This is a genomic window from Microbacterium sp. 2MCAF23 (genome assembly GCF_052115565.1).
GTDB lineage: Bacteria > Actinomycetota > Actinomycetes > Actinomycetales > Microbacteriaceae > Microbacterium.
Genome location: NZ_JBFRGY010000017.1, coordinates 54,677 through 110,290, shown reverse-complemented (window position 1 = coordinate 110,290; position 55,614 = coordinate 54,677). Strand labels below are relative to the sequence as shown.

Annotated in this window: 55 protein-coding genes and 1 pseudogene (2 of these 56 only partly in view); 11 read left to right on the top strand and 45 right to left on the bottom strand. The window is 69.8% G+C overall.

Going from position 1 to position 55,614, the window contains the following annotated elements:
* The 4 genes from AB4078_RS17710 to AB4078_RS17695 form a co-directional block, all read right to left on the bottom strand.
* Positions 1 to 1,111: the 5' portion of a serine hydrolase domain-containing protein gene (locus AB4078_RS17710; RefSeq protein ID WP_441978220.1), read on the bottom strand. Its footprint begins 170 nt before the window's first position; only the first 1,111 of its 1,281 coding nucleotides appear in the window; it begins with the start codon at positions 1,109 to 1,111; its stop codon lies beyond the left edge, outside the window.
* Between the two features lie 118 nt (positions 1,112 to 1,229).
* Positions 1,230 to 1,955, bottom strand: coding sequence for a response regulator (locus AB4078_RS17705; RefSeq protein WP_440732555.1), 726 nt, complete (start codon positions 1,953 to 1,955; stop codon positions 1,230 to 1,232).
* Entirely contained in the window at positions 1,952 to 3,247 is a 1,296-nt protein-coding gene (locus tag AB4078_RS17700; RefSeq protein ID WP_441978219.1) for a sensor histidine kinase, read from the bottom strand. The genes AB4078_RS17705 and AB4078_RS17700 overlap by 4 nt, the downstream gene beginning before the upstream one ends.
* Positions 3,244 to 3,819 carry a hypothetical protein gene (locus AB4078_RS17695; protein WP_441978218.1) on the bottom strand — a complete coding sequence of 192 codons (576 nt, stop codon included), beginning with the start codon at positions 3,817 to 3,819 and terminating at the stop codon, positions 3,244 to 3,246. The genes AB4078_RS17700 and AB4078_RS17695 overlap by 4 nt, the downstream gene beginning before the upstream one ends.
* Before the next feature lie 270 nt (positions 3,820 to 4,089).
* Between AB4078_RS17695 and AB4078_RS17690 the strand changes: the two genes are divergently transcribed.
* Together AB4078_RS17690 and AB4078_RS17685 are read left to right on the top strand one after the other, a co-directional pair.
* On the top strand, positions 4,090 to 5,163 hold the full coding sequence (locus AB4078_RS17690; RefSeq protein WP_441978217.1) for a hypothetical protein: 1,074 nt from the start codon (positions 4,090 to 4,092) through the stop codon (positions 5,161 to 5,163).
* Positions 5,164 to 5,305: 142 nt separating this feature from the next.
* Positions 5,306 to 5,959 carry a response regulator gene (locus AB4078_RS17685; protein ID WP_441978216.1) on the top strand — a complete coding sequence of 218 codons (654 nt, stop codon included), beginning with the start codon at positions 5,306 to 5,308 and terminating at the stop codon, positions 5,957 to 5,959.
* Between the two features lie 64 nt (positions 5,960 to 6,023).
* Here AB4078_RS17685 and AB4078_RS17680 read toward each other — a convergent pair whose 3' ends face one another.
* The 3 genes from AB4078_RS17680 to AB4078_RS17670 all read right to left on the bottom strand — a co-directional run bounded on the left by AB4078_RS17680 (position 6,024) and on the right by AB4078_RS17670 (position 9,962).
* Entirely contained in the window at positions 6,024 to 7,778 is a 1,755-nt protein-coding gene (locus tag AB4078_RS17680) for a sensor histidine kinase (protein ID WP_441978215.1), read from the bottom strand.
* 80 nt (positions 7,779 to 7,858) lie between these two features.
* Positions 7,859 to 8,431, bottom strand: a complete 573-nt coding sequence (locus tag AB4078_RS17675; RefSeq protein WP_441978214.1) for a hypothetical protein — start codon at positions 8,429 to 8,431, stop codon at positions 7,859 to 7,861.
* 145 nt (positions 8,432 to 8,576) lie between these two features.
* Entirely contained in the window at positions 8,577 to 9,962 is a 1,386-nt protein-coding gene (locus AB4078_RS17670; protein ID WP_441978213.1) for an ATP-dependent DNA helicase, read from the bottom strand.
* A 162-nt stretch (positions 9,963 to 10,124) separates the two neighbouring features.
* On the opposite strand from AB4078_RS17670, the gene AB4078_RS17665 reads away from it, so the two are divergent.
* Positions 10,125 to 11,243, top strand: a complete 1,119-nt coding sequence (locus AB4078_RS17665) for a hypothetical protein (protein ID WP_441978212.1) — start codon at positions 10,125 to 10,127, stop codon at positions 11,241 to 11,243.
* A gap of 118 nt (positions 11,244 to 11,361) precedes the next feature.
* Here AB4078_RS17665 and AB4078_RS17660 read toward each other — a convergent pair whose 3' ends face one another.
* The 3 genes from AB4078_RS17660 to AB4078_RS17650 all read right to left on the bottom strand — a co-directional run bounded on the left by AB4078_RS17660 (position 11,362) and on the right by AB4078_RS17650 (position 14,745).
* Positions 11,362 to 13,563 (bottom strand): cytochrome c oxidase assembly protein, encoded by a 2,202-nt coding sequence (locus tag AB4078_RS17660; RefSeq protein WP_441978211.1) that lies wholly within the window; start codon positions 13,561 to 13,563, stop codon positions 11,362 to 11,364.
* Between the two features lie 116 nt (positions 13,564 to 13,679).
* Complete coding sequence (locus tag AB4078_RS17655; RefSeq protein WP_045250850.1) at positions 13,680 to 13,967, bottom strand: HU family DNA-binding protein; 288 nt, start codon at positions 13,965 to 13,967, stop codon at positions 13,680 to 13,682.
* A gap of 196 nt (positions 13,968 to 14,163) precedes the next feature.
* A complete protein-coding gene (locus AB4078_RS17650; protein WP_441978210.1) occupies positions 14,164 to 14,745 on the bottom strand; it encodes a TetR/AcrR family transcriptional regulator in 582 nt (193 codons plus the stop codon).
* Between the two features lie 136 nt (positions 14,746 to 14,881).
* Between AB4078_RS17650 and AB4078_RS17645 the strand changes: the two genes are divergently transcribed.
* Complete coding sequence (locus tag AB4078_RS17645; protein WP_441978209.1) at positions 14,882 to 15,724, top strand: alpha/beta hydrolase; 843 nt, start codon at positions 14,882 to 14,884, stop codon at positions 15,722 to 15,724.
* 86 nt (positions 15,725 to 15,810) lie between these two features.
* Here the strand turns inward: AB4078_RS17645 and rpsN are convergent, their stop codons facing one another.
* The 10 genes from rpsN to AB4078_RS17595 form a co-directional block, all read right to left on the bottom strand.
* Positions 15,811 to 16,116, bottom strand: coding sequence for a 30S ribosomal protein S14 (rpsN, locus tag AB4078_RS17640; protein ID WP_233311002.1), 306 nt, complete (start codon positions 16,114 to 16,116; stop codon positions 15,811 to 15,813).
* 3 nt (positions 16,117 to 16,119) lie between these two features.
* Positions 16,120 to 16,290, bottom strand: a complete 171-nt coding sequence (gene rpmG / locus AB4078_RS17635; RefSeq protein ID WP_045250846.1) for a 50S ribosomal protein L33 — start codon at positions 16,288 to 16,290, stop codon at positions 16,120 to 16,122.
* Entirely contained in the window at positions 16,290 to 16,526 is a 237-nt protein-coding gene (gene rpmB / locus AB4078_RS17630) for a 50S ribosomal protein L28 (protein WP_045250845.1), read from the bottom strand. Before rpmB ends, rpmG begins: the two co-directional genes overlap by 1 nt.
* 150 nt (positions 16,527 to 16,676) lie before the next feature.
* The gene (locus tag AB4078_RS17625; RefSeq protein ID WP_441978230.1) at positions 16,677 to 17,462 is read right to left on the bottom strand and encodes a DNA-3-methyladenine glycosylase; all 786 of its coding nucleotides are present in this window, start codon (positions 17,460 to 17,462) and stop codon (positions 16,677 to 16,679) included.
* A complete protein-coding gene (locus AB4078_RS17620; RefSeq protein ID WP_441978208.1) occupies positions 17,462 to 19,351 on the bottom strand; it encodes a hypothetical protein in 1,890 nt (629 codons plus the stop codon). Before AB4078_RS17620 ends, AB4078_RS17625 begins: the two co-directional genes overlap by 1 nt.
* Entirely contained in the window at positions 19,341 to 20,171 is an 831-nt protein-coding gene (locus AB4078_RS17615; RefSeq protein WP_440732569.1) for a TIGR03943 family putative permease subunit, read from the bottom strand. Before AB4078_RS17615 ends, AB4078_RS17620 begins: the two co-directional genes overlap by 11 nt.
* Entirely contained in the window at positions 20,164 to 21,171 is a 1,008-nt protein-coding gene (locus AB4078_RS17610) for a permease (protein ID WP_441978229.1), read from the bottom strand. Before AB4078_RS17610 ends, AB4078_RS17615 begins: the two co-directional genes overlap by 8 nt.
* A gap of 73 nt (positions 21,172 to 21,244) precedes the next feature.
* Positions 21,245 to 21,643, bottom strand: a complete 399-nt coding sequence (locus tag AB4078_RS17605; RefSeq protein WP_441978207.1) for a Fur family transcriptional regulator — start codon at positions 21,641 to 21,643, stop codon at positions 21,245 to 21,247.
* Between the two features lie 210 nt (positions 21,644 to 21,853).
* Positions 21,854 to 23,170, bottom strand: coding sequence for a cell division initiation protein (locus tag AB4078_RS17600; protein ID WP_441978206.1), 1,317 nt, complete (start codon positions 23,168 to 23,170; stop codon positions 21,854 to 21,856).
* 236 nt (positions 23,171 to 23,406) lie between these two features.
* On the bottom strand, positions 23,407 to 24,003 hold the full coding sequence (locus AB4078_RS17595; protein WP_441978205.1) for a TetR/AcrR family transcriptional regulator: 597 nt from the start codon (positions 24,001 to 24,003) through the stop codon (positions 23,407 to 23,409).
* A gap of 135 nt (positions 24,004 to 24,138) precedes the next feature.
* On the opposite strand from AB4078_RS17595, the gene AB4078_RS17590 reads away from it, so the two are divergent.
* A complete protein-coding gene (locus tag AB4078_RS17590; protein ID WP_440732573.1) occupies positions 24,139 to 24,825 on the top strand; it encodes a DUF899 family protein in 687 nt (228 codons plus the stop codon).
* 74 nt (positions 24,826 to 24,899) lie between these two features.
* On the opposite strand, the gene AB4078_RS17585 is transcribed toward AB4078_RS17590, so the two are convergent.
* From AB4078_RS17585 to AB4078_RS17550, 8 genes are all read right to left on the bottom strand, one after another.
* A complete protein-coding gene (locus AB4078_RS17585) occupies positions 24,900 to 26,336 on the bottom strand; it encodes a YibE/F family protein (RefSeq protein WP_441978204.1) in 1,437 nt (478 codons plus the stop codon).
* 120 nt (positions 26,337 to 26,456) lie between these two features.
* Positions 26,457 to 27,347 (bottom strand): metal ABC transporter permease, encoded by an 891-nt coding sequence (locus tag AB4078_RS17580; RefSeq protein WP_441978203.1) that lies wholly within the window; start codon positions 27,345 to 27,347, stop codon positions 26,457 to 26,459.
* Complete coding sequence (locus AB4078_RS17575; protein WP_441978202.1) at positions 27,344 to 28,183, bottom strand: metal ABC transporter ATP-binding protein; 840 nt, start codon at positions 28,181 to 28,183, stop codon at positions 27,344 to 27,346. Before AB4078_RS17575 ends, AB4078_RS17580 begins: the two co-directional genes overlap by 4 nt.
* The gene (locus AB4078_RS17570) at positions 28,180 to 29,106 is read right to left on the bottom strand and encodes a metal ABC transporter solute-binding protein, Zn/Mn family (protein ID WP_441978201.1); all 927 of its coding nucleotides are present in this window, start codon (positions 29,104 to 29,106) and stop codon (positions 28,180 to 28,182) included. The genes AB4078_RS17575 and AB4078_RS17570 overlap by 4 nt, the downstream gene beginning before the upstream one ends.
* A gap of 69 nt (positions 29,107 to 29,175) precedes the next feature.
* The gene (locus AB4078_RS17565; protein ID WP_441978200.1) at positions 29,176 to 29,781 is read right to left on the bottom strand and encodes a hypothetical protein; all 606 of its coding nucleotides are present in this window, start codon (positions 29,779 to 29,781) and stop codon (positions 29,176 to 29,178) included.
* A gap of 195 nt (positions 29,782 to 29,976) precedes the next feature.
* Complete coding sequence (locus tag AB4078_RS17560; RefSeq protein WP_441978199.1) at positions 29,977 to 30,738, bottom strand: SDR family oxidoreductase; 762 nt, start codon at positions 30,736 to 30,738, stop codon at positions 29,977 to 29,979.
* Between the two features lie 81 nt (positions 30,739 to 30,819).
* On the bottom strand, positions 30,820 to 31,023 hold the full coding sequence (locus tag AB4078_RS17555) for a hypothetical protein (protein ID WP_441978198.1): 204 nt from the start codon (positions 31,021 to 31,023) through the stop codon (positions 30,820 to 30,822).
* A 206-nt stretch (positions 31,024 to 31,229) separates the two neighbouring features.
* Complete coding sequence (locus tag AB4078_RS17550; RefSeq protein WP_441978197.1) at positions 31,230 to 32,117, bottom strand: RNA polymerase sigma-70 factor; 888 nt, start codon at positions 32,115 to 32,117, stop codon at positions 31,230 to 31,232.
* A 304-nt stretch (positions 32,118 to 32,421) separates the two neighbouring features.
* On the opposite strand from AB4078_RS17550, the gene AB4078_RS17545 reads away from it, so the two are divergent.
* Positions 32,422 to 32,994 (top strand): dihydrofolate reductase family protein, encoded by a 573-nt coding sequence (locus AB4078_RS17545; protein ID WP_441978196.1) that lies wholly within the window; start codon positions 32,422 to 32,424, stop codon positions 32,992 to 32,994.
* Between the two features lie 54 nt (positions 32,995 to 33,048).
* Here the strand turns inward: AB4078_RS17545 and AB4078_RS17540 are convergent.
* The 4 genes and pseudogenes from AB4078_RS17540 to AB4078_RS17525 form a co-directional block, all read right to left on the bottom strand.
* Positions 33,049 to 34,641 (bottom strand): annotated as a pseudogene (locus AB4078_RS17540) (glycoside hydrolase family 13 protein); the annotation flags it as partial.
* 43 nt (positions 34,642 to 34,684) lie between these two features.
* Positions 34,685 to 35,572, bottom strand: coding sequence for a carbohydrate ABC transporter permease (locus AB4078_RS17535; RefSeq protein ID WP_441978195.1), 888 nt, complete (start codon positions 35,570 to 35,572; stop codon positions 34,685 to 34,687).
* Positions 35,572 to 36,483: a carbohydrate ABC transporter permease gene (locus AB4078_RS17530; RefSeq protein WP_440732582.1), complete on the bottom strand. Its 912-nt coding sequence runs from the start codon at positions 36,481 to 36,483 to the stop codon at positions 35,572 to 35,574. The genes AB4078_RS17535 and AB4078_RS17530 overlap by 1 nt, the downstream gene beginning before the upstream one ends.
* The gene (locus tag AB4078_RS17525) at positions 36,480 to 37,790 is read right to left on the bottom strand and encodes an ABC transporter substrate-binding protein (RefSeq protein ID WP_441978194.1); all 1,311 of its coding nucleotides are present in this window, start codon (positions 37,788 to 37,790) and stop codon (positions 36,480 to 36,482) included. Before AB4078_RS17525 ends, AB4078_RS17530 begins: the two co-directional genes overlap by 4 nt.
* 143 nt (positions 37,791 to 37,933) lie before the next feature.
* On the opposite strand from AB4078_RS17525, the gene AB4078_RS17520 reads away from it, so the two are divergent.
* On the top strand, positions 37,934 to 39,223 hold the full coding sequence (locus AB4078_RS17520; protein ID WP_441978193.1) for an ROK family protein: 1,290 nt from the start codon (positions 37,934 to 37,936) through the stop codon (positions 39,221 to 39,223).
* A 142-nt stretch (positions 39,224 to 39,365) separates the two neighbouring features.
* Here the strand turns inward: AB4078_RS17520 and AB4078_RS17515 are convergent, their stop codons facing one another.
* The 6 genes from AB4078_RS17515 to AB4078_RS17490 form a co-directional block, all read right to left on the bottom strand.
* The gene (locus AB4078_RS17515) at positions 39,366 to 40,715 is read right to left on the bottom strand and encodes a dihydrolipoamide acetyltransferase family protein (RefSeq protein WP_441978192.1); all 1,350 of its coding nucleotides are present in this window, start codon (positions 40,713 to 40,715) and stop codon (positions 39,366 to 39,368) included.
* A 126-nt stretch (positions 40,716 to 40,841) separates the two neighbouring features.
* On the bottom strand, positions 40,842 to 41,843 hold the full coding sequence (locus AB4078_RS17510) for an alpha-ketoacid dehydrogenase subunit beta (RefSeq protein ID WP_441978191.1): 1,002 nt from the start codon (positions 41,841 to 41,843) through the stop codon (positions 40,842 to 40,844).
* Between the two features lie 106 nt (positions 41,844 to 41,949).
* Positions 41,950 to 43,074, bottom strand: a complete 1,125-nt coding sequence (locus tag AB4078_RS17505; RefSeq protein ID WP_441978190.1) for a thiamine pyrophosphate-dependent dehydrogenase E1 component subunit alpha — start codon at positions 43,072 to 43,074, stop codon at positions 41,950 to 41,952.
* 177 nt (positions 43,075 to 43,251) lie between these two features.
* Positions 43,252 to 44,049, bottom strand: coding sequence for a hypothetical protein (locus AB4078_RS17500; protein WP_441978189.1), 798 nt, complete (start codon positions 44,047 to 44,049; stop codon positions 43,252 to 43,254).
* A gap of 55 nt (positions 44,050 to 44,104) precedes the next feature.
* Entirely contained in the window at positions 44,105 to 44,368 is a 264-nt protein-coding gene (locus tag AB4078_RS17495) for a hypothetical protein (RefSeq protein WP_441978188.1), read from the bottom strand.
* Between the two features lie 139 nt (positions 44,369 to 44,507).
* Positions 44,508 to 45,578 carry a histidinol-phosphate transaminase gene (locus AB4078_RS17490; RefSeq protein ID WP_441978187.1) on the bottom strand — a complete coding sequence of 357 codons (1,071 nt, stop codon included), beginning with the start codon at positions 45,576 to 45,578 and terminating at the stop codon, positions 44,508 to 44,510.
* Positions 45,579 to 45,730: 152 nt separating this feature from the next.
* On the opposite strand from AB4078_RS17490, the gene AB4078_RS17485 reads away from it, so the two are divergent.
* Positions 45,731 to 46,135, top strand: a complete 405-nt coding sequence (locus tag AB4078_RS17485; RefSeq protein ID WP_440732589.1) for a phage holin family protein — start codon at positions 45,731 to 45,733, stop codon at positions 46,133 to 46,135.
* Positions 46,136 to 46,182: 47 nt separating this feature from the next.
* Here AB4078_RS17485 and AB4078_RS17480 read toward each other — a convergent pair whose 3' ends face one another.
* The gene (locus AB4078_RS17480) at positions 46,183 to 47,679 is read right to left on the bottom strand and encodes a hypothetical protein (RefSeq protein ID WP_441978186.1); all 1,497 of its coding nucleotides are present in this window, start codon (positions 47,677 to 47,679) and stop codon (positions 46,183 to 46,185) included.
* 4 nt (positions 47,680 to 47,683) lie between these two features.
* Positions 47,684 to 47,890: a hypothetical protein gene (locus AB4078_RS17475; RefSeq protein ID WP_441978185.1), complete on the bottom strand. Its 207-nt coding sequence runs from the start codon at positions 47,888 to 47,890 to the stop codon at positions 47,684 to 47,686.
* A gap of 247 nt (positions 47,891 to 48,137) precedes the next feature.
* Between AB4078_RS17475 and AB4078_RS17470 the strand changes: the two genes are divergently transcribed.
* Positions 48,138 to 48,641 carry a low molecular weight protein-tyrosine-phosphatase gene (locus AB4078_RS17470; RefSeq protein ID WP_440732592.1) on the top strand — a complete coding sequence of 168 codons (504 nt, stop codon included), beginning with the start codon at positions 48,138 to 48,140 and terminating at the stop codon, positions 48,639 to 48,641.
* A 45-nt stretch (positions 48,642 to 48,686) separates the two neighbouring features.
* Positions 48,687 to 50,093, top strand: a complete 1,407-nt coding sequence (gene purB, locus AB4078_RS17465) for an adenylosuccinate lyase (protein ID WP_440733201.1) — start codon at positions 48,687 to 48,689, stop codon at positions 50,091 to 50,093.
* 6 nt (positions 50,094 to 50,099) lie between these two features.
* Here the strand turns inward: purB and AB4078_RS17460 are convergent, their stop codons facing one another.
* The 5 genes from AB4078_RS17460 to manA form a co-directional block, all read right to left on the bottom strand.
* Complete coding sequence (locus AB4078_RS17460) at positions 50,100 to 51,542, bottom strand: MFS transporter (RefSeq protein ID WP_441978184.1); 1,443 nt, start codon at positions 51,540 to 51,542, stop codon at positions 50,100 to 50,102.
* A gap of 48 nt (positions 51,543 to 51,590) precedes the next feature.
* Entirely contained in the window at positions 51,591 to 51,986 is a 396-nt protein-coding gene (locus tag AB4078_RS17455; RefSeq protein WP_440732594.1) for a hypothetical protein, read from the bottom strand.
* Positions 51,983 to 52,666: an acyl-CoA synthetase gene (locus tag AB4078_RS17450; RefSeq protein ID WP_441978183.1), complete on the bottom strand. Its 684-nt coding sequence runs from the start codon at positions 52,664 to 52,666 to the stop codon at positions 51,983 to 51,985. Before AB4078_RS17450 ends, AB4078_RS17455 begins: the two co-directional genes overlap by 4 nt.
* Positions 52,667 to 52,796: 130 nt before the next feature.
* Positions 52,797 to 53,774 carry a DMT family transporter gene (locus tag AB4078_RS17445; RefSeq protein WP_441978182.1) on the bottom strand — a complete coding sequence of 326 codons (978 nt, stop codon included), beginning with the start codon at positions 53,772 to 53,774 and terminating at the stop codon, positions 52,797 to 52,799.
* A gap of 161 nt (positions 53,775 to 53,935) precedes the next feature.
* A complete protein-coding gene (manA, locus tag AB4078_RS17440) occupies positions 53,936 to 55,096 on the bottom strand; it encodes a mannose-6-phosphate isomerase, class I (RefSeq protein WP_441978181.1) in 1,161 nt (386 codons plus the stop codon).
* Positions 55,097 to 55,274: 178 nt separating this feature from the next.
* Here manA and AB4078_RS17435 point away from each other — a divergent pair, with 178 nt between their 5' ends.
* Positions 55,275 to 55,614, top strand: the 5' end (the start) of a protein-coding gene (locus AB4078_RS17435; protein WP_441978180.1) for an AMP-binding protein. Its footprint extends 1,406 nt past the window's final position; only the first 340 of its 1,746 coding nucleotides appear in the window; its start codon is at positions 55,275 to 55,277; its stop codon lies off the right edge, out of view.

The following is a 55,614-nucleotide window of genomic DNA, read 5'->3' as shown; positions in this document are numbered from 1 at the left end:
TGGAATCGTTCAGCACCACGGCGACCGTGAAACCGGTCGCCGGGTCGGAGTAGGCCGCAGTCAGGTAGCCGGGCGTCCCGCCGTGCTGGCCGATCATCGATCCGACCAGCTTCGCGCCGCCGGTGGTCTGGTACCAGCTCGGGGCTCCGTCCGCGATGGGGAGCGGGGTGCCGAAGCGCTTCGGGGTCTTCTTCACCCGCAGCGCCTGCGCCGCCTCGGCCTGCACGTACCGTCCGAGATCGGCGATCGTGGAGACCACTCCCGAGTCGGTGTAGCCGTTGCTCGACGAGCTCACGGTGATGTCCGTGGGCTTCGCGCACTGATAGGCGCCGTCGACCTGGGTCAGGTAGGAGCCCTTCAACGCAGGCGACGGGGTGGGCGCGGCGGCCTGGGGACCGGGCAGCGACGTGGAGCCCAGCCCGAGCGGAGCCGTCACGTACTGGCGGATGAGCTGCGCCGCGGTCTGGCCTGTGGCGCGCTCCAGCGCCTGCCCGAGCAGCAGATACCCCGCATCGGAGTCGCGGTAGCCGGTGTGCGGGGGCGTCCGGTTCTGGGCGAGCCCGTAGGACGCCAGCTCCTTCGGCTCCCACTGCCGGTCGGGGTTGCTCAGCCACATCGGCATCGCCGTCGCCTGGGAGGAGCCGATCCCGCCGGTGCCGTTGCACAGATCCAGCAGGGTGACGTCCTGCAGATCCGGCACACCCGAGACGTACTCGGTGATCGACGCGTCGAGCTTGACCGCGTCGCGGTCGGCCAGCGCGTACAGCACGTCGCAGGTCATCAGGCGAGTGACATCGCCGATCCGGAACGACATGTCGGTGCTCACCGGGGTCTTGTCCTCGACGGACACGGTGCCGAGACCCTCGACGTAGGATCCGCCCCAGGGCGCCCACACGCCGACGATCGCGCCGCTCGAGCCGCTCGCCGCCATCGCGCGCTGGACGGCCGCCTTGATCTGGTCCTGCGTATCGGACGGCAGTCCGCCCTGCACCTGCGGTTTCGGCGAGTACGAGGGGGCTGCCGCGGTTCCCGAGCAGCTGCTCAACGCGAGTGCCGCCGCAACGGCACCGGCGACCAGCGCCCCTATCCGACGGCCTGTGATCCGACGCATTCGCCCCCCTGACATCCTCACGATTGTAAGCGGCCCTTCTCAGGGCGACGTCATCCCTGAGGATGATCCCGGACATCGGGTGAAGATCGTGATGTGCGGGATCCGCGCCCACTGTGCCTCAGACGCTCCCGAGTCCCTTCGCGATCGCCTGCGCGCGATCGCGCACGCCCAGCTTCGCGAACAGCGCGTTGACGTGCGTCTTCACCGTGGCCACCCCGACGTAGAGCGCCTCGGCGATCTCGCCGTTCGACCGGCCCTGCAGGATGAGCGCGTAGACCTCCCGTTCCCGAGCTGTGAGCGCAGGGAACCGCGTGGCGAGGGCCGTCGCCGAGGCCGGATCCGGATCCGTGTCCGCGAGGGAAGGCTCGACGCGCCCGTGCGCATCCGGCGCGGCGGCATCGGGGGTGACGGCGTGCGGCGCGCCGATCCGTCCCAGCAGCACGTCGCGCACCGGGGCGGAGAACGTGGACTGTCCTGCGGCGACCGCGCGGATCGCGGCGGCGAGCTCCGCCCGCCCCGCGTCCTTGGTGAGGTAGCCGCGGGCGCCGGCGCGCAGCGCGGCGACGATGTCGGCGTCGTCGGCGAAGGTCGTGAGCACCAGCACGGCGGTGCCCGGCGTCTCCGCCGTGACTCGCCGAGTCGCGGCGGCGCCGTCCAGCACCGGCATCCGCAAGTCCATGAGCGCGACATCGGGATGGGTGGCGGCGATGAGCGCCACGGCCTCGGCCCCGTCGCCGGCGGCGCCGACGACCTCGAAGTCCTCGACGAGGCTCAGCACCGTCTCCAGCCCGTCGCGGATGATCGCCTGGTCGTCGGCGAGCACGATGCGGATCCGCTCGGTCACGCCGGCGCCTCCACTCGCAACTCGAAACGATCGCTCCGTGCGCCCGCACCACCGCCGGTTCCTGAGCCCGTCGAAGGGTCCGGCACCAGACCTGCACGGGCGGTCCCGCCGAGCGCGGCGAAGCGCTCCCGCACCCCGCGCAGCCCCAAGCCGCCACCGGTCGCGACGAGCCCCCTGTCCTGAGCGGGCGCCGCGGGGGCCGGGTTCTCGATCGTGCACTCCACCCGGTCAGGATGCCAGATCAGCCCGACCCGCACCTCGGCGCCCGGCGCGTGCTTGCGCGCGTTGCTCAGCCCTTCCTGCACCGCGCGGATCAGCGCCTCGGCGAGCGCGGCCGGTACCGAGCGCGGCACGCCGGCGACGTCGAGGCGGGCGCTCTTCTCCCCGGTGACGAGTGCGCGGATCCGGACCTCGAGTTCGTCCGGCGCTACCGGTGCCGCCGTGTCGGACCCCGGTTGCTCGGCCGGCTCGCGCAGTGCCCGCACGGCCTCACGCGCCTCTTCCAGCCCGTTCACGGCGAGCCGCCTCGCGGCTGTCACCCGTTCCGCCGCGCGACCGGCGTCACCCGCGACGAGCAGCGCCTCGGCCGCGTCCAGCTGCACCACGAGGCCGCCCAGGCTGTGCGCCAGCACATCATGCAGGTCACGGGCGAGCGCCACCCTCGCGGCAGTCGCCTGCGCCCGCAACGCCTCGGCGCTTGCACGTTCCCTCTCGATCAGGAGCACGCGCTGCGCCCGCCGGCCGAGCCCCGCGATCACGCACAGCACGAGGGCGGCGACGATCCCGGCGAACCCGAGGACGTCGACCTCGGATCCGGCCGTCCCCGTCGCGCCGGCCTGCGCGAGCGCGGCGCCCAGCGCGATCCCGAGCGCCCCCACGACCGCGACGCCGCCGAAGACCGGCAGCGGCGTCTGGGGATCGCTCGTCACGGTCATCACCGCCACCACGAGCAGCGCCACACCCACCCCGCGCGTCGGAACCGCGGTGAGGCTCCCCGCGATCGTCATCACGGCGAGCAGACCGATCGCGAGCAGCGACGCCCGGCCGGATGGCGGAGACGTCCTCGCCTGAGCGGCCGGCGCCTGCACCCCTGTTGGAGGAACCGGATCCGTTCCGCCCCGGGTCGCAGCGACCAGCGTGCGGATCACCCAGGCCACGAGCCCGACGAGGGCGAGGGCGGTGACCCACGGCGAGACCACGGGGGCGGCCCGCCACAGTCCGTAGGCGACGGCGAGAGCGCCGGCGAGATTGATGCCGGCGCTCCACCAGGTGAGCGGATTGATGCGGGTCACGAGACCATGATGCGCGCTGATGCGTCCTGCGCGGTGCCGCGGTGTTGCCCTTCGACCCGGTGGTGCAGCACGAGGGTCCTGGCTGCGCGGTTCGCGGCGAGCACGAGCAGGATCAGTCCGGCCGAGATCCCGAGGTGGCTGCCGAACGACTCGAACGCGAAGGTCAGGCCCACGCGCACGCCGATCAGCACGACCCAGAGTGCAAGGCCCCAGGGCGAGGTGCGGGTCTCGAACTCGGCGGCGGCCCTGGCCGCAGCCTTGGCGGGCATCCCCGCCGTGACCGGGACGGCGCCGTCCGGGCGGGCGATGCGGCGAATGTGTGCGATCGCGCCCATCGCGGCGCCCACGACCACGGCGATCACGATCTCGACGACGAACGCGACGACGTCGATGACCCCGAGCCCGCGCCCGTTCAGGGACTGCAGCAGCAGTGCCACGCCGAGGATCGCCGCCACTGCGGGGAAACTCCAGTCGCGGGTGCCGAGCACCGGACGCCAGGTCATCTGCCGGACGGCGATCACGCCGACCGCGACGAGGATCAGCAGGACGTTGGAGACGATCGAGAGGTTCATGTCCTCGATGCTCCTCCGATGCCGGATCCGGCGGCACCGCCCTGGGGTGGAGATCCGCGTTCGGCGGGTGGAGATCTGCGCTCAGCGCGCGGAGTCCGCGCCCGGCGGGTGGAGATCCGCGTCCGAGCCCGCGATGTGGTGCAGGCACCACATCGCTGTGGTGGCACGACCATCGGCCGCCGGCGCGTCGATTTCTAGCCTTTTCAGTACGAGAACTTCCCGGATCGGGATGCCGCAGACGCCCTCCGCGGGCAGTGAGAGAAGGACACCATGAACACCACGAAGACCACTGACAACACCACCGCCAGACGCCTCGTCGGAGCCGGGCTCGTCGGCGCCACCGTGCTCGGCTCGATCGCCATCGGCGTCGCCACCGCCGCCCCCGCGTCGGCCGCGACCCCGGTGCGCGCGGCGGCCACGGCCGACGTCACCCGCGGGTTCGACATCGTCAACACGACCAAGCACACCCTGGAGCTGACCGGGATCGGCAGCCCGGGCGAGCGCGATCAGTACCGGCCGACCGGGACGAAGATCCTCCCCGGTCAGTCCTACCGCTACGAGAAGGTGTACTACTTCGCCAAGCGCGGCGAGACGACTCTCACCTTCAACTACAGCGAGGCCCTGGCCGACGGCTCGATCCGGATCGGGGCGTTCGAGGCCACGCTCGTGGTGGACGCGTTCAGCGGCACCAACATCCGCACGGATGCCGGTGCCACCTTCACCGTCGAAAACCAGGGCATCACCGCCGGCCGGCTGATCCTCTCGGAGAAGGAGTTCTCCACGATCTCGGTGCCCGCCTCCGACGCCCAGCGGCAGGCCGACCTGCTCAACCAGACCTGCATCTCGGGGATGGCGTCGTGCACGTTCACGCCGGTGACGAAGGTGGACGGTCCCGATCAGCGCAGGCTGGTCGCCGGTGGCGCGAACAACACCGACACGGCGCGTCCGGAGAGCTTCACCACCAAGGTCGTGGCCACCACCACCTCCTCGGTCGAGACCACCGGGTCCGCCAAGCTGACGATCAAGGGGATCCTCGAGGCGGGCCTCAGCCACAAGTACGGCGGCACCTGGTCCGACACCAAGGAGACCACGAAGGTGCACAACTACACGATGAGCCCTTACTCGAACTACAACATGTGGTCGCGGTCGCTGACCGACCGGGTGACCGGCGACTTCACCGTCACGATGGGCAAGACCACCTGGAAGCTCTTCGGGGTGCACTTCGACATCCCGAAGAAGGACGCCGACCCGCTCTACGACAGCGTCGCACGCCCGCTCACCGACCAGGAGAAGGCGAACCTGCCGCAGGTCGCCGAGATCAAGCCGATCACGCCGGCCGACTGACCCACTGGGGACCCGGGGGATCCGAGGAGTTGGGGAACCACGGATCCGAGCCGCCGCCCGCACCCGAGAGGTGTGGGCGGCGGTTCTGCGGGAGTACTCTCGGGGCACCGGCGGGATCGCACACCGGCAGGCAGGAGCACGTATGCGCGTCGTCATCGCCGAGGACGAGTTCCTGCTGCGGGAGGGGATCTCCCGCATCCTCGCGGATGAGGGTCACGAGATCGTCGCGACGGCCGGCGACGCGGACGACCTGCTCGGCAAGGTCGCCGCCTACCGGCCGGATCTCGTGCTCACCGACATCCGGATGCCGCCCGATTTCGCCGACGACGGTCTGCGCGCGGCGAAGCGGATCCGTCGAGAGTTTCCCGGGACGGCCGTGGTCGTGCTGTCCCAGTACGTGGACGCCACCGGTGCGATGGAGCTGCTCGCGGACGGCGCGAACGGCATCGGCTATCTGCTGAAGCGCCGCATCCTCAACCTCGAGGACTTCCTCGACTCCGTTCAGCGCGTCGCCGACGGCGGATCCAGCATCGACTCGGATGTCATCACCTCGATGGTGCGCCGCGAGGTCCGCAACCACCAGGACGGCGGCATCGCGCAGCTCACCCCGAGGCGGCTGGAGGTGCTGCAGCTGATGGCGCAGGGCTACAGCAACGCGCGCATCGCCCGAGAGCTCTTCGTGACGGAGAAGGCGGTCGCGCGCAGCATCGCTCTCATCTTCGTGGCCCTCGATCTGCCTCCGGATCCCGACGACCACCGCCGGGTCCTGGCCGTGATGCGCTTCCTGGACCGGTGACGGATCCGGCACTCTCAACCGGTCCCTGAGCTCGTCGAAGAGCCCGAACCCGTTTGTGGGTGCACTATCCCTCGCGATGGCCGAGCGGAATCTCCGCGCGCAGCGTCGTCCCGCCGTCGGCGGCCGGCTCGAGCGTCATCGTCCCGCCCAGGGTCTCGACCCTGTCCCTGAGGCTGCGCATGCCGAACCCTGGGACCGCTCCGACCGGCCCCTTCCCGTCATCGCTCACCGCGATCTTCAGGCGGCCGTCCCGCACGGCCAGGTCCACGACGATCTCGCGGGCGCCGGCGTGCTTCACGGCGTTGGTCAGGGCCTCGGCGATCACGAAATAGGCGGTCGACTCGACTTCGGCGTCCATCCGGCCGAGAGGGGAGGCGACCTCGACCCGCACCGGGATCCGGACCTGGTCGGCCAGCGCGGATACCGCGGCCTCCAGGCCGTGGTCCTTCAGCCGGCTCGGCATGAGGCCCTCGACCAGGCCGCGCAGCTCGTCGAGCAGGGATCCGCAGCGCTCGGCGATCTGCGCCGCCTCCGCCCGGATGTAGTCCGCGTCGTCGGCCTGCCGCGCCATCCGCTGCACGTCGATGCCGACCAGGACGATCCGCTGCTGGGCGCCGTCGTGCAGATCCTGTGCGATGCGCCGCCGTTCGGCGTCCGCGGCCACGACGATCCGGCGCCGCGAGGTCTGCAGCTCCTCCGCTGCCATGTGGAGCTGCTGCACCGCGGAGCGCAGCTCGACGATCAGCCGCTGCTTGTCCATCGCGAGTCCGAGCTGTGCGGACACGGTCGCGACCAGGCTCCGGTCCGCGATCAGCTCGCGGTCATAGAGGAGCCCGCCCACAGGTGCCTCGACCGGACCGATCGGCCACCAGCCGCGCTCACCGGGTACGGCGAGCTCGCGCCCTGCGCTGTCGACATAACGCGCTGGGTCCGTGTCCGTCGTCCAGAGGATCCGGGCACTGGGGTCGCCCAGAGCCCGCACCGCGAGCGCATCGAGGAGTGCCGGCTCCACGGACGCCGCGGAGATGCCCGCGGCCACCTCCGCGACCTCACCCGCGTGACCGAACGCGCCGAAGGTCAGCCCCACGAGGAAGGCGACGGGCAGGCCACCGAGCATGAGCAGTTGGACGACGGTCGCGGCCTGCTGCACGCCGGGGCGGGAGTCGAGGTGCAGCATCACGACCGTCATGCCGATCACCGCGATGGCCGCGCATCCGTAGCCGATGAACGGGAGCAGTTGGCGGCGCGGGAGCCTCGGCATCCGAGAGAGCCGGATGCCCCAGAGGACGACCGTCGCCGCCAGAGCGACCATGCCCACCGCCGCCTGCAGGGTCCAGACCACCTCGGTCGCACCGGGTTGCAGGACGACGATGATCTGCGGGGCCACGGAGACGAGATAGGCCACCGCCACGATGGCGCGGGCGGCCCTGCCGGGCAGCCGGCCGGAGGGGAACGCGAGCAGCAGGTGCAGCAGCAGGGCCAGCGGGAGGCTGGACGTCAGCGTGCCCAGGACGCGGAGCGCCGGGATGCTGTCGTCGTAGGTGCCGGAGGCCCACAGCGCCAGCGCGGTGAGCAGCATCACCCGCCCGATGGCGTTGTGCGGGCGCCGGTACCACGCGAGCAGGCCGGTGACGGTGAAGACCGCGACCAGCGCCCCGTCGAGGAGGGATCCGCCGAGCCCCCTCGACGTCGAGGGGATCGCGAGCTCGACCAGGCACAGGACGGCCATCAGGATGCCGATGCCGACCAGCGCCGCACGCAGGCTCGGCATTCCCGCCCCCGAGGAGCGCCCGTCCGCCGAGCCGTTGAGCGGTGTCATGCGTACAGGATCCCAGGACCGGTCGACCAGCGGAACGGTTCCGGATCTTCAGGTGGCTCGCTCGGCCTGGAGATGTGTGGTCAGGGGAGGCCGGGGCGAGGCATGACGACCGATGGGTCCGGGCGGAGGATCAACGTGTCCCCCGGAGTCCAGGGCCGCTCGTAGTAGGGCGGCGCAGGATGCGTGCCCACGAAGTTGTACCGCGCGACGGACACGTAGTCCATGCAGAGGCGCGTCTCGATGCCGTCCCAGTTGTCGCCCGCGACCGTCGTGTAGCTCACGATCCGCCCCTGGCCGTCAAGGTTCACGGTGCCGCTCGCGCCTTCGCGCGGTCCGAAATCGATCGGCTCAGCCAGGAGCTCTCCCCGGCGTCCAAGGAGATTTCCGTCGGCATCGACCACGTCCGTGGTCTTGATCTGCGCGGGCGGGTGGCAGTTCTCTGCGCCTCCCACACGCTCCTGCTCAGATGTCGGGAAGCTGGCTGACGGCTCCGGTGTGGGCGTAGCGGACCGTTCAGAGGAGCTCGTCGGCGGAGTCGTTGCGTGCGGAACGGCTGTTGTGATGGTCGCGACGGCGGTGCCTGCGCCAACGGCGAGGGCGGCGACCACGAGCCCGGCGACCGCCCAGGTGGCGATCCTCGCCGTGCGATTCATGGCTTCAACTTAGCCCCGGGGCCAGACAGTTACGAGCCTCGGCCGTGCCAGATTTGCGCAACAGCGCGACCGTGAGCGCGAAGAGCAGCAGCGCCGTCGCCACCGCCCGCGAAAGCACCTGATCCCATGTACCGCATGCGTCGCCTTACGACCCGACCTGCGGCGTGGAGTCCCCCTGGCGGGCCTCCCACGCGGCGCGCATGAAGCGGCGCACGTCCTCGTCGACGCGGATGTCGCGGGGGCGCAGCGGACGGGACAGGTACAGCCCGTCCAGCGAGGTCAGCCGCGACAGCGCGACGTAGGTCTGCCCGGGGGCGAAGGCGCCGGATCCGAGATCCACGATCGCGCGATCGTAGGTCTTGCCCTGGGACTTGTGGATCGTGACCGCCCACGCGAGCCGCAGCGGGAACTGCGTGAACTCGGCGACCACCTCGCGGGAGAGCGTCTTGGTGCCGGGGTTGTAGATGTAGCGATAGCGCTCCCAGACCGCGGGTTCGACATCGACCTCCTCGCCGTCGATCTCCACGCGCACGGCATCGCCGAGGATGCGCACCACCGTCCCGATCGTGCCGTTCACCCAGCGCGGCGGATCCGGCGACGCTGCGATGTCGTTGCGCAGGAACATCACCTGCGCGCCCTCCTTGAGCTGCAGCTCCTGGTCGGCCGGATAGTTCGACTCGCCGCGGCCGAAGTCGCCGGAGATGTCGGCCTTGGCCTTCTGCACCTTGCCGGGCAGCGCCGCGAGATGGCGGGCGTTGATGCCGTTCACGATGTCGTTGCGCGTGGCGAGCGTGATGATCGGGATCTCGCCGGGTGCCGGATCCGGCGGCGTCCTCGCGCCCGCGTCGTTGAGCGCACCCGCGATCTCGGCGGTCACCCGGCCGTAGCGCACCGCGTTCAGCATCGCTTTGAACCCCGCATCGGACTGCCGGTGGATGTGCACGAGCTCGCGCACGTGCAGCGTCGCGCCGTGCGTGCCGATGTCGAGCAGTCCGTCGGTGGCCTCACCACCGGTCCACACCTTGGCGTCGAAGAACCAGAAGGAGCGGTAGTGGTCCTGGATGTAGCGCAACTCGTCGCCCCGTGGCGGCACGGGGGCCAGCTGATACGGATCCCCGAACATCACGACCTGCACGCCGCCGAACGCCTCCGCCTTGCGGCCCCGCGCCTGACGCAACGACCGGTCGATCGCGTCCATCAGATCCGCGTTGACCATCGACACCTCGTCGATCACGAGCGTGTCGATCGCGTTCAAGATCTTGCGGGTCGCATCCGATTGGTCGATCTCAGTGTCGGCGATGAGGCCGATCGGCAGCCGGAACAGCGAATGGATCGTCTGCCCCTCGACGTTCAGCGCTGCCACTCCCGTGGGGGCGCAGACGGCGATCTGCTTCTGCGTGTTGTACGCGAAGTGCTGCAGCAGGGTCGATTTGCCTGTGCCGGCGCGCCCGGTGATGAACACGTGCTCGCGGGTGTCCTCGATCAGTCGGAACAGTTCTTCCTGTTCGGCGGAGAGGGTCGGCGTGCTCACGGTCCTCGAATTCTACCGGCGAGCGTCTTCTCTGACCGCGAGACTGCACTGGAATAACGAGACAGCACTCCGGGAGTGCAGTCTCGTCACTCAGTTGCAGTCTCGCGGACCCGGCCGGGCCACTCGGGGTTCCTGCAGGCGGACTTTCGTAGACTGGCGCACATGGTGCAGTCGGCGGGGGTGCTGACGCCAGGCGTGCGGTCGCGCCGGGCGCGGAGTGCGCGTCGCCGTGCCTCGCTCTGGTCTGACCTCACCCTGCTGGCTGTCGTCGGCGCCGTGTTGGTGGCCGCCCTCGCCGCGGGCGGACTCACCATGTACCGCGAGTTCTACAGCCCCTCCGCCTTCGTCACGCGCTACCTGACGCTGCTCAGCGAGGGTCGCGCGGCCGACGCCCTGCAGCTGCCCGGCGTCGCCCTCTCGCACGGCGACCTCGACACCGACGCGTTCCGCTCCGCCTCCGATGCTCTGCTGCGTCATGACGCACTCGGCACACTCACCGACATCGTCGTGACCGACGAGCACCCCGACGGCGACGCCACCTCGGTCACCGTGACGTACAAGGCCGGGGGTCACGCCGGATCCTCCACCTTCCGCGTCGCTCAGGACGGCTGGATCGGCGTCGCACCCGCGTGGGAGTTCGCGCAGAGCCCGCTCGCCGTCATCTCGCTCACCGTGCGCGGATCCGACCGGTTCTTCGTGAACGGCTTCGAGCTCGACCGCCGCCAGGTCGCGGCGCAGGGTGCGGACTCATCGGCGCTCGACGCGGTCCCGATGCTGGTGTTCTCCCCGGGGCTGTATTCGGTGTCCGTGAAGACCGCGACCGCGACCGCGACCGGCATCGGGGTGCTGGCCGACAAGCCGCTCGCCGACGTGCCGCTGGATGTGCAGGCCAAGCCCACCGACGCCTTCGTCAAGGTCGTGCAGCAGCGCGTCGACGATTTCCTCGCGCAGTGCACGACGCAGCATGTTCTGCAGCCCACCGGCTGCCCGTTCGGTCAGACCGTGCCCAACCGGGTCGTCGACGGCCCCACCTGGAGCATGGTCAAGGGACCCGACATCACCCTGCAGCCCGACGGCGAGGGGTGGAAGATCGTGGCGACCCCGGCCACCGCACACATCGAGCTCGAGGTGAAGTCGCTCTACGACGGATCCGTGTCGCACGTCGACGAGGACGTGCCGTTCGAGGTGGACGGGACGATCCGGTTCCTGCCCGACGGATCCGCCTCGATCAGCATCACCTCACCCGAGCAGTCCGCTCCCCCGCCCGGATCCGAAGGCTGAGCCCGCCCCGCACGTGGTCGTTGAGCGAGGACGCCGAAGGCGACCGAGACGAAACGCGGTGCCCTGCCGGGGTGCCGCGTTTCGTCTCGCTTCGCTCGCTCAACGACCCCGTGGGGCCTCAGCGCCCGCGGGCGGCAGCCCTGGCGTCCTTCTCCGCGAGTTCGGCGAGCCGCGCGTTGTACTCCTCGAGCTCCGCATCGCCCGAGCGATCGGCAGCCCGGTCCTGACGCTTCTGCACCTTCGCGTCGCTGCGGCTCCACTGGATCGCGACCGTGATGGCGAGGATCAGCGTCGGGATCTCCCCCACCGACCATGCCACGCCGCCGCCCACGTACTGGTCCTGCAGCGGCGTCGCCCCCCAGGTGCGGCCCATGGATCCGAACCACTCGGCGACCATCAGGCCCGACTGCATCATTATCGCCATGCCGAAGAACGCGTGCGTGGCCATCACGGCGATGAGCGTGATGAGGCGTCCTGCGTACGGCAGCCGCCGCGGAACCGGATCCGCGCCGATCAGGCTGAGCACGAACAGGTATCCCGAGATGAGGAAGTGCATCGTCATCCACTCGTGCCCGATGTGGTCGGTCATGGCCCAGCGCACGAGGTCGGTGAAGTAGAACGCCCACAGCGACAGCACGAAGATCGCCGCCGCCACGAACGGGTTGGTGACCACCCGCGAGAACGGCGAGTGCACCGCCCACAGGATCCATTCCCGCCCGCCGCGGGTGCCGTCGTCGCGCTTGTCGATCGCGCGCAGGGCGAGCGTGACCGGAGCGCCGGCCACGAGCAGCAGCGGGATCGCCATGGAGAGCATCATGTGCCCGAGCATGTGCACGCTGAACAGAGTCTCCTGATACGCGTTGATCGCGCCCCCGGTGACCCACACCAGCCCCAGCATCCCGAGGATCCAGACCACCGTGCGGTGGATCGGCCAGGCGTCGCCGCGCTTGCGCAGCCGGAGGACTCCGAGCACGTACAGCGCGATTCCGAACGCCGCGGCGGTCGCCCAGATCAGGTCGATGTTCCACGCCGTGATCCAGCGGATCGGGGTGAGTTCGGGGGGCAGCGGGGAGCCGGTGAGGATCTCGGCCGGCGTGCGCACGGTGGCCACCTCGAGGCCGGTGGGCGGCGCGGTGCGCGAGAGCGCGGCGGCGAGGCCGGAGGCGATGCCCATGAGCGCGAGCTCCAGCAGCACCAGGGTCCAGAACGGGCCGGATCCGCCCGCGTTCGCCGACGCGGAGCCGGATCCGTCCTGCTCGAGCTTCGGGATGAGCCGGGTGCGGTAGCGGGCTCCGAGCGCACCGAGCAGGATCAGCACGATCGCCTTGGCGACGATGAGTCCGCCGTAGGGCGTGAGCAGACCGGCCCAGTCGCCCACGGCGACGATGGAGCGGGCGATGCCTGAGACCGCGACCACGATGTACGCGGCGAGGGCGAGGGAGGAGTAGCGGCGCACGAGGTCCGCGAAGGTGAGGGCACCCCTGGTCTTCTTCGCGCCGGCGGGCCTCTTGGCGCTCTTCGCCCCGGGCTTGGCGGAGGCGTGCGCACCGGCCGTGGCGCTGCCCTTGCGGGCGCCGCCACGCCCGGCGTCGGCGAGCTCGCTGCGGGATCCGCGCAGCACGATCAGCAGCACGAGGCCGCCGATCCACACCGCGGCGCCGACCGTGTGCAGCAGCAGCGAGTTCACCGCGGCGTCATGGCCGCTGAGCTCGCCCGCATGGCCCTGCGTGGCGAGCGGGACGAACGAGGCGGCGGCGAGGATCGCGGTGAGCAGAGTGGCGGTCCAGCCGCGGAAGGCGAACGCGGCGATCGTGATGACGGCGCCCGCGAGCACCGTCATCAGCCAGGCCTGACCGAGAGGGAGCTCGAGCAGGAACCGGCCCAGCTGGGCGCCGAACTCCGGCCCCGCGCTGAGCTTCACACCGAGCGTCTGCAGGAACGTGAACAGACCCGCCACGGCGCTTGCGACCGTGTAGACCGCGGCACCGATCGAGGCGGTGTCCAGTGCGATCTCGAAAGAGCGCGCCCCGCTGCGCAGGGCGAACAACGCGAGCACGAGGGAGCCCAGCATCGCCGCCGCGCCCAGGTTGCTGATCGTCTTCACGACGGGCAGGCCCCAGCGCACCACGGGTCCAGGATCGAGGAGCAGGTTGGGCGCTGCGCCCCCGCCGAACGCGAGCCCGGCGACGACGGCGAGGATCGCGGCGCCGACAAGGATCACGGGACCGGCGATGCGCAGCGACGGGGATCCGGCGGGCAGGGCGGAGCGGGCGGCATCCGACCCGGTCTCGGGGCGGACCCCGGTGGCGGGGCGATTCACCCCTCCAGCCTATTCCGGTGTCGCTCACGGTCTGCCGGGAGCCCGGCCGATTGCGAGGCCCCACGCGAAAGGCCGCCCCTCCGAGAGAGGGACGGCCTTGCGAGGCGAAGCCGGAATTACTTGACGGCAGCCTTGAGCTTGGAGCCGGCGGTCACCTTGACGCGCTTGCCGGCCGGGATCTTGATCTCGGCGCCGGTCTGCGGGTTGCGGCCCGTGCGGGCGGCGGTGGCGACCTGCTCGAAGGAGATCCAGCCCGGGATCGAGACCTTGCTGCCCTTGGCAACAGCGTCCGAGACCGTGGCGAACAGGGCATCGAGAACGCCGGAGACGGCAGCCTGGCTCTGGCCGGTGGCGCTGGCGATGCTCGCGACGAGCTCGGTCTTGGTGATGGACTTGTCAGCCATTTCATCCTCCAGCGACGGGATCCCGTCGCTTCGTATCAGAGTTCCGGATGGGCGGATGCCCCCCGTTGGTCGAACGACCGCCTTGAATGTATCAACCAAACCCCGGATTTCCGCGTCATTTCGCGGGTTTTGACGTTTTGAGACGGCGTGTCGCGCCTCATTCGTCACTCCAGTCACAGGGGCGGGCGCCCGGAGGTCACCGGCCGTGAGCGGCGATGAGGTCTCGCGCGGTGCGGGCGAACGCGGGAGCGACCCTGTTCTGTCCGTCGAGGTACCCGCCGACCAGGGCCGCATCGCGGAGCAGGACGAGAGAAGCCGCCACCGCGTCGGGGTCGCGCAGCTGCGCCCCCTCGGCCAGCTGCCTCAGCGTCTCGCGGAACCACTCGCGGTGCACCGCGATGAGGTCTCGCACCGGGCCCTGATCAGGGTATTCGGCGGCGGCGTTGATGAAAGGGCAACCGCGCGTGTGACGCTCACGGATGTCGTGCGCGATCCCGTCCACGACGAGGTCGAGCAGCACGGCGGGATCATCCGATGCCTCGGCAGCCAGCGCGAACAGTCCGCGCAGTTCTTCGTCCTCGCCCTGGAGGTAAGCGAGGACCAGCCCCTCCTTGCCCGAGAACTGCTTGTACATCGTGGCGCGAGTGACGCCCGCGGTCTCGATGATCCGGTCGACGCCAACCGAGTGGATGCCTTCGCGATAGAAGAGCTTGGTCGCCGCGTCGAGCAGTCTCTGCCGCGCCGAGCCGGGGCGGACTGTCGTTGTGGTCGTCGTCATGAATGCCCTTCCTCGTCCATCGTGCCACACGGGAATACTCTTGTGTAGATAGAACGTTCAGTCTACCATGGGCAGCGAAGCAGCAGACGCGGATCCCGCAGACCACTCGAACACCGAATCACCCAAGGAGCACGACATGACCACCTCGACCAAGACCCCGATCGTCCTCATCCATGGGCTGTGGATGACGCCCAAGAGCTGGAACACCTGGGCGCAGCGCTTCCGCGACGCCGGCCACGAGGTGATCGTCCCGGGCTGGCCCGGTATCGACGACCGCGACGTCGAAGACATCCGGCGCAACCCCGAAGCGCTCAAGGGCGTGGGCCTGAAGCAGATCGTCGACCACTACGAGCGAATCATCCGCGCCCTCCCGGTGAAGCCGATCATCATGGGGCACTCGTTCGGTGGCGTGATCACTCAGATGCTCGCGGACCGCGGCCTCGGTGCCGCCTACGTCGGAGTCGCCCCGGGGCAGACCGCCGGCATCACGACACTGCCGCTGTCGACGCTGTGGACGGGCACCCCGATCCTGTCCAACCCGTTCGGACGCAACGGCGCGAAGCCGCTGTCGAAGCGCCACTTCCACTTCACCTTCGGCAACGACCTGCCCCGCGCGGAGTCCGACCGGCTGTGGCAGGAGTACGCGGTCAACTCCTACAACCGCGTCTTCTTCGAGGGCGTCTCGTCCGTGCTCAATGAGAAGGGCGGCGTCACCCACGTCGACTACGACCGCACCGACCGCGCACCGCTCCTGGTCATCACCGGCGAGATCGACCACGTCGTGCCCCCGGCGATCGGCAAGGCCATCGTCAAGAAGTACCGCTCCAGCGGCAGCCCGGCGGTCGTCGACTACCGCGAGTACCCGGGCCGCACCCACCGGCTGGTGAGCCAGGACGGCTGGGAGCAGATCGCCGACGACGCGCTGGGCTGGGCCACCGCGAACGAGCTCCGCGAACCGGTGGCGACGCCCGAGGTGTGACGAGACCTCCGGACACGCAGAAGGGGCGAGGATCCGAAGATCCTCGCCCCTTGCGTCCCTGGGATGAACTCAGGGACCGGTAAGACTTACCAGCTCGACTTGGTCACGCCGGGCAGCTCGCCACGGTGCGCCATGTCACGGAAGCGGACACGCGAGATGCCGAACTTCGTGAGGACACCGCGGGGGCGGCCGTCGATGGCGTCGCGCGAACGGACGCGGGCAGGCGACGCGTTGCGCGGAAGCTTCTGCAGGCCGACGCGGGCGGCCTCGCGGGCCTCCTCGGTCGCGTTCGGGTCGACCAGGGTCTTCTTCAGCTCGGCACGACGCTCGGCGTAACGCTCGACGACGACCTTGCGCTGCTCGTTGCGCGCGATCTTGCTCTTCTTAGCCATGGATCAACGCTCCTCTCGGAATTCGACGTGCTTGCGAACCACCGGGTCGTACTTCTTCAGCACGAGGCGGTCGGGGGTGTTGCGGCGGTTCTTCTTGGTCACGTAGGTGTACCCCGTGCCCGCGGTCGAACGCAGCTTGATGATCGGACGGATGTCCTGAGCCTTCTTGGCCATTAGAGCTTCACACCCTTCGCCTGGAGGTCCGCGACGACCCGCTCGATGCCGCGGGCGTCGATCACCTTGATGCCCTTGGCGGACACGTTGAGCGTGATCTTACGACCGAGCGACGGAACGAAATACGTCTTCTTCTGCACGTTCGGGTCGAAGCGGCGCTTCGTCCGACGGTGCGAGTGCGAGATGTTGTGACCGAAACCGGGAACTGCTCCGGTCACCTGGCACACTGCTGCCATGATGACTCCTTCTCTACCGTGAGGCCGGACGGCCCCACCCAAGATCCCTTGTCTGCACGCCTCTCCCCTGCCCGATCGCTCGGTTCAGAAGGGGAGGCACACGAACTGCGCACAGGAGTGTGCGCAGACAAAGAGCTACTTTAGCACGGATCAGCGGCCGGGCGTGTCGGCGGCTGCGGCGGCCTCGGCGGCGCCCCGGCCCCAGCGGAACGGGGACACGGTCGGATCCCCGGGGATCCAGAACCGCCAGGGGAACGCATCCGTGCCGGCGTGACCGGCCACCCCCACTCGCGGGCCCGTCGCGACCTCGGCCAGCGGCGAGCCGAGCCAGAGCTCGGCCCGCGCTCCCGCCTGCTCGCCGCCCGTGACGGCGTCGATGCCGTCGTGCCGCGGGTGCCGCAGGCCCGACGCCTGACCGAACCGGCCCGGTCCGCGCGCGAGGTCGCGCAGCTCCCGGGTCTGAAACTCAGTTGATCCGGCGCTGTCCAGCGCCGGATCCGCGTCGGCACCCCCAGATCGACTGAGTTTCGGACGCACACCGCGCCGCACCGCCGCCGCCTCGACACCGGAGACGACCTCGCCGGCCCGCAGCAGCACACCACCGGCGACGCCGTCGGGTGCGCACACCACGTTCACGCAGGAGTGGATGCCGTGACTGAGGTACACGTACAGATGCCCGGGCTCGCCCCACATCGTGGCGTTGCGCGCGGTGCGGCCCATCCGGGCGTGGGAGCCGGGATCCGGCACCGGGCCCACGCCCTTGCCGTGGTAGGCCTCGACCTCGGTGATCCGCAGCTGCACCTCGGCGCCGTCCACGAACGTGCGCAACCGGGCACCGAGCAGGCGCGGCGCCACCTCGAGCGGCAGCGCCTGCAGGTCCTCCCGCCGGGCGCGGCGCAGGCCGTCGCCAGCGGGCGGAAGACCCGCGCCGGTCATCACCGGTGCGGCGCCTGTGCGCACCACGACGGGTCGAAGCCGGCAAGCACGACGAGCTCCTTGCCGGTCTTCGTGTCGACGATGTGCGTCTGCATCGTGGTCGGCAGCGGCAGCAGCGACTGGTCGTAGGGGTTGTTCACGAGCTTGGGGGCCACCACGATCGCGCTGTACTGCCCGCTCGGGGACGGGCAGGCCTGCATGATCGCGTCGGATCCGGTCACGCTGAACAGCTTCGTCGCCTTGCCGTCGTCGTCTACCCGGGTGACGATCTGCCCGGTCGGCAACCCGGTGGCATCGCGGGTGGCGACCTGTCGCAGCGTGCCTCCGGGGAAGGGCGCGATCGTGCCCGGCACGCCGAAGTCGGGGGTGGAGGCGGCCAGGGGCTTCTCGGATCCGTCCGCCAGGTTCAGCTCGACCAGGTCGTTGCCGCGGCTGACGATCGCCGTGTAGGTGCCTCGGGAGATGCCCTCGACGGTCTGCGCGGCGCCGAGGGCCGTCGGCTTCGCCTTCGCATCGGAACGGTCCTCGACGTACAGCGCACCGCTGAAGTCGATGAACAGCGCTGAGGAGGAGTCGGGCACGAACGCCCACTGGGCGATGCTCGGCATCTTGTCCCCGACCGTGACGATCTGCGGCTCGCCGTCGCCCGTGAGCGACTGGCTCACCAGGATGCTCGCCCGACCGCTGGTCGCACTGATGCCCTTGTCGGTGAAGGTGTAGCCGACGAGGTTGCCGCGCTCGGACACCTGCAGGTTCGAGAGGAACCCGGGGCCGGGCAGCTTCAGCTCCCGCTGGTTCTTGCCCTTCCGATCCATCACCAGCAGCACCGACGTGCCGCCCTTCTCCGTCGCCACCACGAGGTGGTCGGCCGTTGCGCGGAAGTCGTCGATCTTCTCGTGCTGCACCACCGGGACGGCGTTCTTGCCGCCGAGGTCGGTGAGGAAGATCGTGTCATCGCCGTCGGCGTTGCGCTGCAGCAGGAAGATCGTCGACTTCGGCGTCTGGAAGGTCGCCTGCAGTGTGCTCTGACGCTGCTTGTCGGTGCCGGTCGCATCCTTGACGGTGACCGTGTAGGTCGTGTCGTCGTCGAGCGGCACGGTGAAGCGGATCCCGAGGTTGCGCCCCGACGTGTCGACGGTGAACGGAGCCTTGGGGCTCACGCTCACCTGTTTCGGATCCACCTTCGCCAGCGGCTGGCTGGCGGTGATGATCATGCGCGTACCGGAGGCGTCGATCGCCGACTGCGCGTCGATCTTCACGCTGCTCACGCGCGGTCCCTGCAACAGCGTGATCACCCCGAACGCGGCGACCACGAGCACGAGCGCCCCGATCACCGCACCGAGGACCAGCGGGAACCGTCGGCGGCGCGCGACCGGGGCCGGCGTGGGATGGGGCTGCCACTCCGGGGGCTCGAGCCGCGGGTCCGTGGGTGGCGCGAGCTGCGGATCCGCCGGCGGCTCTTCGACATGCGCATCGTCCGGCACGAGGGGCGGATCCTCCTGGTGCACGCGCGTCGCCGCCGCCGCGGCCGGCGCGGGGGCGACGTCCGGGAACTCGGCCTCGGCCTGCGCCGGAGCGGCATCGGCCGTCGAGGCGCTTGTGCCCGATCCTGCGTTCGGCGTCCGCCGCGGTCCCGGAGTGTCGTCGAAGACCTGCTCGGGCGCCGCAGAGCGGGTGACCGGCTCATCCGCGGTCGGCACGGCGGGGACCTGCGGAGCCTCAGGAGCGTCCGCCGCAGTCGAGGCCCTCGGCGCAGCGGCCTCGGAAGGCTCGGCCGGCTCGGAATCTTCCGGCGCCGCGGCTTCCACCCCGGCAGCCGCCTCCTCCGCCGCACGGCGCGCGCGCAACTCGGCGCGGGTGAGGGGGTGATCCGCGTCGTCAGTGCTCATAGGGGTCCTTCGGCTCCGAGATCTTCGACACACTGGCCGGCACGATCGAGAGCTTCCCGTCCGCGCTGGCGCGAACGGTCCCCTTCACCTGAATCCAGTCGCCCACAGCGTACTGGCCCTGCCAGCCGCTGATCTGCACGGGCACCGACGCCGGCTGCGCGTCGAGCACGCAGTGCGTGATGACCATGCGGGTCAGGTGCGCCTGATCCTTCGCGGATCCGCTGGGCGTGAGGAAGCCGGTGAGGGTCACCGTGGATCCGTCGTACTTCTCGGGCCGGGAGCCCGTGGCGAACACGCTGGCCCAGCCGCCCACGCCGAACGTGCTGGTGTCGGTGTTCGCTCCGAGGGCGACGTCGTCGGCGCCGGCGAACAGCACGTTGCCCATCGGGGCTCGCTGCATCGCCATGTCCACCGAGAGGGACGCAGGAGGCAGCAACAGAGCTCCCGCGACGACACCGGTCGCGATCACTCCGCCCGTCGCACCCAGCACCGTGCCCAGCACGCGGCGGCCGGACCGGGCGGGCGCGTGGTCGTGGTCATGCCCGTGGTCGGCGTCTCCGTGATCGTGACCGTGGTCCTGCTCCGCGCCGAGCGGCAGCACGCACGACCATACGGCGCCGACCAGCGTCGCGATCGCTGCGGCCACGGCGAACCACACCGTCTCGGGGCTGATGTAGAGCGTGAGCCGCCCCGTGAAGGCGAGGACGAGGGTGGCGATCGCGAGCGCGACGGCCAGACCGGCGCCGAGCCAGCGGGTGCCGAGTGCCTGCGCACGAGAGGGCCGGTGCGCAGTCGTCGTCTCAGGAAGAACCTCAGGCAAAGACGTTCACCCCGATCCCCAGGGCGAAGCCGAACAGGATCACGATGCCGACGATCCCGCCGAGGGTGCGGGCGGTGAAGGTGGTGCGCAGCAGCGCCATCATCTTGATGTCGACCAGCGGACCCACCAGGAGGAAGGCGACGATCGCGCCCGGCGAGAACGTCGAGGCGAACGAGAGCGCGAAGAACGAGTCCACGTTCGAGCAGATCGCCACCGAGATGGCCAGCGCGATCATCGCGACGACGGACAGCAGCGGGTTGGAGCCGATCGCCAGCAGCACGTCGCGCGGGACGAGCACCTGCACGGCGCCCGCGAGCGCGGATCCGATGATCAGCGCGGGCATCACGGCGCGCAGCTCGATGAGGAACTGGGCCAGGCTCCGGCGGATCCCGGATCCCTGCTCGTGCACGACGACCTCGCAGGTGTCGCGGAACCGCGCGGTGAGCAGCGCGTCGGGATCGGGATGCCGGCTGTACACCCAGCCGATCAGGTTGGCGACGAGGTAGCCGCCGACGAGACGCGCTACCAGGATCCCGCCGTCGAAGCCGAACGCGGCATGCGTCGTGAGGATCACGATGGGGTTGACGATGGGAGCCGCGATGAGGAACGTCAGCGCCTCCGCAGGTCCCAGCCCGCGCATCATCAGCCCGCGGGCGAACGGCACGTTGCCGCACTCGCACACCGGGATGAGCATGCCCAGCAGCGACAGCACGGCCCTGCGCGCCCAGCCACGCTTCGGCAGCACGCGCTCGATCACGCCGGCGGGCAGCCATACCTGCACCGCGATCGAGAGCAGCACCCCGAGGATCACGAAAGGCAGCGCCTCGAACAGCACGCTCAGTGACAGGGTGAGCCCGTCCTGCAGCCGGTTCGGCAGGCGGGCGGAGAACAGATGCGGCGCGAACACGTCGATTGCGACGAGGGCGGCCACTACCGCGACGCCGATCACCGCGCCGATGAGCGCCGTGCGCCCGGACAGCCGCGGCGGCGGCGTGCGCAGTGCGTGCGGAGTCGCCGCGCCGTCGCGCGCAGCGGTGGTACGGCGGCCGGGGGTCGTCAGGGTCACGCGGGGATCACTCCTGGGCGGCGTTCGAGCAGCTCGCGCAGAGTCCGAAGATGTCGACCACGTGCTCGGCGTCGCGGAAGCCGTGCTGGGCCGCGGTGCGCTGCGCCCACTGCTCGACATCGGTCGCCTCGATCTCCACGGTCATCCCGCAGGAGCGGCAGATCAGGTGGTGATGGTGACCCTCGCTGCTGCACGCGCGGTAGAGCGCCTCGCCCTCGGGGCTCTGCAGCGAGTCGGCCTCGCCGGAGGCCGCGAGCCCGGCCAGGGCGCGGTAGACGGTGGCCAGGCCGATGCCGGTGTTGGCCTCGCGCAGGGCCTGGTGCAGCGATTGCGCGCTCACGAATCCGCGCAGGTCGGAGAGCTCCTCGCGCACGCGTTCGCGCTGCCACGTGTTCCGCTGAGCCATGCCTCGAGTCTAGAGCGGGGATCTGGTCCGCGGCTGGGAGCAGCGTATCCGTGACCTCCGAGCGGCGGCACGGGGTCATTGAGCGCGGCGCCGCACGGTCGTTGAGCGAGGACGCTCAGCCACCGAGACGAAACGCGGCGACCTTGCGAGATCACCGCGTTTCGTCTCACGGGCGCTGCGCACGTGTTCGCTCAACGACCCCGGAAGGGGTCAGGCCTCGGTGCCCTCCGCGGGTGCCTCGGCCCCGTCGGTCTCTGCCGGGCTCTCCGTCTCGGCGGCGGCAGCGGATCCGGATGCCTCGCTGCCGAGAGCGCCGTCGGGGCGGATCAGCTCGCGCACCTCGGCCATGAAGCTGGTGAGCTGCTGCTGCTGCCAGCGCAGCTGCCGGGCCCGGTCGTCGGCGTCGCGCACGACGTTCGCGGTGTGCGCGGTGACCATGTCGACGATCTTCTGCGACTTGGTGCGGGCGCGGTCGAGGGTCTCGCGGGCGCGCACCTGCGCCTCGGCCTCGATCGCGCTGGCCTGCGAGCGCATCAGGCGTTCGTAGTCCTCGGCCTTGGCGGAGATCCGCTCGGCGTGCGCCAGCGAGGATGCGACCTGCTCGTTGGCATCGGCGGTGATGCGCTCCGCGTGCGCGACGGCCTGGTTGTGCAGCACGAGGAACTCCTGCTGCGCGTCATCCTGACGGCGCGTGAGGGACTCCTCCATCTCCAGCACCCGCGCGTTCATCTCGCGCACCTCGCGCTCGGCGGAGACGCGCAGATCGGTCGTCTCCCGGGTGACCATCGCGCGCAGCGCCGCGGCGCCCTTCTCGGCCTCGGTGCGGATCGAGTGCGCCTCCTGCTCGGCATGGTTCACCTTCTCGGCGGCGTGCGCGGCCTCGCGCTCGACCTGCGCGGTGTGCGCCGTGAACTCGGTCTCCATCTTCAGGCGCACCTGGTCGGCGTCGCGCTCGGCCTGCGCCGTGATGCGCGCGACGTCGGCGTCGAGTTCGGCGCGCTTGGCGGCGGCCTCGTCGCGGGCGGCGTCGAGCAGACGCTCCGCCTGCACCGCGGCGTTCTGGATCAGGACGCTGGCCTGCTCCTCCGCCACGCGCAGCACGGTCTCGAACTGCGAGCGCGAGGTGGCCTCGTCGATGTCCTCCTGGGACCCGGCCAGAGCGGTGCTCAGCGACTGGATCTGCTGCGCGGACTCGGCGATCTTGGCGTTCGCCGTCGCGAGGTCGGACTCCAGCTGCGCCGCACGCTTCTCATGCGCGGCGGTCGCCTTCTCCAATTCCTCGCGGTGCTTCTCCGCGACCTTGCTGAGCTCGCCACGCAGGTGCGCGTCGGCCTTCGCGCCGGACTCGGACGCGCGCCGCAGCTCCTCCGTGAGGGCGGTCAGGTGCGCGTCGACCTCGGTCTTGTCATAGCCGCGGAAGCCGATCGTGAAGGACTGCTGCGTCGTAGGGTTGTCCAGCAGCTGATCGAAGAAGTCGCCCTGGGGGCCTTTGTCCTCGGTTGCTCGGTCCTCGGTTGCCTCGGCCACGTGCCGCGCCTTTCTGTTCGCCCCTCCTTCTCCCGGGCAGGGGGGATGTGCCGGAAGGATGGATGCGGAGGGTGAATCGCGTCGTCCGGCGCCCCTGGGTGCGGGGTCCGCGATCCGCGCGAGTCCTGAAGATCCTAACCCGGCGTTCCGTTGTGCCGACAGGGCTGGAGCCCGGCTGGGCGCGGAACGATCGGCAGGAGGATCGCCGCGTCGACGCGTCCCGGTCCCGGCGCCGTTCACGCCGCTGAGCTGTCGGCGTCCTCGGAACGGATCCCGGCGACCACCGCGCGGACCGCGACCTCGGCGCGACGGCGCTGCTCCGCCCGGTCCACGCCGGAGAGCGGTCCGCGCAGGCAGAGCTCCGCGAAGCCGTGCACGGTGGCCCAGCACGCCCAGGCGGCGTCGTCGCGGCGTTCGGCGGAGAGCTCGCCGGCCGCGACGAGATCGTCGAGCGCGGCAGTCAGCGCCACGAACGCAGGAGCCTCCCGCACCGTCGCAGGATCCGGCGGCCGGATCCCGAAGAAGACCACGGCGAACCATCCCGGCTCATCCAGGGCGAAGTCGACGTAGGCGACGCCGATCCGACGCAGCCGCGCGGCCGGAGAGCGGTCGGGGGCATCGGTCATCGCGGCGGCCAGACCCTGCTGGATCGCGGCCGCGGTCGCGTCGAGCAGTGCCGCGCGGTTCGGGAAGTGCCGGTACGCGGCGTTCGGCGACACCCCGGCCCGTCGGGTCGCCTCGCGGATCGTCACCGCCGAGGGCCCGCCCTCACGGCTGAGTTCGATCCCCGCCTGGACGAGGGCGGTCGCGAGATCGCCGTGATGGTAGGCCACCGGATCTCCTCCCCTCGGGACTGGTTCCGCCTCTTGAACCGGATCAGCGCGATGTGTACGGTGTGAACATAGCAGATGTGGACGCCGTGAACATCGGCGCCCTCGGCGCGACTGGAACGACCAACGGAGGATGTCATGACCGCTCTGCCCCCTGTCGTCGACGAGCAGACCTGGCGCGAGGAGCTCGCGAAGCTGCGCGTCCGCGAGAAGGCCGCGACCCGCGAGCTGGACGCGATCGCCGCCGCGCGTCGCCGGCTGCCCGCCGTGAAGCTGCCCGAGTACACACTGATCGCCGAGGACGGCTCCGCCGTCAGGCTGGCCGACATCTTCGACGGGCACAGCCAGCTGGTCGTCTACCACCACATGTGGACGGATGGAGCGACCTGGCAGTGCCCCGGCTGCACCGGCGGCACCGCCCAGTTCGCGCGCCCCGACATCGTGGAGCCCCTGGATGCACGATTCGTCATCGTCACCAACGGGCCGATGGACGAGATCCTCGCGTACAAGAAGCGGGTCGGGAACCTGATGACCTGGTACTCGGCGGCCGGCACGAGCTTCGGCGCCGACATGGACGCCGGTCCCGGCGAGGGATTCGGATACAACGTGTTCCTGCGCGACGGGGACGACGTCTACCGCACCTGGCACACTTCCGGCCGCGGGGCCGAGCAGTTCATGCTCACCTTCGCGATCGCCGACGTGCTGCCCTACGGGCGCCAGGAGGTCTGGCAGGACGTCCCGGACGGATGGCCCCAGCATCCGACCTATGAGGGATGGCCGGGATCGAAGGAGATCGCCGAACGCTACGGCGATCCGACGGCCTAGCCTCCAGGATCAGACCCTGGGGCAGGCCTTCGGGTCGGCCCCAGGGCCCCGTCCCGCGTTCGGCGCCGCGGGATTCACCCGGTGCGCGGGCTCGGCCTCGTCAGCGGTTCGTCCTCGACAGTGCGCAGCGTGCGCAGCCAGGCGACCTTCTCGGCGTCGTCCTCGCCGAGCGAAGCCGGCATCGGCGCCCCGGTCACGGCGGACCGGGGCGGCAGCAGCGCGACGGCGATGGCGGTGGTGAGCGGAACGGCGAGGACGAGCCCGATCCCGCTGCACAGCGTGCGGACGACCTCCGTCGCGATGTCCTCCAGGCTCAGCAGGCTCACCATCGGCTGGTCGTACACGTAGAGCAGGAGCACCACGCTCAACGAAGCCCCCACGTAGGCGAACACGATCGTGTAGATGGTGGAGGCGATGTGGTCTCGACCGATGCGCATCGCGCGGCCGAAGAGCTGCCGCCGAGAGAGCTCCGGGGCGACGGCGCGCAGCTCCCAGACGGAGGAGCTCTGCGTGATCGTCACGTCGTTGAGCACGCCCAGGCCGGCGATGATGATCGCGCAGGTGAGCAGCCCCTGGAAGTCGACCTGCGGCACCATCGGCGCCAGGAACCCGCCGCTCTCGTCGATGCCGCTCAGCCTGGTCGTGCCGACCGCCAGCTGGGCCAGCATCGCGGTGATGGCGACGCCCGCCAGGGTTCCCGCCAGCGCTGCGCTCGTGCGCATGGAGATGCCGTGCGCGAGATACAGCACGACGTAGAGGATCGCAGAGGAGCCGACGAGGGCGATGGCCATCGCGGGCCCGGCGTGCAGCAGGGCGGGCAGCATGAACATCACGATCATGGCGCCGCTGAACACCAAGCCGACGAGGGCGAGCAGGCCTCGCAGCAGTCCGACCACGACCACCACCAGGGCGAACAGGCCGGCCCAGACCGCCAACGGGACGGTTCTGACCACGCCGAATGCCGAGACCCCCGGGTCCACACCTCCCGGCTGGATGATGTGCGAGTTCGTGGGCAGCGGAACGACCATGAGCTCGAGCCGGTCGCCGGGTCGCAGGCCGGCGTGGGCGAACGGCCCGTTCAGCATGATCGTGACCGTCTCACCGGCACGAGCGCCGTCCTCGATCCTGACTCGCGCGATCGCACAGGTCGCGGAGGACGCTCCGCCGGCTCCCGCCGAACCGCCGGAGGAAGCGGGTGGGGTTGTGCCGGGGCCGGCCGAACTGCCGTCCGCGCCGGATCCTGCCCCGGCGCCATCGCCACCGGATCCCCCGCCGGCACCGCCTGCTGCGGCGGACGGGCGCATGGCTGCGCAGTCCGGCGTCATCCCCACGATCTCGCCGGTCGGATAGGTCGTGCTCCGCGCGGATGAGGAACCGGTCGCCACGCCTCCCGGACGCGCCGCGGAGGGCCACAGCAGCAGCAGCCCGACGACCGTCATCACCCCGACGACGATCAGGGTCGTCAGCAGGATGCGCCGGGGAGTGCGCGCGACCCGAACCTGCCGAATCATCCTGGCGTCATGTCCGTGCCCGTGTCCCATCGCCGAACTCCTCCACTCGCCCCGGAGCATTGTCCCCCCGGGAGGACCGGTCGCGCGGCACGCGGTGAGGCGTGGCGACGCGGCGATCGATCACGGCTGGCGCACCGCCGCCTCGGGGCGGGTCGCCGAGCGCACGACGCGATCCCGACGGGATCCGATCGCGCGGCAGACGAGGTAGATCACGAACGAAACCGTCGTGATGTAGGGGCTCACCGGGAGTGTGCCCATCACCGCCAGCAGGATGCCGCCGACCGCGGACACCACCCCGAACACGGCCGCCAGCACCGGAACCGACAGCGGGCCCGAGCGCACCCGCATCGCCGCGGCGGCCGGGGTCACCACGAGCGCCATCACCAGCAGCGCGCCGATGATGTGCACCGCGACCGCCACGACGAGGCCGAGCAGCAGCATGAAGGCGAACGAGACCCCGACCGTGGGGACACCGCGAGCGGCCGCGGACTGCGGGTCGAGCGAGTCGAAGCGCAGCGGCCGCCAGATGAGCAGCAGCCCCAGCAGCACGAGGGCGCAGATCCCGGTCAGCCAGCCCAGCTGGTCCGACTGCACCGAGACGATCTGGCCCGTCAGCAGGCTGAACCGCCCCGCGGCGCGCCCGTTGTAGAGCGAGAGGGCGAGGATCCCGATGCCGAGGCCGAACGGCATCAGCACGCCGATGATCGAGTTGCGATCGCGTGCGCGGGCGCCCAGCCAGCCGATGATCGCGGCGGCGATCAGGGATCCGACGATCGAGCCGGTGACGACGTCGACGCCGACCAGCAGGGCGACGGCGGCGCCCGCGAAGGACAGCTCGCTGATGCCGTGCACCGCGAAGGCCATGTCGCGCTGCATCACGAAGACGCCGATGAGGCCGCCGACGAGACCGAGCACGGCTCCCGCCCAGACCGAGTTGGAGACCAGCGCGAGGATCTCGCCGTACTGCGACAGACCGCCGAACATGGCCTGGCCGATGTCCGCGAGGTTCATGCGTGCAGCTCCTCATCCGGGCCGTCGTGGTGGTGCGCGGCGCTCTCCGCATCCGGCGCGCCGACGACGACGAGCCGGCCGCCGACCTGGGAGACGAACACCGGAACGCCGTAGAGATCCGAGAGCACCCGCGTGGTGAGCACCTCGTGCGGCGTACCCAGCGTGAACCGGCCGTTCGCGAGGTACAGGATCCGGTCGACGATGTCGAGCACCGGGTTGATGTCGTGGGTCACCAGCAGCACCCCGGCGCCGGTGCGGCGGTGCCGGTCGATGAGCTCCACCACTGCTCGCTGATTGGCCAGGTCGAGGCTGGTCAGGGGCTCGTCGCAGAGCAGCAGTCGCGGGTCATCGGCGAGCGCCTGGCCCACGCGCAGCCGCTGCTGCTCGCCGCCGGAGAGGGTGCCCGCGGGGCGGTTCGCAAAGGAGGAGGCACCCACCGCCGCAACCAGAGCGTCGATCCTGGCGCGGTCGCCGCGGCGCGGGATCGGCAGGCCGAACCGGTGCCCGTCGACGCCGAGCGCGACCAGGTCACGACCCCGCAGCGACGTCTCGGCCGGCAGCGGCCGCGCCTGCGGGAGATAGCCGATGCGGCGGTTCCCACGTCGGCGCACCGGCTGCCCTGCCGCCTCGATGGTGCCTTCGGAGAGGTCCTGCAGCCCGAGGATCGCGCGCAGCAGGGTGGTCTTGCCGGTGCCGCTGGGGCCGAGCACCGCGACGAGCTCGCCCGGGGCGACGTCGAGGTCGAGTCCGCTCCACAGCTCCCGGTCGTCCCGGCGGATGCCGGCGCCGCGGATCCGCAGCAGCGGAGCGGCCGGAGAGGCGGCGGGAGAGGTCACTTGTCGAGATTACGCGAGAGCGTGTCGATGTTGTCCTTCATCCAGGTGAGGTAGGTCTTGCCGTCCGGAACGAGCTCGGTGACCTCCTGGACGGGCACGCCCTTCTCCTTCGCGACACCGATGATCTTCGTGGTCTCGGCACCGCCGGCCTGGGCGTTGGCGAACAGCGCCTTGACCTGACCCGACTCGACGAGGTTCGTCGCCTCCAGCAGGGTCGCCGGCGGCACGTCCTGACCCTCCTCCACTGCGTGGCTGAACGCCTCGGGCGTGACGTTCACCAGGCCCGCGGCGGCCGTCAGGTACAGCGGGACCGGCTCCGTGACGAAGATCTTCTCGCCCTGGTGCGCGCCCTTGATCGTCGCGAGCGAGGAGTTCAGTCCCGCGATCCCCGTCTCGAACGTCGCCAGGTTCTTCTCGAAGTCCGCCTTGTGCGCCGGGTCGATCCCGCTCAGCTCGTCGGCGACCTTCTTCGCGACGTCCTCGACGACCGCCGTGTCGTACCAGACGTGCTCGTTGAAGCCCTCGGCGGTCTTCGTCCCGTCCTCGCCCTTCGGCCAGCTCGGCGCGAACGTCACCGCGGTGACCACCGGCGCCTTGCTCCCCGACTTCGAGACCAGGTCGCCGAAGAAGGCGTCGTAGCCGCCGCCGTTCTCCAGGATCAGCTTCGCCCCGCGCACCTTCAGCTGATCGGCGGCGGTGACCTCGTACTCGTGCGGATCCTGCGACAGCGACGCGATGACGGAGGTGACCTCGACGTGCTCGCCGCCGATCTCCTTCGCAATGTCGCCCCAGACATTGGTCGACGCCGTCACCGCGATGGCGCCCGATCCGGACGAGGACGCGGGATCGGCCGTCGCGGAGCAGCCCGCGAGGGCGAGGATCGAGGCGGCGGCGAGCGCGAGGGCGGCGAGGGGCTTCTTCATGATCTCGACCCTACGGTAAATGAGAATCATTATCAAAACGGATCCTGATCCGCATGAGACCGACGCGTCTCACGAGGGTGAGTGGGTCCCTCCCCCCGCCGAAGCCGAGATCGCCGCGCCGGCATGATGACGGTCCGGGCGGGGGAACAGGGCACCGACCCTGATCCGCTCGTAGACCACGGTTGCGGCGAAAAGAAGGATGCCGACGCCGATGCCTGCTGCCGTGGCCACCACGGTCGACGTGCGTGCGGCGATGGCAAGGGCCAAAGCAGTGATCGATCCTGCGAGCACGGCGTTGACGAGAGCGATCATCGACGCCATGGCGAAGATCACAGACCAGCGGGAGTATCGGACGCCGAACTTGCCGTTCGACAACGGGTCTTCTGCGGCGAAGAAGCTGTGCGCAGTGGGAGTGAGTCTGGCGTAGTACGCGCGTATGGCTTCGATCCGCCTCGTCACCGAGACGTTCTCGACAGTGGTGTCGACGAGTCGCACGATGGTGAACCAGCCGAGCAGCCAGATCGTGGGCAGCACCGTGAGTGCCAGCGGGGCGAGGAGGCCTTTTGTCGAGCTGGCGAAACCGAGGGCGACGAGCCCACCGGATAGCGCAGAGAGGTAGATCATCGACCGCGTGCCGGCTTCGTTGATCGTCGACCCCGCAATCGACTGGAGCATGGACTGTTCTGAGCTGAGGGCACCCAGCAACGCCGGTGACGTGTCGAGATCTTCCACTTTAAGACTCCGTTTCCGCGGCTGAGGAACGCCGCGCCATAGAGGGTGACCACTGACTTCGTGGATCTAGACGGCCACTCGGACTCGCCACGCGTCGGAGTGGCCGTCTTCCGTGGGGCGCGGAGTCGCCCCAACGGTTCAGTTGCGGGGCGGGTTGGCGGGCAGCCACTCCTCGAGGGTGGTCTCGAAGATGATCGCGCCGTCGACGGGGATCAGCGTGCGCTCGTCGATGTGCGCGCCGTAGTACTGCGCGTCAGGGTCCTGCACCACCTGGCGGCTGTCGCCGCGGAATGCGAGACCACGCCGGACGAACTCGTCCATCGTGAACTGCTCCGGGCCCGCGATCTCACGGTCACCGTTGATGGGCTCCCCAGCGGCGGTGCGCGCGACGGCCGTCGACACGTCTTCGGCAGCGATCGGCTGGATGAGGGCACCGGGCAGGTGCACGGCGCCGTCTGCCCCGACCGAGATGTCCGCGATGCTACCGAGGAACTCGAAGAACTGCGTGGCGTGCACGAGCGAGTACGGCATGCCCGACTCGCGGATCAGCTTCTCCTGCGCCGTCTTGGCCCGGAAGTAGGGGATGTTCTGCGGGCGGTTGGTGCCGACGATGGTCAGCGCGACGTGGTGCCCGACGCCGGCCTTTGCCTCCGCGGCCAGCAGGTTGCGGGTGGACGTGGTGAAGAAGGTCAGCACGGCGTTCTCCTCGAAGGACGGAGAGTTCGAGACATCGACGACGACGTCGGCGCCGACCAGGACCTCGGCCAGTCCTTCTCCCGTCAATGCGTTCACACCCGTGTTGGGAGATGCCGCCACTGCCTCGTGGCCGTGCGCGTTCAGCTTCGCGACAACCTTCGAACCGATCAGTCCGGTACCGCCGATCACAACGATCTTCGCCATGTCCTTGCCTTTCGTCTGCGGGGGCGCCGGTGCCGACGCCTCATCAGTAGTGACCGGAAGGGGACCCGCTCTGTGACAGCGTCAGCGTGTGTTCCAGTGCCGCAGCTTGTCAGGGTTGAGCACTGCCCACAGCCCAGCGACTCGACGGAACTGTATGCGGAGGTTCAGAACTGCGGCGACGCGACTTCCGTCACGGAAGACCATGGCCGGCGCTCCGTTCACGTCGACGACCGTCGACGTGAACCCGGTGGCGGGTCCCATCAGGTTCACGAGGACATCAGACACTTCCGCGCGGCCTAACACCGGAATCGTGGGGGCGACCACTCGTCCGCCGCTGTCGACGAGAAGTGTGACGCCGCGGCGCAGCTTCTTCGCGAGACGGGACCGGTCACCTGTGGCGAGCAGTTGCCGAATCGTCTCGACGTGGGATTCGTGACGGCGCGCGCTTCGCGGGGAGAGAGGACCGAGAGTGCGCGATGGTGATCGACGGGTCATGCTCCGGCCGACGTGAGATGCTGCAGCTTGTCCGGGCTCATGACCCAGAGGAGCTGGACGATGCCATCCGCTGCGGCCGTCACGGTCACGGCTGTGGTGACCACCCCGTTCTCGGACAACGTGGCTGCCGGTTGCCCGTTGACTTCAACCCAGCCGATCCGTTTTCCGGTCCAGAAGTGACTGGAGAAGGCAGCGACGAACTTCGCCACCCGAGTGCGGCCGATGACAGGAATTCGCGCAGCGAGCTTCGCCCCGTTCCCGTCTGTGTAGCTGACGACATCGGACGCAAAAAGATCCTCCAGTGCAGCTACATCCCCAGTCTGGGCGGCGACGAGGAACGTCTCCAGCAGCCGGCGGTGCTCGCCCGCGGGCACCGCGTTACGCCTGTTGTCCGCGAGATGCTTGCGCGCCCTGCTCACCAGCTGCCGAGCTGCGGGCACCGAGGACCGCACGATGACCGCGATCCGCTCGTACGGATAGTCGAGCGCTTCACGAAGAACGTACGCCGCCCGTTCGGTCGGGGTGAGCTTCTCGAGCAGCAGCAGGACAGCCAGGTCCAAGGCTTCACCGCGCTCCGCGCCTAGTAGAGGATCATCCTCGGTATTCACCGGTTCAGGGAGCCATGGACCGATGTACGTCTCCCGACGGGCATGAGCCGACTGCATTTCATTGATGCACAGGCGGGTGACCACCGTCGTGAGAAGCGCCCTCGGCTCTTTCACGATCGATCGGTCGGTGTGCTGCCAGCGAATCCACGCATCCTGCAGGATGTCTTCCGCATCGGCGACGCTGCCCAGCATGCGATAGGCGATGCCGAACAGTCGCCGACACTCCTGCGCGAACACGTCCGCGGCGCAGTCGAGGTCGACCCACTCAACAGACATCTGATCGTCCGTGATCCTCACCCTTCGCCGCGCACGATGATCGTCGCCATGCTCTTACTGATCTTGACCGGGAGGAGCGGCCGAATGTGACACCGGGAGTGAATCTTCTTGCGGATGTCGTGACCCTGTCGGATCCTCAAGGCACATGTCCGACCCTGACCGCCAGGGTGGCCGCCATTGCCGCCCGCAGAAGAACATCACTCCCTGACAGCGGACCATCCACGGAACCCTTGCACAACACAGGACGGCCACCGGCGAGTAGGTTCCAGGCAGGACCCCTGAAACCCTCAGCGAGGAGAGACGCATGAGCCAGACCTCTGCACCGACCACACGTCGCGTCGTGCTGTACGAACTGATGTCGATCGATGGTTTCGCGGATGATCCGGGAGAGGGCGAGTGGCTGCGGGACACCGGAACCGGGATCGGCGACTTCCTGGCGGAGACCATCTCGACACAGGACGCAGTGCTGCTCGGGCGGCGCACCTACGACAAGTGGGCGCCGTATTGGCCGACTTCGACGGTGCAGCCCTTCGCGGACTTCATCAACGGCACACCGAAGTACGTGTTCAGCTCCTCACCCCTGGAGCCGGCATGGGCGCATTCGTCGCACGTCAGCGGATCACCGGCCTCGTTCGTCGCCGATCTCAGGAAGCAGTCCGGCGGTGATATCGGCATTCACGGCAGTCTCTCCCTTGCACGTGAACTGATCGCCGCCGAGCTCGTGGATGAGATGCGACTGATCGTCGCTCCGAGCCTGGCCGGACGCGGGAAGAGACTGTTCGGAGACGATCCGGACGGCGTGCTGCAGCGTTTCGAGCTCGACACGGTCGATCGGTCCGGCGGCTGCCTGCTGCTGCGCTACCTGCACATCGCGTGAGCGCAGGCGAGGACGGAGCGCGGACCCCGCGAGGGGCGCGCTCCGTCGTCCGCGTCAGCCGCGCAGCCAGACCGTGCTCTCGCCCGGCACCGCACCGTCGACGAGCGCGCCGAGCACCGGCTCCTCCCCGGCGGCGAGCGCGAACGGCTCCGTGCCGAAGTTCGTCACGACCTGCCACCCGTTGGGGCGGGCGAAGCGCAGCACGTCGTCACGGCCGGTCTCGATCCACTCCAGGGTCTCGCCGGTCTGCAGCTCGTGGCGCAGCGCGAGCGCCCGACGGTAGGCGTTCAGCGACGACGACGGATCCGCATCCTCCGCCTCGACCGCGTAGCTCGCGAACCAGGCCGGCTGCGGGATGTGCGCGCCGCCGGTGCCGAATCCGAGCGATGACCCGGTGCTCGACCACGGCAGCGGCACACGGCAGCCGTCACGTCCCAGGCCATCGCGCTCCGGATCCGCGCCCCGGAAGAACGCCGGATCCTGCCGGTCCTCGGCCTTGATGTCGGCGACCTCGTGCAGGCCGAGCTCCTCGCCCTGGTACAGGTAGGTACTGCCGGGCAGGCCGAGCAGGAACAGGGATGCGGCGAGCGCCCTGCGGCCGCCCCGCTCCAGATCGACCTGATCCGCGGGTCCGCCGGCGAGGATCCACGCCGAGCCCTGCTTGACCTGCCGACCGTTGAGCGGCTCGAGGCCGTAGCGGGTGGCGTGCCGCACCACGTCGTGGTTGGAGAGCACCCAGGTGGAACTGGATCCGGTCGCCTCGCTCTGCGCGAGGTTGTCGGTCACGATGTGCCGGAACTGCGCGGCGTCGAAGTCGGCCTCGAGCAGGTCGAAGTTGAACGCCTGGCCGAGCCCCTCGGGCGTCGCGTACTTGGCGCGCCGCTCCGGGGTTGCGACCCACGCCTCGGCCACGGCGATGCGCGGAGGGTCGTACTCGTCGAACACGCGACGCCATTCGCGGTAGATCTCGTGCACCGCGTCGCGATCCCACAGCGGGTGCTGGCCGGTCGTCCGGTCCATCGCGTCGAGCTCGGCCTGACTGGGCAGCACCGCCGGCAGGTCCTTGCTGAGGCCATGCGCGACATCGATGCGGAAGCCGTCGACACCGCGGTCCGACCAGAACCGCAGCGTGTGCAGGAACTCGGCGTGCACGTCGGGGTTGTCCCAGTTGAAGTCGGGCTGCTCGGTCGCGAAGTGGTGGAAGTACCACTGGCCATCGCCGACCGGCTCCCAGGCGGGGCCGCCGAAGACGCTCGTCCAGTCGGCGGGCGGCAGCTCGCCGTTCTCGCCGAGTCCGTCGCGGAAGATGTAGCGGTCGCGCTCGGGCGACCCCTTGGGGGCGGCGAGCGCGGCCTGGAACAGCGCGTGCCGGTCGGAGGAGTGGTTCGGCACGATGTCGACGATCACCTTGATGCCGCGGCCATGCAGCGCCGCGATCATGTCGTCGAAGTCGTCGAGGGTGCCCAGGCGCGGATCCACGTCGCGGTAGTCGTCGACGTCGTAGCCGCCGTCGGCGAGCGCGGAGGGGTAGAACGGGCTCAGCCACACGGCGTCGACGCCGAGCCCGGCGAGGTAGTCGGCCTTGTCGGTGACGCCGCGGATGTCGCCCAGCCCGTCGCCGTTCGAGTCGGCGAAGCTGCGCGGATGGCCCGGACGATCGGCCGTTCGATCGTCCGGGCCGGCGGGTCTATCAGCCCTTGACGGCGCCCTGGGTCACGCCCTCCATCACCCAGCGCTGGGTGAACAGGTAGGCGACGATCGCGGGAGCCATCGCCATCAGGTAGGAGGCGAAGGCCACGTTGTAGTTGCTGCTGAACTGATTCTGGAACAGGTTCTGCCGCACCGGGAGGGTCTGCAGGGCCGGATCCGAGATGATCAGCGACGGCATCATGAAGTCGTTCCAGGCGTACAGGAAGGCGAAGATGCCGACCGTGGCGCTCATCGGGCCGAGCAGCGGGAAGATGATCCGCCAGAACGTCTGCCAGGTGCTCGCGCCGTCGATCCGGGCGCTCTCTTCGAGTTCGAGCGGGATCGACCGCAGGAACGCGGTGAACAGCAGCACGCTGAAGCTGAGCTGGAACATCGTGGCGAGCAGGATCACGCCGAACGGATTGTCCAGATGGGTGAGCCCGGTGAGCTGGATCTGCGGCAGCGCCACCACCGGGAACGGGATGAACATCGCGGCCAGCAGGTAGAAGAACGAGTACCGGAACAGCCGGTGATCCCAGTTGCGCACGATCGCGTACGACGCGAACGCGGCCAGCACCACGGTCAGGAACACTGTGCCCGCGGTGACGAGCAGCGAGACCCCGGCCCCGACCGGGAACTTGGTGAGGTCCCAGGCCTGCGTGAACCCGTCGACGCTGAACGGCGCCGGGAGCGAGAACGCGTTGCCGTCGACCGCCTGCTTCGACGTCTTGAACGCCATGGAGATCGTGACGTACAGCGGGATCAGCACCGTGACGGTGCACAGGATCAGGATGATGGTTCCCGACCAGTTGACCCGCTCCATCTTCACGCGCGGCTTGCGGCCGACGGTGGTGAGGGCCTCGGTGGTGAGAAGAGTCTGCGTGGACATCAGAGTGCGTTCCTTCCGCGGGTCACGGACAGCTGCAGCAGGGAGATCAGGATCGCGACGATGAAGAAGATCGTCGCGTTGGCCATCTGATAGGCGTAGTCGCCGCCGTTGAAGCCGGCGATGATCGTCATCGCCACGCTGCGGGTCGCGGTGCCGGGACCACCGTCGGTGAGGCCCTTGATGATGTCGTACGCGTTCAGGAACCCCTTGAATCCGAGCACGATATTGATGACGAAGTACCCGGCCACGAGCGGCACCGTGATCCGGGTGAGCTGCTGGAACTTGCTCGCCCCGTCGATGTCCGCCGCCTCGTAGACGTCCCCCGGGATCGAGAGCAGGCCCGCGATGTAGATGAGCAGCGTGCCGGGGATCGCCTGCCAGGCGGTCACGATCACGATGCCGACCCAGGCCAGATCCGGATTCGCCAGGATGCTCGTCGACAGCCACGGGATCCCCGTCGCCGTCCCGAGAGCCGGGATCGAGTTCGAGAACAGGAAGTTGAAGACGTAGGCGATGATGATGCCCGAGATGACCATGGGGATCACGAAGATCGCCCGCAGGCCGGTCTTGAAACGGATCCGCGAGACGAGCCCGACGGCCAGCAGGAAGGCGAGCACGTTCACGACGATCACGGTGGCGATCGAGAACCCGAACGTGAACAGGTAGCTCTGCAGAATGGCCGGATCGCTGAACGCGGCGATGTAGTTGGTGAACCCGTTGAAGCTCCAGGTGCCGATCCCGATCGAGTCGGTGAAGCTGAAGAAGATGCCCATGACCGCCGGCACGGTGATCGCCAGCGTGAACAGCACCAGCGTCGGCAGCAGGAACAGGTAGTAGATCGGCTCGATCCGACGGCTGCTGCGCCGGATCTTCCGGTCACCGCCCGTCACGATGGTCGTTGTCGTGCTCATTTCGCGGTGCCCTTCGTATCGCTCGGAAGCTTCGGGGCGAGGAAGGCGGCGCGCGCCCAGTCCGCGTCCATCGTGCTCAGGGTGTCTTTGACGCTGCCCCCGAGGGCGATCGCCTGGACGTAGTTGAAGACCGGGATCGTCTTCGGCACCAGCACCGAAGCCCCCTGATAGACCGCGCCCTCGTCGTAGTACGGGATCATCCCGGCGATCCGCGGATCGTTCGGCATGGTGGCGTCGGTGGTCGGTGCGAAGCCGAGCTGCGCGGCGTTGTACGCGTCGATCACGGACGGCTGGTAGAGGTAGGCGAGGAAGTCGCGTGCGGCCTTCTGGTGCTTGGATCCGGTCGGGATCATCGCGGCGAGGTCCATGTTCACGCGGACCTTGAGATCCTTCGGATCGTTCGTCATCGGCAGCGGGAAGGTGCCGAGCTGCAGGTCGGGGGACGTCTTGGCGATCTCGCCGAACGCCCACGGCCCCTGCAGATACATGGCGCCCTGACCCTTCGCGAACGCGAGGTTGCCGTCGACGTAGGCCTGGCTCCCTGCGTTGGGCTGGGTGTAGTTCTTGATGAGCTGCGTCATCTGGTCGACCGGCTTCGCGAAGTCCTTGGAGAAGGACGTCTGCGAGTTCGGGCCGACGTTCGTGCCCTCCTCGTTCATCTTCTTGAAGAAGTCCACGACCGGCACCTCACCGCCGACGGCATAGTCGTACCAGCCCTGACCGATCGTCCAGTTGTCCTTGAACGTGCCGTAGAACGGGGTGACCCCAGCCGCCTTCAGGGTGTCGCTCGCGGCGATCAGCTCGTCCCAGGTCTTCGGCACCTCGATGCCGTGCTTCGCGAAGATCTCCTTGTTGTAGATCACCGAGGCGGCCATCACCGAATACGGCAGCACCGTCGTCTTGCCGGGGCAGATGCCGTACTGGTCCAGCAGCGGCTGCAGATCCTTGCGGATCCGTCCTGCCTCCTCCGTGTCTGACAGGTCGGTCAGCGCGCAGCGCTGCACGAATCGGGCGACCTCGAAGTTGTAGTTCGCCAGCATCAGGTCCGGCGGGTTGCCGCGGACGAAGCTGGCCGAGACCACGTCCACGCCCGAGGTGTCGATCTCCACCCGCACCTTGTTCTGCGAGGCGTTGTAGTCGTTCACGACCTTGGTCATGAAGTCGATCGCCTCGCGCTTGCTGAAGGTGAAGCGGACCGTCTCGCGACCGTCTGCCGGCGCGCAGCCGGCTAGGGCGGTGCCCGCGATCGTCAATGCCGTGATGACGGCGAGCACTCTCGCCGTCCGCGTTCTCTTCCCAGACACCATCGTCCTCGTCCCTTCCGGCGGATCCACCGCTCCGCAGCCTGAGGGCCGGCGGCGAGATCCTTGTTCCGGAGATTAGATTTTGTTCCCGAATCAACTCGGGCAAGGGATACTCTGACAGAGGTCACCCGAGAGGTCAAGCACGAATGCCGAGATCCGCCGCGCCCGACACGGCACCCGACGTCGCCGCCGACGCCGGTCCCGAAGGCGCGCTCGTTTCGGGCCGCGACGCCCCCACCGCGTCCGCCGTCAGCAGGCCGAGCCTCGGCCAGGTGCTCGACTTCGCGTGGGGTCGCGGGCCGTTCACCGCCACGGAGGCGATGGCCGGTGCTTCGCTCACCCGTTCGACCACGATCGACGCGATCGACACCCTCGTCGCGGCGGACGTGGTGCGCGAGCTCCCGAACGCCCGCGACGCCGGCGAGTACTCGGGCGGACGCCCCGCCCGCAGATTCGAGCTGCCCGCCGACCTCGGCGCCGTGATCGCCCTGGACGCCGGCGACACGCACCTCGGCGTGACCGTGACCGACCTCGCGCGCACCCCGCTCGCGCACGTGCGCACCGACCTGGATCGCCAGCACACGGTGGGTCAGCGCCGGACCGCCATCCTGAAGCACCTCGACGCGGCGCTGTCCGCGAGCGGCGTCCCCCGCGACGGCATCCTCGCCCTGTGTGCCGGCGTCGCGGCTCCCGTGGCACGCAACGGTTCTTCCCCGCCCCACCCCGACGGCTTCTGGGAGCGCACCAACCCCGGCCTCGCCGAGCTTCTCGCCGGATGGGCGCCCGTGGTCGAGATCAAGAACGACGCCGTGCTCGCGGCCGCCGCGGAGGGCGATCTGGGCGAGGCCGTCGGGTGCCGCGACTACATCGCGCTCATCGCCGGCGAGCGCTTCGGCGCGGGCGCCGTGGTGGACGGGCACATCCTGCACGGCGCACACGGCGGCGTGGGCGAGATGGTGCTCTTCGACCACGTGCGCGGGGTGGACTCCGCGCACGGCCTCGGCCCCACGATCACGCGTATCGCGGACGAGCTGCTGGACTCCGGCGACGCCGAGGCCGACGGCGCTCTCGCCGCGCTCGCCACGGAAGGGCTCCGGGCGGATCGCATCCTCGCCCTCGCTGCGACCGGGGATCCGGATGCGGCGAGGGTGGTGCGCGAGACCGGCGCCTATCTGGCCCGGGTGGTCGCCGTGCTCGGCAGCACCTACGACCCCGAGCGCGTGATCATCTGCGGGGCGATCGCCGAGGACATCGAACCCGTGCTCGACGCCGCGCGCGACGTGCTGCGCCCGCTGCTGGACCTGCCGGCGCCGGCGATCCTGCGCTCACGCCTCGGCGCCGACATCGTACTCGCCGGCGCGGTCTCCACGGCCCTCGCCTCAGCGCGCGCCTTCGGCCTGCCCCAGCTCGTGGCGCAGCGCTTCAAAGGTCGTTGAGCGAGGACGCCGAAGGCGACCGAGACGAAACGCGGCGATCTCACAGAGTCGGTCCGCAACAGTGCCGCGTTTCGTCTCTCTCCTCGCTGCGCTCGGTGCTCGCTCAACGACCCCGATGAGACCGGATCCGGCTCCGCCCGCGTCAGTCCACCAGCAGCGCGGGCTCCTCGAGCACGGCGGCGACGTCGGCGATGAAGCGGCTCATGCCGTCGCCGTCCACGACGCGGTGGTCGAAGGATCCGGCGACCGTGGTCACCCAGCGCGGGCGCACCTCGCCGTCGACGACCCACGGCTTCTGGCTGATCGTGCCCATGGCCACGATGCCCGCCTCGCCCGGGTTGATGATCGGGGTGCCCGCGTCCATCCCGAACACGCCGATGTTGGTGATCGTGATGGTGCCGCCCTGCTGGTCCGCCGGGGTGCTCTTTCCCTCGCGTGCGGTCAGGGTGAGCCGGTTCAGAGCGCGCGCGAGGTCCTTCAAGCCCAGGTCCTGTGCATCCTTGATGTTCGGCACGAGGAGGCCCCGCGGGGTGGCCGCGGCGATCCCGAGGTTCACGTAGTGGCGCACCGCGATCTCGGCGCCGTCGGCGGTGTCGATCCAGGCGGCATTGACCATCGGGGTGCGGCGCACGGCCCAGATCACGGCGCGGGCGACGATCAGCAGCGGCGAGACCTTGATGTCGGCGAAGTCGGGTGAGGCCTTGAGCCGCTTGACGAGCTCCATGGTGCGGGTCGCGTCGACCTCCTTCCACACGGTCACGTGCGGGGCGGAGTAGGCGCTCTGCACCATGGCCGAGGAGGTCGCCTTGCGCACGCCCTTGACCGGGATGGACTCGGTGCGGCTCTCGTCGGCGCCGGCGCGAGCAGTCGAGGGCGCGATCCCGCGGGCGAGGCCCACCGGCGCGGGCTGCGGCGCGGGCACGGTCTCCTCGCGCACGTCGCCCCACTCCGGGGTCTGGATGTTGCGGAACACGCTGGCCTGCTCGGCGTGCTTCATCACGTCGTCGCGGGTGACCTCGCCGTCCGCCCCCGAGGGGGCGACCTGGGTGAGGTCGACGCCGAGATCGCGCGCGAGCTTGCGGATCGGCGGCTTCGCGATCACCCCGACCGAGGAGCGCACCGGGCGCTCGGCGGGACGGCGGCGGCGCGAGGTCGCCTCCGCGCCGGAGCCGTAACCGACCAGCACGGATCCGGAACCTTCCTCCGCCGGGGCAGCAGCGGGAGCCGCGGCGGGGGCGGCCGGCTCGGCAGCCGAGGTCAGGAACGTGATGATCGGGGTGCCGACGTCGATCGTCTTCCCCTCTGGCACGAGCAGCTCGCCGACTGTGCCGGCGTGCGGCGAAGGCAGCTCCACGAGCGACTTGGCCGTCTCGATCTCGCAGATCACGTCGTTCACGGCCACCGCGTCGCCGGGCGCGACCTTCCAGGTGACGATCTCGGCCTCGGTGAGGCCCTCGCCGACGTCCGGCAGGGTGAAGGTCTGGGTGCTCATCAGAGTTCCTTTCGGAGGGAATCTCTCGGTCGGAGTGTGCCGAACTCAGTCAGTATCGTGCGGATTCGACCGCAACGGGCGGAAGCCGACCAGATCGACTGAGTTCGGAACCCCCGGAGGAGGTCATCAATACGCCAGAGACCGGTCGACGGCCTCGAGGATCCGGTCCGGATCCGGCAGGTAGGTGCTCTCGAGCTTCGCCGGCGGGAACGGGGTGTCGTAGGCCGAGACCCGCAGCACCGGCGCTTCGAGGGCGTAGAACGCCCGCTCCATGACGGTCGCCGCGATCTCGCTGCCGAGGCTCACGAATCCCGGCGCCTCCTGCGCGTAGACCATGCGGCCTGTGGAGCGCACCGAATCGAGGATGGGGCCGTAGTCCACCGGCGACAGGGAACGCAGGTCGACGACCTCGCAGCTCGTGCCCTCGGCCTCGGCGAGCGCCGCGGCCTGCAGCAGGGTCGACACCATGGCGCCGTGCCCGACCAGGGTCACGTCGGATCCGCGGCGCACGACGCGCGAGGCGTGCAGCGGCAGCGCCGGGGCGGACAGGTCGACCTCGCCCTTGGGCCAGTACCGGCTCTTCGGCTCGAGGAAGATCACGGGATCGTTCGACGCGATCGCCTCCTGGATCATCCAGTACGCGTCGTTCGGGGTGGACGGCGAGACCACGCGCAGGCCCGGGGTGTGCGCGAAGTAGGTCTCGGGGCTCTCCTGGTGGTGCTCGACGGCGCCGATGTGCCCGCCGTAGGGGATTCGGATCACGATCGGCATCGAGACCCTGCCCTCGTGCCGGGCCGTGATCTTCGCGAGCTGCGTGGTGATCTGGTCGAAGGCGGGGAAGACGAAGCCGTCGAACTGGATCTCGATGACGGGGCGGAACCCGCCCATCGCCAGGCCGATCGCGGTGCCGACGATGCCGGACTCGGCGAGCGGGGTGTCCAGCACGCGCTGCGGGCCGAAGTCGCGCTGCAGGTGCTCGGTGACGCGGAAGACACCGCCGAGTGCGCCGATGTCCTCGCCCATGAGGAGCACCCGGGGGTCGTCCTCCATGGCCTTGCGAAGACCCGCGTTCAGAGCCTTGCTGAACGGCATCGTCTCGATGCCGGTGGTCGTCTCCACGGTTGTCATGCGCGGGATCCCTTCACGTTTGCAGGACGATCGCAGGAATCCAGGACGGATCCGTCCTGAATCTCCTGCAGAGTGCGAATCATCCTCGATACCGAGGCCCGGGCGTTCATGCGCCGGCCCCGAACGAAGCCTCGTACTGCGCCTGCCATGCCTTCTGCTCGGCCATCAGCGGGTGCGGGTCGCTGTACACGTTGTCGAAGATCGCCTCGGCCGTCGGAGAGCCGAGTTCGAGCGTGCGCACGCGCAGGTCTTCGGCGGCGTCCGCGGCCTCGGACTCGACGTCGGCGAAGAAGGATCCGGCGGCTCCCCGGTGCTCCAGGTAGGCGCGCATGCGGTCGATCGGGTCGCGCAGCGCCCACTCCTGCTCCTCGTCGCTGCCGCGGTACTTCGTGGGGTCGTCGCTCGTGGTGTGCGCGCCCATGCGGTAGGTGACGGCCTCGATCGCGCGCGGGCCCTGGCCGGTGCGCGCCTCGTCGAGGGCGCGGCGGGTGACCGCGTAGCTCGCGAGCACGTCGTTGCCGTCGACGCGGATCGACTCGATGCCGTATCCGGCGCCGCGCTGGACGAGCGGCACCCGGGACTGGGTCGACACCGGCACGGAGATCGCCCAGTGGTTGTTCTGTAGGAAGAACACCTCGGGGGTCTGGTAGCTCGCCGCGAACACCATCGCCTCGTGCACGTCGCCCTGGCTGGAGGCGCCGTCGCCGTAGTAGACCATGACGGCCTGGTCGCGGTCGACGTCACCGGATCCGCACTTGCCGTCGAAGACGATCCCCATCGCGAGGCCCGTCGCGTGCAGGGTCTGCGAGCCGAGCACGAGCGTGTAGATGCGGGTGTTGCCGTTGCGCGGATCCGTCGGGTCCCATCCCCCGTTCGAGGTGCCGCGCATGAGCTTGATGATGTCGACCGGATCCACGCCGCGGATGCGGGTGACGGCGTGCTCGCGGTAGGAGGGGAAGATCGTGTCCTGCGGGCGGGCGGCGCGGGCGGATCCGACCTGGGCGGCCTCCTGCCCCCGGCTCGGCGGCCACAGTGCGAGCTGGCCCTGGCGCTGCAGGTTCGTGGCCTGGGTGTCGATCGCGCGGATCGCGACCATGTCCCGGTAGAGCTGCTCGAGCTCGCCATCGGGCAGGGCCTCGATGAGGGGCAGGTACTCCTCCGCGGCGGGGTTCGGAGCGAAGCGGCCGTCGGCATCGAGGACGCGGACGGTGGGGATATCGGCGTCAGTCACCTTGTCTACGGTAACCGAGCTTTCCCCGTCTGCGGTGGAGGGTGCGCACAAACGATCCCGAGGCGTGTGTGACGATCCCCACGGACGCATGCGGGCGCGCGGATATCCAGGTGTCCCACGTATTAATGCCAGGTCCCCCTAGCTTTTTTACGTGGAAGGCCTTGCAATGCCGTGTGGTCATAGAAAGTGGCCGTCGATCTCTTCCAAGACTGCCGCGAGCGTCTCGGCACCGATTAACGCCGAGTAGACGAGTTGGCCTTCAGCGAATGGGATGTCGTCGACGGAACCCGGCTCGATCTGCCAGTCGTCCGCCGCCACGCCCGGCACCGCATCAAGGATGACCGCGAGCAGCCGATGGTCCCAGAATCCCTCGGCAGTCACGGCAAGGTAGGTCTCACCCTCCTGGTGCTTGACGAGCGCGCCGAGCCGGAAGGTGCCGATCGTCGCGATCCACAGCATGCCCGTCTGCGCCGACCGTGCAATCGCCTCCCGAACCTTGCGGCGCAGACCCAGAGCGACGATCGCGGCGGATTCCACCTGCCATCGTCGGTAGTCGACCGGGGCCGGCTCAAGATGCACGGAACTGACCACCCGTGTCGACCCGACTGCCGCTCGGCGGCACTCTTCCTGAAGTCGTGCATAGAAGTCCTTCGTCGGGGTATCACCCTGCCGAAAGCCGGCTGCAGCCAACCACCAGCCGGTCCCAGGCAGCGGCGAAGACACCTCGCGGGAAAGGGCTTCGGGCACCTCGAACTCGCCAGAAACGCCCCGCAGATCCCGTATCTTGACCTTGAACCACGCTTGATCGTCGAGGGCTCTGATCCGTTCCGCACCCCCTGCCGCAACCTCCCCAGGAATCGCCTGGGCCTTGCGGACGAGCGGGTGGTCGAGACCATGAAGCTCGACATCGACCGGCGGGAACTCGACGCCGAGATCGTCGAGTGCTCGCCGCGTGGGTCTGACGTGATCGGACATGAGGAGACGCTACCGGCGACTTCCGACGTTCTACGCTGCCGCCGGATCCGAGTCGTCAACGTTCTCCGGAGAATCCTCCGAGGCTGTCGAGCTCATCATCGGTCGCATCGGCGAGCAGCCGAGTTGCCGCGCGCGTCGTTCCGTCGAGAAGGCGCAACGCATCGAGCGCACCATGCTGGATTTCGTCACGGTGCGCCTCGATGAACTCTCGAACCGCCGCGTCAACGACATCCTTCTTGGAACGCTGCAAGAAATGCGCTGCGTTCGCGATCAGTCGATCCGTTTCGGCGTCGACCTTGATCGGGGCCGTTGCTGCCATCCACTCACCCCCACCATCAATGGGTACCAAAGTACCATGGTATCGCTGGGTTCAGCCGACGGGTCGCGAAACCCAATCCACGAACGTCGGCACAACCGCGCCAGCATCCCGTGGCTTCGCACTCATGGCTATGGCAGGATCAGGCGCGCTGGGCAGCGGCCACGGCGAGCACGCGGGGCAGCGACTCCGCCTCGCCGACCGAGATGCGGATCCCGTCCCCGGGGAACGCCCGCACGATGAGGCCGGCCTCCTCGAAGGCCGCAGCGACGTCGGCGGTCGCCTCGCCGGTGGGCAGCCAGACGAAGTTGCCCTGGGCGTCCGGCACGTCCCAGCCCTGTGCACGCAGGCCCTCGACGAGCTCGGTGCGACGTTCGACGATCACTGCGACGCGGGCGCGCAGCTCGTCCTCGGCGTCGAGGCTGGCGATCGCGGCGCGCTCGGCGGCGGCGGTGACCGACAACGGGATGGCCGTGGTGCGGGCCGCGTCCAGCACGCGCGGGTGCCCGATCGCGTAGCCGACGCGCAGGCCCGCGAGCCCGTACGCCTTGGAGAAGGTGCGCAGCACGACCACGTTGGGGTGTGCCTCGAAGATGCGCTCGGCCAGGCCGTCGACGGCATCGGGCGCGGTGACGAACTCGGCGTAGGCCTCGTCGAGCACGATCAGCACGTCCCGCGGCACCTTCGCCACGAACGCCGCGAACTCGGCGCTGGTCACGATGGGACCGGTCGGGTTGTTCGGCGTGCACACGATCACCACGCGGGTGCGCTCGGTGATGGCGGCGGCCATGGCGTCGAGATCGTGGCGGGCGCCGGGGGTGAGCGGCACCTGCACCCCGGTCGCCCCGGCCACCAGCGGCAGCCCGGGGTAGGCCTCGAACGAGCGCCACGCATAGACGACCTCGTCGCCGACCGTCGCCGCGGCCAGCACGAGCTGGTACAGGATCGCGACGCTGCCCGAGGCCACGTGCACCGCATCGGGCGCGACGCCGTAGCGCTCGCCCAGCCGGGCGCGCAGGGCACCGGCGGTCGCGTCGGGATAGCGGTTCATCGGCGTCGCGTCGGCGAGCGCGGCGAGCACCGAGGGCAGCGGCTCGAACGGGTTCTCGTTGCTGGAGAGCTTGAAGGCGTCGGCACCGGCCTGCTTGCCCTGGCGGTACGGCGGGAGGGCCGCGATCTCTTCGCGGATGCGGGGCAGGATCTCTTCGCTCACGGGTCGAGTCTAGATCTCCTGACGGGCGGGACACCGGGGTCCCCGCTGCCGCAGACGCCGGCGTCGAGCCGATTCCGCCGGCGGATCCGTCGGCGGGCGGCCGGTCCGAATCTCCCCGGCGGATCCCGGGTTCGGATGCGAGAATCGGCATCATGAGGTTTCTCATCCGCGTCATCGTGAACGCCTTCGCCATCTGGGTCGTCAGCCTGATCACCATCCTGGAGGTCACGGTCACCCCTTACCCGCCCGGCGGGATGGTGCCCCTGCTGGTCACGCTGCTCGCGATCGGAGCGGTCTTCGCGATCGTGAACACCATCGTCGGCACCGTGGTGAAGATCGTGGCGATCCCGCTCTACATCCTGACCCTCGGGCTGATCTCGCTCGTGATCAACGGATTCCTGCTCTGGCTGGCCGCGTGGATCACCGGCTTCTGGGGCTGGGGGCTGCACGTCGGCGGGTTCGGCTGGACCATCGTCGCCGCCCTGCTCATCGCCATCATCAACGCGGTCTTCAACGCGATCCTGCGCCCTCAGCGCCAGCGCGACCGCGACCGCTGAGGCGGTCCCGGGGCCGCCCCGCCCTCGCGTCGGCAGTCGCCCGTCGGTCACTTCGCTCCGGGCACACGCGTCGCCGTGAAATCGGTCGAGTCGGTCAGCGCGGCGCCCTCGTAGACGGAGAAGTGCTCACGGATCGCGTCCATCCGCGGATCCCCGGACTGCTCGGCCAGGCGCACCGTCTCCTGGTACGCCGAGAGCTGATGCGCCGGCATGGTCAGGTCGATCCCATGACCCGGCAGGGTCGTGCGCGTGATGACCAGCCCCTGCGACGATCCCAACCCGTCGGGCCGTCCCCCTCCGGCGAGCCCGGCGACCGGATCGTCCGTGTGCCGGACCGCGACGTGGTCCACGTTCTCGGGCAGCGCGGGCTCCGTCGGCGACCCGACCGTGTACACGCCCTGCACATCGAACTGGCCGGACTGCGCGACGAGATCGACGTTCATGCCGCCCTGCGAATATCCGACGAGGTCGACCGGCGTCGTCTCGTCAGCACCCGCCGCATGCAGTGCCGCGACCGTCGCCTTGTACGAATCGGACTCCTTCCGCTCGACGTACGCCTGGACGTTCGAGTTCATGTCCCAGGGCTCCGACTGGGGCTGTCCTGGGCGGGTGCCGTCGACGTAGGCGACGAACCGCGAGGATCCGTCGGCCAGCGCGTACTTCTCGACGCGCACCTGAGGCGCCTGGCCATACGGAATGCGGGCGACGGCGTCGCCCAGGGTCGTCGGCGCCGTCGGAACGGGGAGCGCACCGGGGCTCGCGCCCGCACCCCCTGAACTGCTCGCGACGAATCCGGGTGTGCGCGTGCGACTGAGCAGCAGGTCTCCGGGGCGCGGTTCCGCTGCGCCCCTCCCGGGGGCACCGGGACCGGCGGCGCCGTCGACCAGCACCACCCCCGGTGTCGGCATCAGCGGCACGCGCGGTGTCTGTCCCATCCTCGGCGCCACCGACATCAGCAGAAGCAGCGCCCACTGGGAGAGTTCAGCCTCGGCCGCCCCTGCGTTCAGCAGCGCGAGGCGCAGGGCCGGGCTCAAGGTCGAGAGGATGTCCCAGGCCGTCCCGCTGGTCTCGCTGAGCGGGCTTCCCGGCGTCGCCGTGAAGCCTTCGAATGCCCCCTGGGCCCAGGTCTTCAACAGCTCGCGCCGGGCCTGAACCAGGCGCGGGTTCTGCGCGAGGATCTCCTCGATCCGATGCTGCGAGCGCTTCACGAGTTCCGGATCCGTCACGCCCGACATCTCGCGCTGAGCGCGGAGCTCGGCGATCTCGAAGATGTCGGCCATGGTCACGGTGTCACTCGCGAGCTCGTCCAGCTCGGCGCCGACTGCGTCCAGGCGGTTCGCCGCCGGCCACATCGGCATGGTCGCGCCATACCGTGACCCTGGCGGCAGGGCCGACGACTGCAGGATCGTCGGGATCTCCAGCAGCTCCTCCCGGGCGACCTGAACGGCGGCGGAGTCGGCGCGTATGCGGCCCGCCATCGCGCGCAGGTCGTCGGGATCCACGGCGACGATGCCGCCATGCGTGATCTCCACGTCGCTTCCCATGACGTCACCCCGCCCGCAACCCGGACTGGATCGACTCCAGCTGGTCGAGCACGCCGACGAGCTCACGCTGCTGCGCGGCGCATCGCTCGAGCATCAGCTCGATCGCGCGGGCTTTCCACGCGCAGTCGGCCGCGAGCGCGCGCAGATCGGCGAGCGCGCGATCCAGCCGCTCTCGCGCGCGGTCGCAGCGCAGCATGGCCTCCGCGAGCATCCAGGATCCTTCGGCAGTGACGGGAGCGATGGCGAACATGACAGCGACTCTGCCGGAGGCCGAGTCCGCGCAGGACGAGGTTCCCGTGACCCGTGCAGAGCCCGCGGATCCCCGGCCATGTGGAGGACGAACGGCGCGCACTTCGCCACCCGCGCTTCGCCGCCTGCGTTCCGCCGCCCCGCTCCGCCGCGCCGCGCTCGGCCGCCCGACTCGTTACGGCACGGACTCGTTACGGCACAATGGAGCCATGACCGAGTCGGACCCGTTCCGCGTGATCTTCGTGTGCACGGGCAATATCTGCCGGTCCCCCATGGCGGAGGTCGTCTTCCGCGACATCGCCGCCAAGCAGGGCCTCGGCGACCGGATCGTGTCGACCAGCGCCGGGACGGGCGACTGGCACGTGGGCGAGCAGGCCGACAGTCGCACGATCGACTCCCTGGCCCGCCGCGGCTACGACGGAACCAAGCATCGCGCGCGCCAGTTCACCTACGACTCCTTCGCCGAGAACGACCTCGTCGTCGCCCTGGACCGCACTCACGAGCGGATCCTGAAGCAGTGGGCGCGCGACGAGTCGGAGGAGGGCAAAGTGACCCTGCTGCTCTCGTTCGAGCACAATCCGACCGTGCTGGATGTGCCGGACCCCTACTACGCCGACGCCCGGGTGTTCGACGAGGTGCTCGGTATGATCGAGAGAGCGAGCCACGGCCTGTTCGGCCAGCTCGAACCCGCCATCCGACCGCCGCGTCCGTGACGTCTCCTCGCCCGTGACGGCACCGCGGAGTATCGGACCGACGGCATGATCCACGACTCTTCCGGAGGACACCCCGTGACCGCCTCGCTTCCCGTCCAGCCTCTCAGCCCGCTCGACGGCCGCTACCGCGCCGCGGTCGCCCCGCTCGCCGACTACCTCTCCGAGGCCGGCCTGAACCGTGCCCGCGTCGAGGTCGAGGTGGAGTGGCTGATCGCCCTCACGGACCGCGCTCTGTTCGGCACCGCGCCGCTCGCCGAGGCCGACAAGGACCGTCTGCGCGGCCTGTACCGCGACTTCGGCCAGGCCGAGATCGATTGGCTCGCCGAGAAGGAGGCGGTGACCCGCCACGACGTGAAGGCCGTCGAGTACCTCGTCCGCGACCGCCTTTCGGCGCTGGGCCTGGATGCCATCGCCGAGCTCACGCACTTCGCCTGCACGAGCGAGGACATCAACTCCGCCTCCTACGCCCTCACCGTCAAGCGCGCCGTCGAGCGGGTGTGGCTGCCCGCGCTGCAGGATGTGATCGCCAAGCTCCGCGAGCTCTCGGTCGAACACGCCGACGCCGCCATGCTGTCCCGCACGCACGGCCAGCCGGCGACGCCCTCGACCATGGGCAAGGAGCTCGCGGTGTTCGCGTGGCGCCTGGAGCGCGTGGTCAAGCGGATCGAGGGATCCGAGTACCTCGCCAAGTTCTCCGGCGCGACCGGCACCTGGTCTGCGCACCTCGCCGCTGAGCCCGACGTCGACTGGCCGATGATCGCCCGCGAGTACATCGAGGGGCTCGGCATCGACTTCAACATCCTCACCACCCAGATCGAGTCGCACGACTGGCAGGTCGAGCTGTACGACCACGTGCGCCATGCGGGCGGGATCCTGCACAACCTCGCGACCGACATCTGGACGTACATCTCGCTCGGCTACTTCGCGCAGATCCCCGTCGCCGGCGCGACCGGATCCTCGACCATGCCGCACAAGATCAACCCGATCCGCTTCGAGAACGCCGAGGCGAACCTGGAGCTGTCCGGTGCGCTGCTGAACTCCCTGTCGCAGACCCTCGTCACGAGCCGGATGCAGCGCGATCTCACCGACTCGACCACGCAGCGCAACATCGGCGTCGCCTTCGGGCACTCGCTGCTCGCCCTGGACAATCTGCGCCGCGGCCTCAACGAGATCTCGCTCTCCCGCGACGTGCTGCTCGAAGACCTCGACCACAACTGGGAGGTGCTCGCCGAGGCCATCCAGACCGTGATCCGCGCGGAGGTCGTCGCCGGGCGCTCCACGATCCAGGATCCGTACGCGCTACTCAAGGAGCTCACCCGCGGTCACCGTGTGGGTGCGGCCGACCTCGCCGAGTTCGTGCAGGGCCTGGAGATCGGCGACGCCGCGAAGCAGCGCCTGCTCGCGCTGACCCCGGCGACGTACGTGGGGCTCGCGGAGACGCTCGCGAAGTAACCGGGCTCAGGCCTCGGCGGGTGCGGCTGCGGGCGCGCCGGAGTGCTCGCCGGCGCGGTCCTTCGGCATCGCGAGGATCGCCACCAGCATGAGCGCTGCGGTCACGGCCGCCGCGATGAACACCCAGGTCGAGGCGTGCACGACGGTCGCCGGGTCCTCGGATCCGCCACCGGAGGCGATGATCGCGTTCGAGATCGCACCGAACACCGCCACGCCCACGGCGCTGCCGGCCGAACGGGCGAACGTGTTCATCCCGGTGACCGCGCCGCGCTCGCCCCAGCCGACGGATGCCTGCGCGACGATGAGCGTGGGCGCGGCGGTCCAGCCCAGGCCGAAGCCGATCACGAAGGCGACCGCGGCGAGCGTGTAGGCGTTCGGATACGGCCCGATCAGCGCCAGCCCGATCGCGGCGAGCACGGCGATCGACGCCCCGATCAGCGCCGTGAAGCGGAACCCGTGCCGCAGATACAGCCGCCCGGCGTTGGCGGCCGAGAGCGGCCAGCCCAGGGTGAGCGCGGCCACGGCGAGCCCTGCCAGCAGCGGCGGCACCGCGATCGCACCCTGCAGATACGCCGGCGCGAAGCTCGTGATGCCCGTGAGCAGGGCGCCGATCGCGAGCGAGGCGAGCGTCGTGGTGAGGATGAGGCGGCGCGAGATGAGCCGCAGGTCGATGATCGGCTCGGCCGCGCGGCGCTCCACGAGCGCGAAGGCCACGAGCGCCAGCGCACCGCCGACGAAGCAGACCAGGCTCGGGACCGACAGCCAGGCCCAGGCGTTGCCGCCCTCGAGGATGCCGAGGATGATGCCGGTCAGACCGATCGTCAGCAGCCCCGCGCCGAGATAGTCGATCCGATGCCGGTGCTTGTCGATCTGCTCATGGAAATGCCTCACCAGCATCCATCCCGCGATCAGGCAGAGCGGGATGTTGATGAAGAAGATCAGCCTCCAGGCGTCGAACTGGGCGAACAACCCGCCCAGCGCCGGGCCGATCACCGAGGACAGCGCCCAGACGCTGGCGATGTATCCCTGCACGACGGCGCGCTCGGACAGCGTGTAGATGTCGCCGACGATGGTCGCGACCATCGGCCCGACGGCCCCTGCGCCGACCCCCTGCACCAATCGGAACAGGATGAGCGAGGTCATGCTCCACGCGAGTCCGCACAGGATGGATCCGACCAGGAACAGGGCGATCCCGAAGAGCACGATCGGCTTGCGGCCGACCGTGTCGGCGAGCTTGGAGTAGATCGGTACGCTCACGGCCTGCGCGAGCAGGTAGATCGAGAACAGCCAGGGGAACTGCTGGTAGCTGCCGAGGTCGCGCACCACGCTCGGCACGGCCGTGGCCAGGATCGTCGCATCCATCGCGATGAGACCCATCGCGAGCATGAGCGAGAGCAGCACCGGGCCGCGATCGGATCGGAGTCCGACAGAGGCGCGATCGATCGTCATGCTCACCCTGGGGTCAAGGCGTTCCGGATCCGGGCTATTCCCGGTCGACTACGCCTTCGGCGCGTCGCCCTCCGCGGACCCGGATGCGTCGTCCGAGTCGGCATCGACCGTGCCCGTCGTTCCCGGTGCGGCTGCGGTGTCGTCGACCTTGTCATAGAGCACCGGGCGGTCGTGGGTCTTGGTGAAGTCCGCCGGATCCACCGCAAGGATCAGGATCGAGAGGATCAGCAGGGCCGCGATGAAGATCCCGCCGGTCACGATGAAGGCGAGGTTCCACGGCGGGATGGCCGCGTAGGTGCCCTTGTCGACGGCGCGCATCACCTTGTCGGTGAAGGCGCCCGTGGCGATCAGCGTGACGACGCCGGCGAAGACGCCGCACAGCAGCGACAGCCCGATCAGCTGCACCGGCCGGAACAGATCCCTGCGCCTGGTCTTCTCGGTCATGCGGATCCTTCGTTCTCGGCCGGCGCCGTGCCGGCGGTGTCGATGCCCGAACCAGTGGAGCGGGAGCGGGGGCTGAGCCCTGCGATGCCGAGGAACACCGCGACGACGGCCGCGTACGCGCCGAAGATGCCCACGGCCAGGGTGATCCCGGTCAGCGTGAACGAGCCGGCCTCGGCGATGGAGTAGTTGAGTGCGTAGGTCGTCGGCACGCACAGCAGACCGACCGCGAGCGCCAGGCTCAGGGACCCGATCAGGATCGCGTCGCGGGCGCCGTCGGCGACGACCGCCGGCGCGGTCCCGGCGCGGGCCTGACGGCGGGCACGGAGTCCGGCGAGGAGCTCGACGAGCCCGCTCAGCGCACCCCACGCGATCACGACGACGAAGAACAGGGGCGTGGAGCGCCACGCGGGCACTCCCCCGGCCATGCCGGTGATGACGGAGATCACGGCGAGCAGCACGTGCGGCCAGCGCCAGCCCGCGGGCGCCACCAGCCATGCGGCGAGCATGTGGATCAGCGCCGTGACGAGAGCGAAACCGCTGAACACCGAGAGCCCGACGACCGCCGAGTGGTCCGCGGTGAACGTGATCATGAGCGCCGCGACGGCGGCGAAAACGGCGCGCGCGAGCTGCACGGTGCCCATGGACATCGTGCGCAGCTGGAACGTGCGGGTGGCGGGCATGACGGATCCTCGGGTCCCTGTGCTTCGAGCCCGTCGCGCGGTCTCGGGGACCAGGCCTCAGCAACCGCTTCGACGGGTTCTACGGCCGCCCCGATGGACGGGCGGACCCTGCCAGTCTACGCGCGGGATCCTAGGCGCCCGCTCGGGAGGCGGGCTCCGGCGCATCCGGATCCCGATCGCCCGCTTCCGCATCCGGATCCGGATCCGGATCCTCGGCGGTGCGTCCGTCCTTGCGGCGCGGTTGCAGCTCGCTGAGCAGGGTGCCCGCGATGATGAGGGCCGCTCCGAGGATGGCGAGCGGCGGGATCCGCTCCCCCGCGATGCGCCCGACCACCCCGGCCCACACCGGTTCGCCGGTGTAGATGATGGTCGCGCGGGTCGCGGAGACCGAGCGCTGCGCCCAGTTCATCGTGAGCTGGATCAGACCGCTCGCGACGCCCATGCCGAGACCGGCGAACAGCCAGACCGGGTCGAAGGCGGGGATCGCCTCGCCGACGGCGGGCATGGTGGCGAAGCCCAGCAGCGACGCGGTGAGCAGCTGCACCACCGTCAGCCGCCCCACGTCGAAGCGCCCGCCGAAGAGGCTGATCAGGATGATCTCCCCCGCGATCGGCAGCGTGCTGATGAGGGTGAGGATCTCGCCCTCGCCCAGCTGGATGCCGCGGGATCCGATGCCGGCCACCAGCAGCAGGCCGACGAACGCCAGGCCCGCCCCCACCAGGGTCAGCGCCCTCGGCGGCTTGCGCAGCACCAGCCACTGCAGCAGCGGAACGAGCGGCACGTAGAACGCGGTCATGAACGCGCTGGTGCTGGAGTCGATCGTCTGCAAGCCCGCGGTCTGCAGCCCGTAGCCGCCGTAGATCGCGGCGCCGATGGCCGCGCCGGCCCCGAGCTCGCGCCACGTCATCCCGCGCAGCGAGCGCCAGAAGACGGCCGCGGCGAACACTCCCGCGGCGAGGAACCGGAACCCCACGAAAAACCACGGCCCGGAATGCTGCATCGCCGTGTGCACGACGAGGAACGTGCCGCCCCAGATGATCGTGATCCCGACGAGGGCCCACTCCTGCACGGACAGTCCCAGGAGGCGACGGGAGACGGGGTGATTCACGGTAATACGTTACGGGGTTCCGCGCCGCGAAGACGCTTCCCGCGGGGTCGTCGAGCGCCCTTCGACAGGCTCAGGGACCGGGCGAGGCCGGCCGAGCGCCGCACTGAGCGAGCGCAGCGAGTCGAAGCGACGAAACGCCGCGCGCTCGCGCGGACGTCGCGTCAGCCCGCGGTGGCGATCCAGAGCCGGCCGGATCCGGTCACCTGCACGTGCGCCGCCCGGCTCACGAACACGGAGGCGGCGCGGGGCACGTCCGCTGTCTCGTCGCCGGCGGACAGGGTGAACGATCCGTCCGTGGCGATCGCGATCGAGGGGCCGGCCAGCGCGATCGCGGCGGCGCCGGTGACCGCGATCAGCTCGAACGGCACGCCAGCGCCGGAGGCATGGATGCGTGGCCGGTAACTGCGCACGTTCTCGGCGATCTCGACGGGGACGAGGTGGTCGTCCTCCGACGCGGTGAAGGTCAGCACGCGCTCGAGCTCGGCGGTGTCGACGTGCTTGGGGGTGAGCCCGCCGCGCAGCACGTTGTCACTCGGGCCCATGAGCTCGACGCCGGCACCGCGCAGATAGGCATGGATGTTGCCTGCGGGCAGCCAGAGCGACTCCCCCGCGGCGAGCGTGATGTGGTGCAGCATCAGGGCGACGGCGATGCCGGGGTCGCCGGGGTAGGCCTCGGCGAGGCGCGTGATCAGCTCGAAGCGGCCGTCACCCGACGCCGCGGCCACGAGTGCGGCGACGGCGAGGTCCACGGCCGCACCGCCGGCCAGCAGCCAGGAGAACCCGGCGCGCAGCCCGTCGGGGCCGGCCAGCTCCTCGCGCCAGGGCGCCAGCGAGTCGGATCCGGAACGCGCCGCGAGGGCGTCCACATCGGCGAGGATCTCGGCGACGGGACGGAAGCCGCACAGCGCCTCGAAGCCGTCCTCGAGGGCGACGATCAGCTCGGGCTTGGCATAGGGATCCTTGTAGTTTCGGTGCGCGGCGGTGAGCGGGATGCCACGGGCGTTCTCGTCGGCGAATCCGGTCTCGGCCTGGGCCGGGGTGGGATGCGCCTGGAGCGACAGGGGCGCGCCCGACACGAGGATCTTGAGCAGGTACGGCAGGCGGGAGCCGCTCTCGTTCTCCCAGTCCAGCAGCGTCGCCCAGGGTTCGCCGGCGACGGTGCGCGCCGGGGATCCGGGGTGCGCGCCGAGCCACAGCTCCGCCTCCGGGCCACCGGTGCCCGCGGTCCCGAGCACGCCCGCGACGCCGTCCACCCGGCCCCAGGCGTAGTCGCGCGGCTCATTGCCGATGGGGACGAACAGCGGGCTCGAGGGGGCACTCATGGGTCTCCGTTCAGCGGATGCAGAGGGTCCCTGCCAGCGTATCGAGCGTCGCCGCGGCGGGCCGCCCCGTTTCGAAGCGCGCGAATTGCCGTGACCCGAGGCCGGGAAGGGTCATTCGCGCGCTTCGAAACGGCGATCAAGGCGCGCGGATCCGCGGGATCCGGACGAAGATGGCTCCATGAGCCAGCCCCGCCCCGCCACAGCCGCGACCGCCGCGATCCGCTCCGCCCGCGACCTGCTGCTCGCGCACGCCTCCGATTACGCGGGCGCCCGCGCGGTCTTCCACTGGCCCGCGCTGCCCGAGTTCAACTTCGCCCTGGAGTGGTTCGACGTCGTGGCCGGCGAGGCGCCGAACCGGCCTGCGGTGCAGATCGTCTCGGCCGATCTGACGAGCAGAAGCTGGACCTACGGCGAGCTCGCGCGCCGCTCGAACCAGGTCGCTAACTGGCTGCAGGGCCTCGGGATCCGCCGCGGTGACCACGTGATCGTGATGCTCGGCAACACGATCGATCTGTGGG

What these genes read in the sequence shown, in the direction of transcription:
- rpmB (WP_045250845.1), bottom strand. Translation starts at nt 16,526, where the DNA reads ATGGCAGCAGTGTGCCAGGTGACCGGAGCAGTTCCCGGTTTCGGTCAC.
- purB (WP_440733201.1), top strand. Translation starts at nt 48,687, where the DNA reads ATGATCCACGACTCTTCCGGAGGACACCCCGTGACCGCCTCGCTTCCC.
- AB4078_RS17560 (WP_441978199.1), bottom strand. Translation starts at nt 30,738, where the DNA reads ATGGCGAAGATCGTTGTGATCGGCGGTACCGGACTGATCGGTTCGAAG.
- AB4078_RS17520 (WP_441978193.1), top strand. Translation starts at nt 37,934, where the DNA reads ATGCCGAGATCCGCCGCGCCCGACACGGCACCCGACGTCGCCGCCGAC.
- rpsN (WP_233311002.1), bottom strand. Translation starts at nt 16,116, where the DNA reads ATGGCTAAGAAGAGCAAGATCGCGCGCAACGAGCAGCGCAAGGTCGTC.
- AB4078_RS17500 (WP_441978189.1), bottom strand. Translation starts at nt 44,049, where the DNA reads ATGTCCGATCACGTCAGACCCACGCGGCGAGCACTCGACGATCTCGGC.
- AB4078_RS17680 (WP_441978215.1), bottom strand. Translation starts at nt 7,778, where the DNA reads ATGACACCGCTCAACGGCTCGGCGGACGGGCGCTCCTCGGGGGCGGGA.
- AB4078_RS17590 (WP_440732573.1), top strand. Translation starts at nt 24,139, where the DNA reads ATGACCGCTCTGCCCCCTGTCGTCGACGAGCAGACCTGGCGCGAGGAG.
- AB4078_RS17565 (WP_441978200.1), bottom strand. Translation starts at nt 29,781, where the DNA reads ATGCTCCAGTCGATTGCGGGGTCGACGATCAACGAAGCCGGCACGCGG.
- AB4078_RS17515 (WP_441978192.1), bottom strand. Translation starts at nt 40,715, where the DNA reads ATGAGCACCCAGACCTTCACCCTGCCGGACGTCGGCGAGGGCCTCACC.
- rpmG (WP_045250846.1), bottom strand. Translation starts at nt 16,290, where the DNA reads ATGGCCAAGAAGGCTCAGGACATCCGTCCGATCATCAAGCTGCGTTCG.
- AB4078_RS17525 (WP_441978194.1), bottom strand. Translation starts at nt 37,790, where the DNA reads ATGGTGTCTGGGAAGAGAACGCGGACGGCGAGAGTGCTCGCCGTCATC.
- AB4078_RS17650 (WP_441978210.1), bottom strand. Translation starts at nt 14,745, where the DNA reads ATGACGACGACCACAACGACAGTCCGCCCCGGCTCGGCGCGGCAGAGA.
- AB4078_RS17655 (WP_045250850.1), bottom strand. Translation starts at nt 13,967, where the DNA reads ATGGCTGACAAGTCCATCACCAAGACCGAGCTCGTCGCGAGCATCGCC.
- AB4078_RS17460 (WP_441978184.1), bottom strand. Translation starts at nt 51,542, where the DNA reads ATGACGATCGATCGCGCCTCTGTCGGACTCCGATCCGATCGCGGCCCG.
- AB4078_RS17450 (WP_441978183.1), bottom strand. Translation starts at nt 52,666, where the DNA reads ATGCCCGCCACCCGCACGTTCCAGCTGCGCACGATGTCCATGGGCACC.
- AB4078_RS17695 (WP_441978218.1), bottom strand. Translation starts at nt 3,819, where the DNA reads ATGAACCTCTCGATCGTCTCCAACGTCCTGCTGATCCTCGTCGCGGTC.
- AB4078_RS17545 (WP_441978196.1), top strand. Translation starts at nt 32,422, where the DNA reads ATGAGCCAGACCTCTGCACCGACCACACGTCGCGTCGTGCTGTACGAA.
- AB4078_RS17645 (WP_441978209.1), top strand. Translation starts at nt 14,882, where the DNA reads ATGACCACCTCGACCAAGACCCCGATCGTCCTCATCCATGGGCTGTGG.
- AB4078_RS17495 (WP_441978188.1), bottom strand. Translation starts at nt 44,368, where the DNA reads ATGGCAGCAACGGCCCCGATCAAGGTCGACGCCGAAACGGATCGACTG.
- AB4078_RS17605 (WP_441978207.1), bottom strand. Translation starts at nt 21,643, where the DNA reads ATGGCTCAGCGGAACACGTGGCAGCGCGAACGCGTGCGCGAGGAGCTC.
- AB4078_RS17690 (WP_441978217.1), top strand. Translation starts at nt 4,090, where the DNA reads ATGAACACCACGAAGACCACTGACAACACCACCGCCAGACGCCTCGTC.
- AB4078_RS17480 (WP_441978186.1), bottom strand. Translation starts at nt 47,679, where the DNA reads ATGGGAAGCGACGTGGAGATCACGCATGGCGGCATCGTCGCCGTGGAT.
- AB4078_RS17585 (WP_441978204.1), bottom strand. Translation starts at nt 26,336, where the DNA reads ATGATTCGGCAGGTTCGGGTCGCGCGCACTCCCCGGCGCATCCTGCTG.
- AB4078_RS17530 (WP_440732582.1), bottom strand. Translation starts at nt 36,483, where the DNA reads ATGAGCACGACAACGACCATCGTGACGGGCGGTGACCGGAAGATCCGG.
- AB4078_RS17675 (WP_441978214.1), bottom strand. Translation starts at nt 8,431, where the DNA reads ATGAATCGCACGGCGAGGATCGCCACCTGGGCGGTCGCCGGGCTCGTG.
- AB4078_RS17620 (WP_441978208.1), bottom strand. Translation starts at nt 19,351, where the DNA reads ATGAGCACTGACGACGCGGATCACCCCCTCACCCGCGCCGAGTTGCGC.
- AB4078_RS17475 (WP_441978185.1), bottom strand. Translation starts at nt 47,890, where the DNA reads ATGCTCGCGGAGGCCATGCTGCGCTGCGACCGCGCGCGAGAGCGGCTG.
- AB4078_RS17580 (WP_441978203.1), bottom strand. Translation starts at nt 27,347, where the DNA reads ATGAACCTCGCGGACATCGGCCAGGCCATGTTCGGCGGTCTGTCGCAG.
- AB4078_RS17510 (WP_441978191.1), bottom strand. Translation starts at nt 41,843, where the DNA reads ATGACAACCGTGGAGACGACCACCGGCATCGAGACGATGCCGTTCAGC.
- AB4078_RS17570 (WP_441978201.1), bottom strand. Translation starts at nt 29,106, where the DNA reads ATGAAGAAGCCCCTCGCCGCCCTCGCGCTCGCCGCCGCCTCGATCCTC.
- AB4078_RS17550 (WP_441978197.1), bottom strand. Translation starts at nt 32,117, where the DNA reads ATGTCTGTTGAGTGGGTCGACCTCGACTGCGCCGCGGACGTGTTCGCG.
- manA (WP_441978181.1), bottom strand. Translation starts at nt 55,096, where the DNA reads ATGAGTGCCCCCTCGAGCCCGCTGTTCGTCCCCATCGGCAATGAGCCG.
- AB4078_RS17535 (WP_441978195.1), bottom strand. Translation starts at nt 35,572, where the DNA reads ATGTCCACGCAGACTCTTCTCACCACCGAGGCCCTCACCACCGTCGGC.
- AB4078_RS17455 (WP_440732594.1), bottom strand. Translation starts at nt 51,986, where the DNA reads ATGACCGAGAAGACCAGGCGCAGGGATCTGTTCCGGCCGGTGCAGCTG.
- AB4078_RS17685 (WP_441978216.1), top strand. Translation starts at nt 5,306, where the DNA reads ATGCGCGTCGTCATCGCCGAGGACGAGTTCCTGCTGCGGGAGGGGATC.
- AB4078_RS17485 (WP_440732589.1), top strand. Translation starts at nt 45,731, where the DNA reads ATGAGGTTTCTCATCCGCGTCATCGTGAACGCCTTCGCCATCTGGGTC.
- AB4078_RS17625 (WP_441978230.1), bottom strand. Translation starts at nt 17,462, where the DNA reads ATGACCGGCGCGGGTCTTCCGCCCGCTGGCGACGGCCTGCGCCGCGCC.
- AB4078_RS17665 (WP_441978212.1), top strand. Translation starts at nt 10,125, where the DNA reads ATGGTGCAGTCGGCGGGGGTGCTGACGCCAGGCGTGCGGTCGCGCCGG.
- AB4078_RS17470 (WP_440732592.1), top strand. Translation starts at nt 48,138, where the DNA reads ATGACCGAGTCGGACCCGTTCCGCGTGATCTTCGTGTGCACGGGCAAT.